General features: G+C 47.9%; 52 protein-coding genes and 9 pseudogenes. 31 read left to right on the top strand and 30 right to left on the bottom strand.

Annotated elements, in window-relative coordinates:
* Positions 1 to 19: 19 nt before the first annotated feature.
* The gene (locus tag C1N58_RS22275; RefSeq protein ID WP_394564987.1) at positions 20 to 829 is read left to right on the top strand and encodes a DsbA family protein; all 810 of its coding nucleotides are present in this window, start codon (positions 20 to 22) and stop codon (positions 827 to 829) included.
* 414 nt (positions 830 to 1,243) lie between these two features.
* Here the strand turns inward: C1N58_RS22275 and C1N58_RS22270 are convergent, their stop codons facing one another.
* Positions 1,244 to 3,181, bottom strand: a complete 1,938-nt coding sequence (locus C1N58_RS22270; RefSeq protein WP_058702423.1) for a methyl-accepting chemotaxis protein — start codon at positions 3,179 to 3,181, stop codon at positions 1,244 to 1,246.
* A gap of 736 nt (positions 3,182 to 3,917) precedes the next feature.
* Between C1N58_RS22270 and C1N58_RS22265 the strand changes: the two are divergent.
* Positions 3,918 to 4,305, top strand: a pseudogene (locus C1N58_RS22265) (histidine phosphatase family protein); the annotation flags it as partial.
* 646 nt (positions 4,306 to 4,951) lie between these two features.
* On the top strand, positions 4,952 to 6,601 hold the full coding sequence (locus tag C1N58_RS22260; protein WP_394564986.1) for a methyl-accepting chemotaxis protein: 1,650 nt from the start codon (positions 4,952 to 4,954) through the stop codon (positions 6,599 to 6,601).
* 984 nt (positions 6,602 to 7,585) lie between these two features.
* Here C1N58_RS22260 and C1N58_RS22255 read toward each other — a convergent pair.
* From C1N58_RS22255 to C1N58_RS22235, 5 genes and pseudogenes are all read right to left on the bottom strand, one after another.
* Positions 7,586 to 7,948: a hypothetical protein gene (locus C1N58_RS22255; protein WP_394564985.1), complete on the bottom strand. Its 363-nt coding sequence runs from the start codon at positions 7,946 to 7,948 to the stop codon at positions 7,586 to 7,588.
* Entirely contained in the window at positions 7,912 to 8,505 is a 594-nt protein-coding gene (locus tag C1N58_RS22250; RefSeq protein WP_394564984.1) for an AbiTii domain-containing protein, read from the bottom strand. The genes C1N58_RS22255 and C1N58_RS22250 overlap by 37 nt, the downstream gene beginning before the upstream one ends.
* A 198-nt stretch (positions 8,506 to 8,703) precedes the next feature.
* Positions 8,704 to 9,162 carry a hypothetical protein gene (locus tag C1N58_RS22245; protein WP_394564983.1) on the bottom strand — a complete coding sequence of 153 codons (459 nt, stop codon included), beginning with the start codon at positions 9,160 to 9,162 and terminating at the stop codon, positions 8,704 to 8,706.
* Positions 9,162 to 9,458 carry a hypothetical protein gene (locus C1N58_RS22240; protein ID WP_394564982.1) on the bottom strand — a complete coding sequence of 99 codons (297 nt, stop codon included), beginning with the start codon at positions 9,456 to 9,458 and terminating at the stop codon, positions 9,162 to 9,164. Before C1N58_RS22240 ends, C1N58_RS22245 begins: the two co-directional genes overlap by 1 nt.
* Before the next feature lie 591 nt (positions 9,459 to 10,049).
* Positions 10,050 to 11,700 (bottom strand): annotated as a pseudogene (locus C1N58_RS22235) (methyl-accepting chemotaxis protein).
* A 1,538-nt stretch (positions 11,701 to 13,238) separates the two neighbouring features.
* On the opposite strand from C1N58_RS22235, the gene C1N58_RS22230 reads away from it, so the two are divergent.
* Positions 13,239 to 14,300 (top strand): hypothetical protein, encoded by a 1,062-nt coding sequence (locus tag C1N58_RS22230; RefSeq protein WP_394565077.1) that lies wholly within the window; start codon positions 13,239 to 13,241, stop codon positions 14,298 to 14,300.
* 298 nt (positions 14,301 to 14,598) lie between these two features.
* Here the strand turns inward: C1N58_RS22230 and C1N58_RS22225 are convergent, their stop codons facing one another.
* Positions 14,599 to 15,480 carry a hypothetical protein gene (locus tag C1N58_RS22225; RefSeq protein WP_394565075.1) on the bottom strand — a complete coding sequence of 294 codons (882 nt, stop codon included), beginning with the start codon at positions 15,478 to 15,480 and terminating at the stop codon, positions 14,599 to 14,601.
* A 361-nt stretch (positions 15,481 to 15,841) separates the two neighbouring features.
* Between C1N58_RS22225 and C1N58_RS22220 the strand changes: the two genes are divergently transcribed.
* Complete coding sequence (locus C1N58_RS22220; RefSeq protein ID WP_394550012.1) at positions 15,842 to 16,390, top strand: hypothetical protein; 549 nt, start codon at positions 15,842 to 15,844, stop codon at positions 16,388 to 16,390.
* 475 nt (positions 16,391 to 16,865) lie between these two features.
* Here C1N58_RS22220 and C1N58_RS22215 read toward each other — a convergent pair whose 3' ends face one another.
* A complete protein-coding gene (locus C1N58_RS22215; protein ID WP_324029156.1) occupies positions 16,866 to 17,405 on the bottom strand; it encodes a hypothetical protein in 540 nt (179 codons plus the stop codon).
* Between the two features lie 392 nt (positions 17,406 to 17,797).
* Here C1N58_RS22215 and C1N58_RS22210 point away from each other — a divergent pair, with 392 nt between their 5' ends.
* The 5 genes and pseudogenes from C1N58_RS22210 (at position 17,798) to repA (ending at position 22,597) form a co-directional block, all read left to right on the top strand.
* Positions 17,798 to 18,328: a DUF2778 domain-containing protein gene (locus tag C1N58_RS22210; protein WP_394565073.1), complete on the top strand. Its 531-nt coding sequence runs from the start codon at positions 17,798 to 17,800 to the stop codon at positions 18,326 to 18,328.
* Positions 18,306 to 18,578: a hypothetical protein gene (locus tag C1N58_RS22205; protein WP_058702416.1), complete on the top strand. Its 273-nt coding sequence runs from the start codon at positions 18,306 to 18,308 to the stop codon at positions 18,576 to 18,578. Before C1N58_RS22210 ends, C1N58_RS22205 begins: the two co-directional genes overlap by 23 nt.
* Positions 18,579 to 18,905: 327 nt before the next feature.
* Complete coding sequence (locus C1N58_RS22200; protein WP_394565071.1) at positions 18,906 to 19,247, top strand: S24 family peptidase; 342 nt, start codon at positions 18,906 to 18,908, stop codon at positions 19,245 to 19,247.
* A gap of 37 nt (positions 19,248 to 19,284) precedes the next feature.
* Positions 19,285 to 20,537, top strand: a pseudogene (gene umuC, locus C1N58_RS22195) (translesion error-prone DNA polymerase V subunit UmuC).
* 1,040 nt (positions 20,538 to 21,577) lie between these two features.
* Complete coding sequence (gene repA / locus C1N58_RS22190; RefSeq protein WP_394565068.1) at positions 21,578 to 22,597, top strand: plasmid replication initiator RepA; 1,020 nt, start codon at positions 21,578 to 21,580, stop codon at positions 22,595 to 22,597.
* Between the two features lie 1,130 nt (positions 22,598 to 23,727).
* Here the strand turns inward: repA and cadR are convergent.
* Positions 23,728 to 24,186 carry a Cd(II)/Pb(II)-responsive transcriptional regulator gene (gene cadR, locus C1N58_RS22185; RefSeq protein WP_394565067.1) on the bottom strand — a complete coding sequence of 153 codons (459 nt, stop codon included), beginning with the start codon at positions 24,184 to 24,186 and terminating at the stop codon, positions 23,728 to 23,730.
* A gap of 325 nt (positions 24,187 to 24,511) precedes the next feature.
* Here cadR and C1N58_RS22180 point away from each other — a divergent pair.
* Positions 24,512 to 26,893: pseudogene (locus C1N58_RS22180) on the top strand (heavy metal translocating P-type ATPase).
* A gap of 118 nt (positions 26,894 to 27,011) precedes the next feature.
* Here the strand turns inward: C1N58_RS22180 and C1N58_RS22175 are convergent.
* Positions 27,012 to 28,007 carry an IS110 family RNA-guided transposase gene (locus C1N58_RS22175; RefSeq protein ID WP_394551394.1) on the bottom strand — a complete coding sequence of 332 codons (996 nt, stop codon included), beginning with the start codon at positions 28,005 to 28,007 and terminating at the stop codon, positions 27,012 to 27,014.
* A gap of 374 nt (positions 28,008 to 28,381) precedes the next feature.
* On the opposite strand from C1N58_RS22175, the gene C1N58_RS22170 reads away from it, so the two are divergent.
* A complete protein-coding gene (locus tag C1N58_RS22170) occupies positions 28,382 to 28,603 on the top strand; it encodes a hypothetical protein (protein WP_394551392.1) in 222 nt (73 codons plus the stop codon).
* A gap of 385 nt (positions 28,604 to 28,988) precedes the next feature.
* Here the strand turns inward: C1N58_RS22170 and C1N58_RS22165 are convergent, their stop codons facing one another.
* The 8 genes from C1N58_RS22165 to C1N58_RS22130 all read right to left on the bottom strand — a co-directional run bounded on the left by C1N58_RS22165 (position 28,989) and on the right by C1N58_RS22130 (position 35,643).
* Positions 28,989 to 29,402 (bottom strand): hypothetical protein, encoded by a 414-nt coding sequence (locus C1N58_RS22165; protein ID WP_394551390.1) that lies wholly within the window; start codon positions 29,400 to 29,402, stop codon positions 28,989 to 28,991.
* 288 nt (positions 29,403 to 29,690) lie between these two features.
* Complete coding sequence (locus C1N58_RS22160) at positions 29,691 to 30,137, bottom strand: plasmid fertility inhibition factor family protein (protein WP_394565065.1); 447 nt, start codon at positions 30,135 to 30,137, stop codon at positions 29,691 to 29,693.
* Between the two features lie 376 nt (positions 30,138 to 30,513).
* Entirely contained in the window at positions 30,514 to 31,155 is a 642-nt protein-coding gene (locus C1N58_RS22155) for a hypothetical protein (protein WP_394565064.1), read from the bottom strand.
* Between the two features lie 689 nt (positions 31,156 to 31,844).
* On the bottom strand, positions 31,845 to 32,396 hold the full coding sequence (locus C1N58_RS22150) for a hypothetical protein (protein WP_394565062.1): 552 nt from the start codon (positions 32,394 to 32,396) through the stop codon (positions 31,845 to 31,847).
* Positions 32,397 to 32,428: 32 nt separating this feature from the next.
* Positions 32,429 to 33,115, bottom strand: a complete 687-nt coding sequence (locus tag C1N58_RS22145; RefSeq protein ID WP_394565060.1) for a hypothetical protein — start codon at positions 33,113 to 33,115, stop codon at positions 32,429 to 32,431.
* A 344-nt stretch (positions 33,116 to 33,459) separates the two neighbouring features.
* On the bottom strand, positions 33,460 to 34,371 hold the full coding sequence (locus tag C1N58_RS22140) for a RepB family plasmid replication initiator protein (protein ID WP_241568324.1): 912 nt from the start codon (positions 34,369 to 34,371) through the stop codon (positions 33,460 to 33,462).
* A 350-nt stretch (positions 34,372 to 34,721) separates the two neighbouring features.
* The gene (locus C1N58_RS22135; RefSeq protein WP_394565059.1) at positions 34,722 to 34,925 is read right to left on the bottom strand and encodes an Hha/YmoA family nucleoid-associated regulatory protein; all 204 of its coding nucleotides are present in this window, start codon (positions 34,923 to 34,925) and stop codon (positions 34,722 to 34,724) included.
* 52 nt (positions 34,926 to 34,977) lie between these two features.
* The gene (locus tag C1N58_RS22130) at positions 34,978 to 35,643 is read right to left on the bottom strand and encodes an SOS response-associated peptidase family protein (protein ID WP_394565057.1); all 666 of its coding nucleotides are present in this window, start codon (positions 35,641 to 35,643) and stop codon (positions 34,978 to 34,980) included.
* Between the two features lie 60 nt (positions 35,644 to 35,703).
* On the opposite strand from C1N58_RS22130, the gene C1N58_RS22125 reads away from it, so the two are divergent.
* Positions 35,704 to 35,946, top strand: coding sequence for a DNA polymerase III subunit theta (locus tag C1N58_RS22125; RefSeq protein WP_394565054.1), 243 nt, complete (start codon positions 35,704 to 35,706; stop codon positions 35,944 to 35,946).
* Between the two features lie 15 nt (positions 35,947 to 35,961).
* Here C1N58_RS22125 and C1N58_RS22120 read toward each other — a convergent pair whose 3' ends face one another.
* Genes C1N58_RS22120 through C1N58_RS22110 form a run of 3 tightly spaced genes read right to left on the bottom strand, consistent with a single transcriptional unit; the run spans position 35,962 to position 36,580 of the window.
* Entirely contained in the window at positions 35,962 to 36,090 is a 129-nt protein-coding gene (locus tag C1N58_RS22120; RefSeq protein WP_394565052.1) for a hypothetical protein, read from the bottom strand.
* A gap of 5 nt (positions 36,091 to 36,095) precedes the next feature.
* The gene (locus C1N58_RS22115) at positions 36,096 to 36,416 is read right to left on the bottom strand and encodes a hypothetical protein (protein ID WP_394565050.1); all 321 of its coding nucleotides are present in this window, start codon (positions 36,414 to 36,416) and stop codon (positions 36,096 to 36,098) included.
* Between the two features lie 41 nt (positions 36,417 to 36,457).
* Positions 36,458 to 36,580, bottom strand: a complete 123-nt coding sequence (locus C1N58_RS22110; protein WP_394565049.1) for a hypothetical protein — start codon at positions 36,578 to 36,580, stop codon at positions 36,458 to 36,460.
* A gap of 160 nt (positions 36,581 to 36,740) precedes the next feature.
* Between C1N58_RS22110 and C1N58_RS22105 the strand changes: the two genes are divergently transcribed.
* The 4 genes from C1N58_RS22105 to C1N58_RS22090 all read left to right on the top strand — a co-directional run bounded on the left by C1N58_RS22105 (position 36,741) and on the right by C1N58_RS22090 (position 41,049).
* Positions 36,741 to 37,265 (top strand): phospholipase D family nuclease, encoded by a 525-nt coding sequence (locus C1N58_RS22105; protein WP_394565046.1) that lies wholly within the window; start codon positions 36,741 to 36,743, stop codon positions 37,263 to 37,265.
* A 542-nt stretch (positions 37,266 to 37,807) separates the two neighbouring features.
* On the top strand, positions 37,808 to 38,620 hold the full coding sequence (locus tag C1N58_RS22100) for a DUF1173 family protein (RefSeq protein ID WP_394565045.1): 813 nt from the start codon (positions 37,808 to 37,810) through the stop codon (positions 38,618 to 38,620).
* Positions 38,621 to 38,983: 363 nt separating this feature from the next.
* A complete protein-coding gene (locus C1N58_RS22095) occupies positions 38,984 to 40,027 on the top strand; it encodes an HD domain-containing protein (protein WP_394565043.1) in 1,044 nt (347 codons plus the stop codon).
* A gap of 11 nt (positions 40,028 to 40,038) precedes the next feature.
* Positions 40,039 to 41,049, top strand: a complete 1,011-nt coding sequence (locus tag C1N58_RS22090; RefSeq protein ID WP_394565041.1) for a nucleotidyltransferase domain-containing protein — start codon at positions 40,039 to 40,041, stop codon at positions 41,047 to 41,049.
* Positions 41,050 to 41,120: 71 nt separating this feature from the next.
* On the opposite strand, the pseudogene C1N58_RS22085 reads toward C1N58_RS22090, so the two are convergent.
* The 3 genes and pseudogenes from C1N58_RS22085 to C1N58_RS22075 form a co-directional block, all read right to left on the bottom strand.
* Positions 41,121 to 41,733, bottom strand: a pseudogene (locus C1N58_RS22085) (recombinase family protein).
* A 26-nt stretch (positions 41,734 to 41,759) separates the two neighbouring features.
* Positions 41,760 to 41,996: a hypothetical protein gene (locus C1N58_RS22080; protein ID WP_394565039.1), complete on the bottom strand. Its 237-nt coding sequence runs from the start codon at positions 41,994 to 41,996 to the stop codon at positions 41,760 to 41,762.
* A gap of 143 nt (positions 41,997 to 42,139) precedes the next feature.
* Complete coding sequence (locus C1N58_RS22075) at positions 42,140 to 42,400, bottom strand: hypothetical protein (RefSeq protein ID WP_394565037.1); 261 nt, start codon at positions 42,398 to 42,400, stop codon at positions 42,140 to 42,142.
* A gap of 196 nt (positions 42,401 to 42,596) precedes the next feature.
* Here C1N58_RS22075 and C1N58_RS22070 point away from each other — a divergent pair, with 196 nt between their 5' ends.
* Positions 42,597 to 43,163, top strand: coding sequence for a hypothetical protein (locus C1N58_RS22070; RefSeq protein ID WP_394565035.1), 567 nt, complete (start codon positions 42,597 to 42,599; stop codon positions 43,161 to 43,163).
* 132 nt (positions 43,164 to 43,295) lie between these two features.
* Here the strand turns inward: C1N58_RS22070 and C1N58_RS22065 are convergent, their stop codons facing one another.
* Entirely contained in the window at positions 43,296 to 43,469 is a 174-nt protein-coding gene (locus C1N58_RS22065; protein WP_155683843.1) for a hypothetical protein, read from the bottom strand.
* Positions 43,470 to 43,881: 412 nt separating this feature from the next.
* On the opposite strand from C1N58_RS22065, the gene C1N58_RS22060 reads away from it, so the two are divergent.
* The 11 genes and pseudogenes from C1N58_RS22060 (at position 43,882) to C1N58_RS22010 (ending at position 51,280) form a co-directional block, all read left to right on the top strand.
* Positions 43,882 to 44,295 carry a hypothetical protein gene (locus C1N58_RS22060; RefSeq protein ID WP_394565033.1) on the top strand — a complete coding sequence of 138 codons (414 nt, stop codon included), beginning with the start codon at positions 43,882 to 43,884 and terminating at the stop codon, positions 44,293 to 44,295.
* A 17-nt stretch (positions 44,296 to 44,312) separates the two neighbouring features.
* A pseudogene (locus C1N58_RS22055) lies at positions 44,313 to 44,824 on the top strand (arginase family protein).
* A 193-nt stretch (positions 44,825 to 45,017) separates the two neighbouring features.
* Positions 45,018 to 45,425 (top strand): hypothetical protein, encoded by a 408-nt coding sequence (locus C1N58_RS22050; RefSeq protein WP_394565032.1) that lies wholly within the window; start codon positions 45,018 to 45,020, stop codon positions 45,423 to 45,425.
* A 74-nt stretch (positions 45,426 to 45,499) separates the two neighbouring features.
* The gene (locus C1N58_RS22045; protein WP_394565031.1) at positions 45,500 to 46,174 is read left to right on the top strand and encodes a hypothetical protein; all 675 of its coding nucleotides are present in this window, start codon (positions 45,500 to 45,502) and stop codon (positions 46,172 to 46,174) included.
* A complete protein-coding gene (locus tag C1N58_RS22040) occupies positions 46,171 to 46,953 on the top strand; it encodes a JmjC domain-containing protein (protein ID WP_394551410.1) in 783 nt (260 codons plus the stop codon). The genes C1N58_RS22045 and C1N58_RS22040 overlap by 4 nt, the downstream gene beginning before the upstream one ends.
* 211 nt (positions 46,954 to 47,164) lie before the next feature.
* On the top strand, positions 47,165 to 47,959 hold the full coding sequence (locus C1N58_RS22035) for a hypothetical protein (protein WP_394565029.1): 795 nt from the start codon (positions 47,165 to 47,167) through the stop codon (positions 47,957 to 47,959).
* 254 nt (positions 47,960 to 48,213) lie between these two features.
* On the top strand, positions 48,214 to 48,864 hold the full coding sequence (locus C1N58_RS22030; protein WP_394565028.1) for a hypothetical protein: 651 nt from the start codon (positions 48,214 to 48,216) through the stop codon (positions 48,862 to 48,864).
* 164 nt (positions 48,865 to 49,028) lie between these two features.
* A complete protein-coding gene (locus tag C1N58_RS22025; protein ID WP_394565026.1) occupies positions 49,029 to 49,235 on the top strand; it encodes a hypothetical protein in 207 nt (68 codons plus the stop codon).
* Between the two features lie 475 nt (positions 49,236 to 49,710).
* Complete coding sequence (locus C1N58_RS22020) at positions 49,711 to 50,439, top strand: AAA family ATPase (RefSeq protein WP_394565024.1); 729 nt, start codon at positions 49,711 to 49,713, stop codon at positions 50,437 to 50,439.
* Entirely contained in the window at positions 50,388 to 50,855 is a 468-nt protein-coding gene (locus C1N58_RS22015) for a hypothetical protein (RefSeq protein WP_394565022.1), read from the top strand. Before C1N58_RS22020 ends, C1N58_RS22015 begins: the two co-directional genes overlap by 52 nt.
* Positions 50,843 to 51,280: a hypothetical protein gene (locus C1N58_RS22010; RefSeq protein ID WP_394551417.1), complete on the top strand. Its 438-nt coding sequence runs from the start codon at positions 50,843 to 50,845 to the stop codon at positions 51,278 to 51,280. Before C1N58_RS22015 ends, C1N58_RS22010 begins: the two co-directional genes overlap by 13 nt.
* 110 nt (positions 51,281 to 51,390) lie before the next feature.
* Here C1N58_RS22010 and C1N58_RS22005 read toward each other — a convergent pair.
* Positions 51,391 to 51,806 (bottom strand): annotated as a pseudogene (locus C1N58_RS22005) (type II toxin-antitoxin system VapC family toxin).
* Positions 51,803 to 52,032 (bottom strand): annotated as a pseudogene (gene vapB, locus C1N58_RS22000) (type II toxin-antitoxin system VapB family antitoxin). The pseudogenes C1N58_RS22005 and vapB overlap by 4 nt, the downstream one beginning before the upstream one ends.
* An 815-nt stretch (positions 52,033 to 52,847) precedes the next feature.
* On the opposite strand from vapB, the gene C1N58_RS21995 reads away from it, so the two are divergent.
* Entirely contained in the window at positions 52,848 to 53,711 is an 864-nt protein-coding gene (locus C1N58_RS21995; RefSeq protein ID WP_394565020.1) for an N-acetyltransferase, read from the top strand.
* Positions 53,701 to 54,491, top strand: a pseudogene (locus tag C1N58_RS21990) (site-specific integrase). The gene C1N58_RS21995 and the pseudogene C1N58_RS21990 overlap by 11 nt, the downstream one beginning before the upstream one ends.
* Positions 54,492 to 54,756: 265 nt before the next feature.
* On the opposite strand, the gene C1N58_RS21985 reads toward C1N58_RS21990, so the two are convergent.
* The 3 genes from C1N58_RS21985 to C1N58_RS21975 form a co-directional block, all read right to left on the bottom strand.
* The gene (locus C1N58_RS21985; RefSeq protein ID WP_394565017.1) at positions 54,757 to 55,296 is read right to left on the bottom strand and encodes a hypothetical protein; all 540 of its coding nucleotides are present in this window, start codon (positions 55,294 to 55,296) and stop codon (positions 54,757 to 54,759) included.
* A 1,662-nt stretch (positions 55,297 to 56,958) separates the two neighbouring features.
* Positions 56,959 to 57,252 (bottom strand): hypothetical protein, encoded by a 294-nt coding sequence (locus tag C1N58_RS21980; RefSeq protein ID WP_394565015.1) that lies wholly within the window; start codon positions 57,250 to 57,252, stop codon positions 56,959 to 56,961.
* Between the two features lie 5 nt (positions 57,253 to 57,257).
* Positions 57,258 to 57,671: hypothetical protein (locus C1N58_RS21975; RefSeq protein ID WP_394565013.1), on the bottom strand; the 414-nt coding region annotated here is incomplete at its 5' end.

The following is a 57,671-nucleotide window of genomic DNA, read 5'->3' as shown; positions in this document are numbered from 1 at the left end:
AGGGCTAACGGACCCTTAAATGAAAAATACTTTCTCAGTCGCGGCGCTTGCGCTGGCGTTATCTGTTTCGTTCAGTTCCACGGCGGCTACGAACGGCGCCAGCGCGACGGCCGGTGAACCCTTCACGCCGGCTCAGCAGGCCCGTATCGGCGAAATCGCGGCAGACTACCTGGTCGCCCATCCGGACGTGCTGATTGAGGTCAGCAAGAAGCTGCAGGCGCGTCAGGAGGCGCGCCGTCAGGCTGCTTATACGCAGGCCGCGGTCGGTGCGCACCGGCTGCTGATGCAGCTGGATGACATCCCCGTCTCCGGGCCGAAAAACGCAAAGGTGCTGGTGACGGAGTTCTTCGACTATGAGTGCATTGCCTGCAGCATGATGGCCCCCGTAATGGAAAAGGTGATGGCCGCAAATCCCGACGTGCGCTTTGCGTTCCGCGACTGGACGATATTCGCCCCGCGTTTTCAGGAATCGACGCTGGCCTCGCGTCGCGGGCTGGACGTCTGGCGGCGACAGGGTGCACAGGCCTATATGACCTACCATAACGGGATTTACCACACGGGGCATAACGAAGGGAAGCTGACTGCCACCGACATCGATGAGGCGGCAAAAACCGCCGGAGTAACGGATAAAAGCGGTGCAGACGACGGTAAATCAGACGCGGTTATCCGGAACAACGATGCGCTGGCAGAGATGCTGGGCCTGACGGGAACGCCGGGCATTATCGTCATGCCGGTGGAAAATGCCACGGAAGCCAACACCACGGTGATACCGGGCGTGGTCAGCGAAGCGGTGATGCAGCAGGCTATAAAAAAAGCCGCAGGTAATTAAATACTGATAATCCTCATCGTCTGCTTTTTGCTTACCAGCTATCCTCCATAGAACGTCCGCTTTGTGCCAGAAGCGGACATTCATAATGTTATGTTAATGAACACGGAGCAGGTCAAAACGGACTGGCAAAAAGTGAGCAATTCGAGCATGGATACCATCTGCAACAGAAACAACCTGGCCGAACTGAGGTTATTATGAGCGTAGCTCTTACAGGCAACCGGGTGATTAATGTAATATGTTCCCACAGGCATTCAATTAGCCCGCCTGACCTTTAACTGCAGCAGTGTACCTTGTAAATTTGCCATGGACCTAAATGAGTTAAGCCATCCTCAGAGATGGCTTATCGGATACAGATGTAATTTTTGTAAAAGTATGGCCATGTTTAACGGCACACAACTAATGCGTTTTAACCACTTATACAGCGTTTGTGCGGAATACGCTGACAGCCTCTCTCAGGCTTGCGGCCCGGTTTGCAAGTTCATCAGCAGATGATGCAGACTCTTCAACCAGCACGGCGTTCTGCTGCGTAACCTGATCCATCTGTGACACCGCAATATTTATCTGTGATATGCCCGCACTCTGTTCTTCAGAAGAAGATGAAATCTCTTTAACTAATTGCGATGTCTGCTCAATAGCTTCCACGCTTTGCTTAACTTTGTCACCGGCATCCCGGGCCATCGAAATTCCCTGTTCGGCATGCTCAACTGACTGCTCAATGAGCCCTTTGATTTCCTTCGCCGCTCCAGCCGATCGCTGTGCCAGCGCCCTGACTTCAGATGCAACAACAGCAAAGCCCTTACCGTGTTCACCTGCCCGGGCAGCTTCGACGGCTGCGTTTAAAGCAAGAATATTCGTCTGAAATGCTATCCCGTCAATAACAGAGATGATTTCTTTTATCTGACCCGCACTGTTGCTTATTTTTTCCATTGAATCCAGCACTGACTCCATCGCCTCACCGCCTCTCAGGGCCGCACTGGTCGCGGAGCTGGCCATTTCAGCAGCATGACGCGTGTTATCTGCATTATTGCCAATGATTGACGATAACTGCTCCATGCTGGCCGCGGTTTCAGCCAGAGAGGCTGCCTGTTCTTCCGTTCGCGCAGACAGATCACCATTTCCACGGGCAATTTCTTCTGATGACGTAGCAATAGTGACAGCGTTGCTTTTAATGTTTTCAACCGTAAGCGTAAGACGCTGACTCATTTGCAGTAATGCCCTGAGCAGTCCGGCAGTTTCATTACGCCCCGTTACCGTAAATGTTGACGTAAGGTCCCCTCCTGCGACTTCAAGCGCCAGCTTTGATGCTGCACTGATAGGTCTGGTAACGGAGCGAATGATAACCAGAGCGAAAATTACTGCCAGCAGGACGATAAAAACAAGAACGGTCAGTAGCGCATATTGTTCATACCGGTGTTCCTTAATCTGCCCATTCAGCATTTCATTCAGTTCATTACCCCCGGCAATGGCGTAGTCGCTGAATTTATTAATAGCGTGCGTAAAGAGCGCTGCATAGTCCTTCGGGTTTTGATTGGTCATGCTGCGATTGATAAAAATCGCCTCAGCGGTTTTGAGAGCACTGTTTGCCTCCTGAACGGCTGCATCTGCATCTGCACTGAACTTTTGCTTAAGTGTGTTATCAGATAAAAACAGTTTTTCAGAATCCTGAACAAATAAATTCAGGTTATACGAACCATTACTGATTAAAGACTCCATACGGACAGAGTCTGCTTCGCTTATGCTTTCATTTCGTGCAAGAAGTGAGGTGCCGAATGCACGTATTTTTCCAAGACTTTCGGTCAGCTCAGGCAGTGATGAAAAATTACTCATAATTAAACGGTACGTGTTGATATCTGAATCGAGTGAAAGCCCGTAAAAATCCAGCACATCACGGTTCGCGTTCAAAAGTGTGCGGATGAGGAGGGCATGCGCATCAAGACTGGCTGTCAGACTCAGTTGTGAAGAATCGATTCTTTGCTGTAGCTGGCTCCACTGTGTATGCACATCATTGATTTTGCTGATGATGGCTGCGCTGCCTTCTGTTCTGGCCATATCTCTGGTAATAACATCAGTGATGTTTTCAATTTCATCTCTGACCTGAACGCGGGACGGTGTTGCGGGATTTTTGGTTGCAATGGCAATGGCGGTTTCTGCACGATGGCGCTGTATCAAATTTAGCAGGGCTAAAATCTTATTTTCTACAGGTACACCCGTTACCTCCCTTTGCTTGTCCTGAATGTATTTATTGCCTTCGGACACAAAAAGCATGGTAGGAACTGAGAACAGAACAAGGGAAAACAGTCCCAGAATGGCAAATTTGGCGGTAAGACTTATATTGTTAAGAATCTTGTTCATTTATGATTCCTGGTGAATTAATTCGTTATGGTGACAATTACAAAAGATACATTTGTACTTCACCTTAATCCTGTTATCGGTTATTCACCCATTAACTTTATACAGCATGTTTGATTTACTGCTTTACGGAATAAACTTTTAATAACGTTAAACAAATTGCTTAAGCTAAATAATCATTATTTCACGGATTAAGTTCTGAAAGCATCTCAATCAGGCTTTGCTGAATTTTCGTCTGATTAGCTTCACTAAGGCTTCGGATGGGTCGGCTGAAACAAATACGGGTCGCGCACTGTATTATCAGTATGTCGCCGAAAGACATTTTCTCAGGAATGTAAGGTAAAGCCAGAGCTACCAGGCCAAAACTATTTGTCCTGGCAGGCGCTCTGAGCGCTGAGATTACGGCAGGTAAGGTATAACTCATATATCAGCGCTGTTTCTCTCACCTGACCTCGTATCGTTCGAATCATAAAATGCTACTCTGTGTAGCGCCGGACGGGGCGTTACATCTTTCCGATGGGAAGTTGTTCTGCACCCGCTCCGTTCGGTACAATTCCGGTGAGGACGGATTTTCAAGATTATAATTTTAGCCAGCAATGTTTCTGTTCTTGATTTTTTAAGAATTCACTGAGGCGAGGTTAAATCGCAGAATATCATTACTGACATTAAAACAATGATCGCTTAATCCGTGCCTGCTTTACTTTATTTTTGATTTAATAAACTTTTCCAGAAGTGCAAGGTAGCTGAAACTGCTCTTAAAGAACAGGCATTTGGTCAGTTTGAAGGCATGTCAACGGCACAGCTCATTCAACACCATCCGAAAGATGCAAATGCGTTATTCAAATTTGATGCAGATTATTGTCCGCCAGAGGGAGAGTCATTAGCACAGGCAACTCAACGAGTAATAAGTTTCTTACAAGATCTGCAAGGCACCAAAGAACATCTGTGCGTGTGTATCGTGACGCATGGCATGTCAGTCAGGGAGTGCTGGCAATACTTAAAGAAGGGACTATCGATAACTTTACCCGGTACGCTCACCCAATGCGAGTTACTCCGTTTTCGATTTTTTGGATGGAAAATGCATGGCGCTCAGATGGGGAATTGCCACACATCTACTTGAACATTAGGTTTCTAGCGGTCATTTGAGTTAGGCGATATTACCTTAAACACGATGTCCGCTTCTCGCTCATAGCGGCCGTTGAGGCACAAAGGTCCGCTCCGTGCCAGAAGCGGACGTTCCTGAAACCGTGCTTAGTTCATAAGTGGCATAGGGTATTAAGGGGCTTTGTGGATAAAAAAAGGGGCCGGAGCCCCAAATACTCAGGTGGAATGCAGATTGATTATTAACAGCGTTAACAACTGGCATTTATCACCAATATTTATCGGCATATCTTCCCGCGTCTTTAACGCAGGCTCCATGTTTTAATCTTTCAGAACAATCGGCAGTCCCTTTCTGTCGTTTTTTTGTACGCAACTATACTTCATTAACTGCTGACTACTGCGTCGGCCGTGAGATGGTTTAGCTTTCCTTTGCCCGCTTGCGGGCATTTTTTATGAATCACGCTCTCATTCACCGGGCCAGCAGCGCTTCAGATGATTTGTCGTCGGACAAGAATTGAAAATTCATTATTTTCTGGACGCTTACATGTCAGCAGAATGAAAGTTCTCCTTTTTTATAATCAAATTCTTCTTTCTGCCGATATATATGCTGGAAGTTTGGTTTACTGGAACCTTTTTCAGTATATCAATCACTTATAACGACAGGAAATAAAGATGACGATTACACAGCGATTACTGCTCGCCTTTTCCCTCCTTTCTGCAGCACTGGTCACGATGGTCATCGTGGCCGTCGTCGTTGCAGGAGGATTTCAGTCCCGCTTTCAGTACGTGCAGGAGAACACCGTTCCGTCACTGCTGGACATCGGCAAAATGGTCGACGGAAGTAACTCCCTGATTATCTGGCTCTACCGTCACCAGAGCGCGACAGATCCCAGGCGTCAGGCCGAAATTGAGAAGCAAATTAACGGCGTTATCAGCAACATTGCTTCACTGAATGAGTACTACCTGAAAAACGACGTTTCGAATGAAGAAGACCGCCGGATGACGGAATCTGCTTTCACCACCATTAAGCGGATTGAATCCACGCTTCCGGCCTTCCTGGCAGGCTCACGGGCTCAGAATGATGCGGTAGCTCTGGGTGCGCTTCAGGGAAATGACGGCATTGGCGAAGCCGCACGTCAGCTGATCGCGGGTTATCAGAAGCAGCTGAAGCTCAACGTAGACATCGGCAACAGCCTGCGTAAAGAAAATGACAGAACCTATAAAACGACAGTTTGGAGTCTGGTCGGTGGTTCAGCGCTGGCCATCATCATTCTGGCTTTCTTCGCACTCAGAACCATTTTTGGCATACGGCGTCAGCTGAACGGTATGCGTGAAACGATGGAAAGTGCCAGCGAAAAGCTGGACCTCACACTCCGGGTTGACGCGTCCCGCCGGGATGAAATCGGCATGACGGCCCGGGCATTCAACCATCTGGTTGAAAACGTCTCTATGTCATTGTCAAAAGTAGAGGCGTCAGCGCAGTCAGTCAGCTCTGCGTCGGCACAGATATCAGCGGGTAACGAAGATCTCTCATCGCGCACTGAGGAGCAGGCTGCTTCCCTGGAGCAGACCGCAGCAAGCATGTCTGAGCTGAGTGAAACCGTTCGCCAGACTGCTGAAAACACCCGTCTGGCCAGCCAGCTCGCGAAGAACGCACATGAAATATCAGAGGACAGTGCCGGTCGTGTCCAAACGCTGCTGTCTACAATGGGCGATATCAGAGAAAGTTCAGCGAAAATCACCGACATCATTGCCCTGATTGAAGGGATTGCATTCCAGACCAATATTCTGGCCCTGAACGCTGCGGTTGAAGCGGCCCGTGCGGGAGAGCAGGGCCGGGGATTTGCCGTCGTAGCCGGTGAAGTCCGCAATCTTGCACAGCGCTCATCGTCTTCGGCCCGCGAAATCAAGGAACTCATCGAGTCTTCAATGGGCTTCGTCGAAGCCGGCTCCGCTCAGGCCGAAGGGGTGGGGGAAAACATGTCCAGAATGAACGATGCCGTTCGGCAGGTGACCGACCTGGTGGATGAAATATCCGTGGCGGCCAGTGAGCAGTCTCAGGGGATAGGACAGGTGCATCAGGCCGTCAATCAGATGGACGACGTGACACAGCAGAACGCCGCGCTGGTTGAAGAGGCCTCAGCAGCCTCACGCTCTCTGATGGAACAGGCTGCCGCGCTCAGCCAGCTGGTAAACACGTTTACGCTTTCAGCTTCCCCTGCGTCAGGCCGCCCTTCTGATCGGACTTTACCGGTCACGTCAGTCCTGCGTCCGGTTCCTGCCGTTGCAGCAGCGGGCAATGACAACTGGCAGAGTTTCTGAAATCAGGATTTAACGGTTTTCTGATTAAAAAAGGGCCTGCGAAGGCTCTTTTTTTAGTGCTGGCTAACAAGAACAGTCCGTTTTCTGAATGATACGGCAAATGTTGCAACCCCAATCAACTATTTTGCGTCCGCTTATCGCTCATAGCGGAAAAAGGAAGAGATGTTAGCGTCCGCTTTGTGCCAGAAGCGGACGTTATACGAAGCAATCTTTTGCCGGATTCGGTAAAACCCCCAAGTCTGCCGAACTAAGCTGAATAACGAAAAAAGCCGCCCCAGAGGACGGCTATAAACCTTTCAGTTTTGCCCGTTCAGGCTTTCACCTTCATAGACTCCGGCACCTTAAAGGAACCAGTTGATCAACTGCAATACAGCCGCAATTAAGGTCAGAATAGCGATAATCAGCTCAATCATTCCCCGCACCTCCATCTCTGTGGCGCGTAGGTTACTAGGCAGTCCCCTTTCCTCTAATCCGCCCATCCGGCTATGCCATTCACTTCGCTAAAAGAAGAATTTCACCACGCTGCCGCCCAGGCTTCCGGGTGCGAAACCAGAAGAGGGCTATACCTTAGCTGCCTGCTTGCCGACAGTTCCGGTACTGTTCACTACCAAATTCAGTTTTGAAGAGCTTGATCGGGCTGCGTTCAGAGGCGGTTTCACGTAGTTTTACTTCCTTAGCTGGCCGCATTATAAACGGTAAAGGCTGCTTATAGAATGGTCATTTGCAAGTGTAGGTCATAAGACGTATAATTAACTCGCTAAAAGAAGAATTTCACCACGCTGTACGCCGGATGCCGCGAAGCATAACAGGCTACAGAGCAGATAACCCGCCTTGAGCGGGTTATCTGCTTTATGAGGCCGCCGCCAGGCGGTTTTTTTACGCTCTTCTGCCGCCGTTCGGTAAAACGCACATATACCGAAACAAAACGCCAGGCCGTTTTACGCTCTTTTCCTGCAATTCAGCAAAACGCCCATGGATGCAAAATCATTTCAGATTGTAGTATTTCAGTGCAGCTTCAGTAAAAATTTTAGTTGCAACCGCCACTCCGACTTTCCAGGTTCCATCGACAGCCTTTCTGAGGTTGGACGCAATCCAGTTTTTTGCACTATTACCAAAAGGCTCTTCACGGCTTGATGGCTCCTCAGACGAAATAATTTGAGCAAACTCGCTGGCGTCTGATTCAGGAATACCAGATTCTTTTAGGTAATTAACTACTGATTCTTTATTATTTGACTGTAAGTTTACGTTGAAAGTTGATTCGTTACCTCCGGATACCGCATTACCGACATTACCATAAATAATCTGTTGCGTTATCTGCTGTGCCTTTGACGCGTTATTTTTATCCATATCCTGAGTTCCAAAAGTAATGTGCGCTGCTGCGGGATTGATTTTTCAAGTTCAATTGTCAGCTCCAAAACCCGATTACGAACAGCTTGTAATATTTCAGACATTGATACAGCCGAAATTTTACCTGAAATAGAGTTGCATGCATAATCCTCATACACTTTCCCCTGTAATATAAGGATTAGGTCAGATGCCTCGATTCCCAGCTTTTGCCCATCAGCACTGTTCTTAACTAACTCCCCTACAGCAGCAATACTTTCTCTGACAGAAATACTATTCCAGCTGTCATCAGCAAACTCTGATATCAAAAATGGCGGAATAGGTGCGTTTTTTAACCCTGAACCGAACGGTCCAGAAAAGTTGCCTGTATAAGTTACGCCTACAATTCGATATTCGGGAACAGCGAAACCTGTCGGATAACCTTCTGACTCATGTTTTACCCATTCCTCTAAATCGTGACTTCCTAGCCTTGCAGCCAGTATACGGAGTTTGAGCAGTACTGAACCTAGATTGCTCCCCTCCTGTACGAGTGACTCCTGAATTTGATGTAAAAGTGACATTCTGAGTCTCCGGTTCCAGCTCTGACATTCAGTATAAGACCAATGTTTTATGCCAGAATCATTTTATTTGTTTATATTTTTGGGTTCTGCATCAATCAGCGCCGTTGAAATGCAGGCTGAAACAATCACTAATCCTGTAATTTGAGATTTTGACTAGATAAAGGGAGCCGCCTGAACGCGGCTTATAAAATATCAAATCTATTCTTTATTGTTCAGTTTCTCATTAACCTTAATGAGTGCAGAATAATTAAAATTACCACCATCAATAAAACCTTTATAAGGCTCTGATGATCTGATTTTTTTAAGGCGCGCAGAGTAAGTCTTGTCAAATCTCACTGTGTCTAACTTGCCATCCAGAAAACGCTGACAGGCTATTTCATATGTATTGAGCACACTCTGAGCCAATGCATCATAAAAAATTGTTTGTGCTTGAGAAAGTATATCACTAGGATTTTTTCTGGCTTCTATGACTTCCATGTTAAACCTTGCAAATTCGAGTTCGGCTCTGGCAATCATTTCAAAAGTTTTGAGTTCTGAGTCACCTAATGAATTTAAATCCCTTTTGTTTGTTCTGTAAGCTGCAATCAGGGCTATAAGTGCTGATATAACAGAAACCACTACTCCAGCAATATAAATATAATCACGAGTAGTCATCATTATCCTCTCTTTTTCATTGCGGCAACCATAGCAGCAAGATCATCAGGTCCGTCGAAAGAGATTTGTGTGCTGCTTTTTTCTACAGCCTCATCGATTCTTCTGTAAGATTCGACTCCAACCTGAGCGCGGAACAGCTCCTTTAAAATATGATCACGTTCTGAACGGGTAAAGTGACCATTGATAGTATTAAAATTTACTTCATCAATGATAGTTCTTAAAGTTGAAACATATGAGGCTGAAGATCTCAAACGTTCCTGATATCGCTGAATATAATTCTTAATGTTTTGAGGAGTCATGTGTGTCCTTAGAAATTTAAATTAATTTTTCTTAACATTTTTACACGCTTTTCAGAAAAAGACTACTGTCTACGCTCAACATATAAAGAAATTTTCCCGACAGAGGCTGACTGAGTGATCTTCAATGGCTGTCAGGCGTTTTTTTACGCCCTTCTCCGGCCATTCGGTTAAACCCTAATATTACCGAACGGCCCCCTGCCCCGCGCCGCTGCGGCGCGCATCACTATATGTTGTGCTATCCGGAGCGGCAGACCATACTACATATGGCAGATGCGGGGGAACCGGCGGCCGACACCAGGGCAGAACGCGCCGGTTTCTTCGCGGCAGGATTCGGTAAAACTCCGGCATGAGCGGGTTTCCCCGAATACGATTTACCGCCAGCGGAGTTTTTCTTCTTGCTTTTTTACACATGGCACAATGGCGAGGTGATATTAGAAAATGACATTTTGACATGCAGCCCGATGTCCGCTTTTCGCTCAAAGCGGACACTGTCTGATGAAGACCAGAAACTTGTTTCATAAACCAACACTGACGAGGCTTACTGCAGGATTTTTACGTCGTACCGCGCCAGTCAGCAGCGCGGTACTCCGATCAGAAATGCTTCCAGCCTTCGTCCCTGTTCGTTACGCCAGTGCCTGTTTCCGGCGTACTGAATTTCTGCCCTACGGGTTCATAAGCCGCATTAACAGAAGACCTAATGACCTGATTACCCAGACTGAAAACGGATACGGCCTGGAGAAGCCGTTCGGCCTGATCTTTAAGGCTCGCAGCCGCTGAGGCAGATTCCTCGACCAGCGAGGCATTCTGTTGCGTGGTGCTGTCCATCTCCGTTACCGCAATGCCTACCTGTTCAATACCACGGGCCTGTTCGGCGCTTGAGGAGGTGATTTCCTCCACGGTGTCAGTCAGCTTTCCGACCGCAGAGAGGATGCCTGACATTGTTTCAGAAGCGTGTAACACCAGTTTGTTACCTTCTTCGACGCTGTGCGCATTTGCCTCAATAAGCTGACGTATTTCACCGGCAGCTGTTGCGCTGCGCTGCGCCAGAGACCTGACCTCACTGGCCACCACGGCAAAACCCCGGCCGTGTTCACCCGCCCTTGCTGCCTCAACCGCGGCGTTGAGCGCAAGGATATTCGTCTGGAATGCGATTCCGTCAATCACGGCGGTAATCTCGGCAATACGGCCGGAGCTTTCGCTGATGGTCTTCATGGTCCCGGTAATGGCGCCGGTGGCATCACTGCCTTTATTTGCCACATCGCGTACGCCCACTGCCAGTTGTCCCGCCTGCCGTGCGTTTTCCGCATTGTTCCTGACGGTCATACCCAGCTGCGTCATGGTTGCCGCTGTCTGCTCCAGCGCACTGGCCTGCTCTTCAGTTCGTTGTGAGAGGTCAGCGTTCCCCTGCGCAATCTGGTTGCTGGCCGATGCAACACTTTCCGCATTGCTTCTTACCTGGCTGACGGTGTTAATCAGCGAATCCTGCATGTCACGAATGGCTGACAGCAGTACCCCTGTCTCATCTTTATGACCAGCATGCACCGCGCCACTCAGGTCACCCAGGGCCACGCGGCGTGCAGCCTGAACAGCCTCCGTAAGCGGCCGCGTGATACTCCGGTAATGAACAGTGCGGATATGGCAGCGAGCAGTACTGCAACAATACCTGCGGTAATGAGTATCATCAGTGCTGACGAACGGTCTGCGCGCGCCTGTGCAGCAGCGGTAATCATCCGCGCTTCCTGGTGGTCCTGCAGTTGTTTCAGGGAGGCCATGAATTCCCCCTGGCTCTGATAGCGCGGACCGAAAAGCAGCTGCGTGGCTTCGTCGTTCTTACCGTTTTTCGCGAGGGCCACAACTTCATCAAGGAAAGGTAAAAAGAGGTCTGCCCGGTCCGTGAGACGCTTAAAGATTTCCAGCCCTGTGGGTGAGCTCACCTGTTTCCGGAGCAGTTCGAGCAGGCCGTCAATCTCATGCCTTTCGCTGCGGTAGTCACTGATGGCTTTCTCTCTCTGAGACTCGTCTTTGAGGAGAATTGCATTGCGGGCGAGGCGGCTCATGTCTGATGTGAGATAGCGCAGAGACTGGGAGGCGGACGATTTGCTGTAAAGGCTGCCTGAAATTTCATCGTTCGCACTGCCGAGCGAATTAATTTTAAGGACGCCAATCAGCACCATGATAATCACAAGCAATGCCATAAAGCCGAAGGCCGCACTGAGCTTATACCTATTTTTATATTATTCATGTAGGTTCCCTGATATCGGGTATCAACACTGATGTATGGAGACGTCATTGCTGATACAGAAGCTCTCCTGCGCTGCAGAAGGGCGATGTAGTAAATTTCCGTTTTTTTATGACGGAATTATTACTATCGGCAGTGATTAAAGAATGTTCACTCTGACTGTATCAGGCCTGAAAGCAGGGGAGAGCGTATAACTTTTTCTGAGTTATCGTTAAACCGGCTGAGCAGCGAAAGGTAAGCGGTAAGAACTGCTTTTCAATCTCAAAGGCAGGAAGAAGACTGGAATGCCCGCATTTCAGTTTTTGCAGATTTTTCCTGATGAACATGTCCGCTTTGTGCCAACAGAGGACATTGAGCGACTGGAAGCATTAAAGAGGATTTAGTTGTTTCAGGAATTTGTTAAAAGTTAATGACTCTTTTCAATTTAACACTTACAGTAACGATGTGTTTTTATTTTAAAGGAGCTTGCTGTGATTGATGCTTTCTCAGACGAAATAAGTGGCTTATCGATACAATCAATTAGTGCAGACAAATTCTGCATAATAGCAAAAGATATAAATAGAAAATTAAAACCCATTAAATCTAAAAAAAAGATAAATTGCTAGGTGAAAGTATCGATGCTCTAATGGATAGCATTAAAGAAGAAAGAATACAAAACGCCATCGGCTTTTTACGTTTTATACTTTATGGAGGGTTTAACAATCCAATTAATGAAATCAGAAAAAAAGGGGTCTTTAGGATATCGAAATATAATTATAAAGCAAAGGTATTAAGATTTTTAATTTCTGACATCTTTTCGTTAACCTGATAAATAGCAAGGATTTAGAGTATATAAATAATGTTTTAAATGTTATTCAACTCTCCGCAGATCTAAGGTTATTGCGCAGTAAGATAATCGAATTCATAAAATCAAAATCATACTTTCTTAAAACGGCATTAGCCATTGCTGATATGGTATATTATGATACAAACAATTATGATATTTCAGGTGAGATGTCGCTAACGGATTCTCTTTTCTTTAGAAACAAAGAAACCATATTGTCATCCATATCATTTACTCTGGGTTTATATAAAGAGGTATATGCTAATGCGAGAGTGACAAAAGCTTTCCTTACTGATGAGGAATATAGCAATGACGTGTATATGGAATGTTTCTACAATGCGTATTTAATACAGATTTTTAATGACATTGAAATTAAAATAGATTTTTTTAATTATAAAGCACTTAAATTTAATGACAATATAATCATTGAAAACTACGAATTTGAAACAGCATTGCGCCGAAGTTATGCAAGATCGGATTTAAGATGGTTTTCCATTGCGACTAACATAATGAAAAATGAAACTATAAAAGAAAAAATCAAGATGTTTCTGAGTTTCTTTCGGAGTTTTTTTCTGCCAATGATAAAAGTGATGATAATTTAGTTTACGAAATAAAAGAATCACCAATAAAAAGAATTGTTCTTAAAACTCTCTATGTTGAATACGGGCACGAAATTAATATTTTTAGTCATGACAGACTATTCTTGGAAGAAGCGGCCATGATTGAAACTCTATGTTTAGAAAACTATAATGACGAATTTCTAAGCATAAAATTATATAAAAACTTTACTGCCTTTGATATAATCAAAATACAAAGATACTTTGGTTATATCAGTAATGCATTCAACTATGCATATAATGATTTACTTCTAAAGCAGACACATGATGCGGATTTAATTAGACGGCGTTCAGTATTGCCTAGTTGTAATGTTGACCTACTCGCCATTATGCTAACTAGCATCTGTAATCATCCTGTCGATGAATGTAGAGAGTTCATTGAAATGATTAGTTTTGACTTATCACACTGTAATGATCATCTTGATATACAATATCATCCAATTTTAAACATTGATGGCGAAATAATATTTCCGCCAACAATTCTTCATAAGTCCAACCTAATTAGGTCAATTGCATTTATAAACAAAATAAACTTATCTACATTTAATAAAAAAGATCATATGATAGAGAAAATCAACCAAGCTTTAGTTGACAAAGGATTTCATGTTAATATTGATTTTAAATATGGTAACGATGAAATTGATGTGATTGCTTACCTAGATGGGGTTTTATTCATTTTTGAGTGTAAAAACCCCTATCATCCAGTAAGTGACTTTGAATTGAGAAATACTTACAGTCATTTGATAAAGGGATTTTCACAAATAGAGAAATTTAAAAGCATACTTGGGGATATTAACTCATTCAACCAACTACTTACAAACGCAAGTATAAACCCTTCTGATGTTAGTGATATCCATTATGGTGTTATTAATGCCAATCGCGTGTTGAGTGGATTAGTCAATAATAATATAAAAACATTCCATGCGAATGAATTGATAAACTTCATCGAAACAGGAGAGATTACATCGCATGGTAATAAAATTAATGTTTGGAAAAATAAAGAATTCGATGTAAGTGATTTGGTAGGATATATCCAAGGAAACAACGAATTTTATAATGACTTAGATAATACAAAAAAAGATGTTTATCATGAATATAAATTCAAATCAAAAAAACTAACTATCTTAAGTTGTTTCTTTGATACTCATCCAGCTGCAAGTTAGTCACTTATTACATGGCTGACCTGTGCCAGATTAATTGATACTTTGGATCTTTAGTTAATTTTTCCTCAGCAGAAAGTTATGGACGTCCGCCTTTCGCTCATAGCGGACCTCCAGCTCAGTCAGTATGTCCGCTCTGTGCCAAAAGCGGACGCTGCTGAAATGATGCCGGATTAGTTAACGGGAAGCCGGCCGTTTGACCAAACTACGCTGGGGCGGTTCAGTTCCGAATCTGAATGAAATAAAGGATCCCGATTCGGATCCCATACCCTTTTGACGCCTTATGGAGTAAGTGAAATAGTCAGTCCCAGTATTCATATTTCGCCGTCATTACAGCGTTATGTTTGTTCACAAACTGTTTACCGGTAGGATTATTTGGGGTGATCGTGATATCCATATTAGCGCGGATGCAATCTCCACGTGAGTTCCACTCCTGACAGGTGGCGAACTTTTTTTCAATGGTGAAATACGTCTGAGTCTGACTCATGGTCAACTCACGGCCCTCGTTATCGTAGCCAAACTCTTCAATGGTTGAGGGTGATTGCGTTTTGATCAGCCGATGACTGGCATCATAACTATATACAATCGTATTATTATCTATTGCCATACTTCCTTTGCTCGCCGCGCTTGCCAGTAGTCCCGATGGAGTTAAGGCATAGTCGATTATGCTCACTGCGATTTTTTCTTTACCTTCCGATTTCGTGGACGCGATACTCGAACGAGTAACTGCGCGACTGACAATTCCTTTAACGTTAAGCAGATAGATTCCCTCAAGGGTCTGCCGATATAACTGACTTGATTTCTGACTGTTTTTATCGGCTGTGATCCCGTATGAGTCTAGCTGAATGCGCCAGCCAAATTCCGTTTTATTCAACCGGATTTCAGAGGTTGCCGTGAAAACTGTTTTCTGCCCTGAGGAGGTTTTGACCTCTTTCATACGGCCACCAATCAGCTCACCACATTTACTGAAGTTGCTTTGAAACGCTGTGCGGAGATACCCATCAGGACTATCAATAGTCATTGATACAGATTTAGGTATTCCCGTTATTATCTGCCGGTTACTCAGGATGAAGTCGTTCAGTTTGTTCTTAGCTAAGATTTCCGCAGTGCATTGTGCTGCATAAGTCTGAGATGTGCAGAGCGAAAAAAGAGTAATAAATAGACTTTTATAATTGAATGACATTATTTGCTGTCCTTATTTTCTGGGCGGGCTTGAATCATAACACGATGTGGAATTCGGTGTGATTCGTGGTCGGTTTGACCTGCTCCCCGTTGATCAACACGCCGCAATATTAGTAACGTGAAAGTGTGGCTACGAAATCAACTGCGAACTTCAGCTGTTCGCTCAAAACAGAAATTCTGTTCCTATTTGTATCATACGCGGATATCATTCTGCACTTCTGATTATGTGGCCTTTTTGCTATTATTTTCTGACCACTGCGTCTCATTGACTATGTAAAGTTTACGATAAAGAACTGCTGGAAATAATATTATTGGGCTGGTAGAGTAATGCCAATACACATCATGGTTAAAAAATTCAATTTATGTCTAAAAGAAAAAAAACGTTGGTTCTAGTTCCCTTCATCATCTCTTTTGCAATTACTGGATGTATACAGCGTGAGGTTGTAGTCAATCATGTGCAGGATGTTACCGGGGGAGACCGCGCTCAAGTGAGAATTGTTGGTTTTACAAGCGATACTATGATGTGGGGGGGGTTTGATTGCAATCAGCCTTATCAGATGCCTCCAAAAGGATACTATCCTGAAGTAAGAAAAACTGACGAAAGTATACCTGCATATATTGACAAGGGTTTTAAAAAATCAAAATTGCCAGAGGGATTATATCCTCTTGACCGTGCAGAATATTATGTTCGAGCTGGAAAATTATTAGGAGTATGGCCTTCAAAACATCTTAGTGACGGTAGGCTTTGTGGGAATGTTTTTGCAATTCGCCCTGAAAAAGACAAACTATATGAATTCAGGAATCGGAATGACGACAATATGTGCTATTTTGAATTATATGAAATAAATAAATCCACTGGAGCAGCCACCAGAATGAACATGACAACCTATGTCGATGTGTGTCATAAATAGTTACATTACAGATGTGTATCACTGAATGATGGAATTTTAACAGCCTCGTTGAGGTGCTAGTGGCCTTTTGTTCAAGTGGCCGTAAAAGAACTTGACTAGGTCCCTGTTAATGAATACACAACAATGGAAGTAAAACTCCTAAATGTAATGACAACTGCGGAGGTCCGCTTTTCGCTCAAAGCGGTGACCTGCCCCCTGCAGATGAATACACGACCTAATCAGCAAACTCTTCTACTATCGGATAACTGCGAACGCCCGCTTCTCGCTCACAGCTGCCTAAGTTCTTTCCAGCATGCGACTTCGTGCCAGAAGCGGACATTGCTACCCTGGCGGTGTATTAATCGTAGGGGGCAGGTCAGTCATGTTGAATTTGACAGTCGCCGTCATATTGACGCCCACTTTTCGCTCATAGCGACCGTTGTGGCGCAAAAGTCCACTATATGCCATAAGCCAACGTTGCTAACATCGGAATGTACTAACTACTACTGTTTTTAGGGAATATAGCGCATCGAGTGATAGGACCATTTTCATATCCCTGAATAGTGAAGTTCGGAAAATCAGTTACTGACACCATGCTATCAGATTGATAACTTTCAGAGGCATTGCGAAGCTGAGATTCATTTTTATGGGCCAACTCAACAGAGTATGGACTGGTTACGTTGACACTGTTCGGATCGATTTTATGTGTTTGGCCTGTTTCGTCTGTTGTAACGGTAAGATGATAGCGTTGTGTGATAACAGGTGTAGTTGTGCCATAGGGTACAAACGTTGCAATGACCTGATACGTTCTAATTTTTCCTTGGTTTGAAATCACGGTCATACTGTTTTTAAAATCCAGTGTGACGGGCTTCTGGTCCACAATAATATTCAGTGGGACATGACAAATAACCTCGGTACCGATTTTTTGTTCTGCATTTAAAAGCATTACCTGTTCATGTGAGGCCGCGAAGCAAATTGTTTGGGACAGCAGAAGTGGAGCTAAAGCGAGGGTTCTGAACATAGTCATATTTTCCATTTTTATCATGCCATTCCAATATACTTGCCTCGTTACATCTTTGAAAAGCCCCCCTATATTATCAGGGGATGCTTATTTACGATATACATCACGCTAGCTTTCATGCCCGCATGCATACCCTTTGAGGAAGGCTATGATTCGCAGCTTTTTAATGACAATATCTCGCTCATAGCGAACTTTCAGTTCAGTCAGCAAGTCCGCTCTGTGCCAAAAACAGACGTTGCAAACGAACTCCTATATTAAATATTGTAAGCCGTCACTGACGGGATGTTATGGTAAATCCGGACGTAGGGCAGACACGGGTGATACTGGGTGACAAAGCCGGAGGCCGATCGTTAATTTTGCTCTGCAGGAGTGATAGCATCGGCCTGACAACTTACAGGGAGCGTTTCATGCTGAAGATGACAATGAGCTACAACGACCTGGCAAAGGGGGGCGGCGAGGCAAAGCTGCAGGTCTACGGCGTGGGTAACTTTCCGGTCTTTTCTGGCCAGAAACCCTACACCAACGATCCCAACTGCGCTTACCTGCCGAACAGTGCCATTCCGGTTGGCCGTTACTGGATTGTCCCGCGGCCCGAAGGCAGTATCGCAAACCAGATCAGGGGATGGGTTGTTGATTTCTGGAATAACTCAGACCATTCAGAGTGGTTTGCGCTGTTTAATTCGCAGACTATGACTGACTCGATATTCATCAACGGCGTGGCACGTGGCGGTTTTCGCCTGCACCCTCTACGGCCGGACGGTTCAGGAGAAAGTGAGGGATGTATTACCTTTGTGCGGCGCACTGACTTTTACACGGTCAGGCAGGCACTGTTACGCACACAAAACATCCGCGTGCCCGGGTCGCGAAACGGGCTGATGGCCTATGGCTACGTTGACGTTCAGGGAGACAGCAACTTTGCAGACTGCAAAATTCGTTAAGAAAGCGGCGGGGTTCGCACTGTGCTTCGTAGTGGCATTTATGATGTCGCGTTACGGGATGCCGCTCTATTCGCTGACGGCGTGGATTGTTGACCATTCTCATCTGGTTTTTGGCCGTTACCAGGCTGACGTTTATGAGGCTGGCACCGATCCCGTGACCTTCTTTGCTCTGCTTGCGGTTATCACCTTATACGCCGCGATTCTGTTCGGCCTGATACGGATGGTGGTCAGGAAGCTAAAAGCCACCTGAAATTGGCTTTGTTAAACTGTTTTAGTAACCGCGATATTGCCCGTGCTTGTTTACGGTTGCGTTTTTCTTCAGTGACCTGCTCCCTGTAAATTAATTCGCTGCCTCAGTAGCAATTCTTCATTTAGTGTTGGATAACTTCTAATGTCCGCTTTTCGCTCATAGCAGACATCGGTCCCTACGTGAGTCCGCTGCGTGCAGAACCGGGCATTGTACCCGTTACGACTTATACTGATATCAGGAGTAATAAATGTGTCAGCGCTGGAAATACGCAGGCTTTAACAGATTCACTTCATAAGGCTGAAAAGCTGGTCAGAACGGAGCGCTTCAATGGCCTTTCAGAGTCCCGCCCATAACTACACCGAAACGCGCCTGAATCTGGGCGATCTGGTGCATCTTTCCCCTTACTCAACGTATCTTATGCGCAGCGAAAGCGACTGCGCCGATGCAGGTATCGTTAAAGGGTCTGTGCTTGCAGTCGACCGTGCGCTGATACCTGCACACCGGCAGCTTATCGTTGCTGAGATCGACGGTGAGCTGACGCTGAGGCGCCTGCTACTCGAGCCTGTTCCGGCCCTGCAGGCGCTGGACGAGGACGAGACCGTAACGCTGCTTGATGTGAACCAGGCACTTCCCGTGTGGGGTGTGGTGGCATACGCCTTACCGATGTAGCCGGCGTGGGATTCAACGGACCCGCAGGAGAATAGGCATGTTTGCGCTGGCCGATGCCAACAATTTTTACGCCTCCTGTGAAACCGTATTCAGGCCCGATCTGCGCGGTAAACCCGTCGTGGTCGTTTCGAACAACGATGGCTGCGTGATTGCACGATCGGCAGAGGCCAAACGTTTAGGGATCAAAATGGGGGCTCCGCTGTTTCAGAACGAACGCTTTTTCAGGCAAAACGGCGTGCATGTATTCAGTTCCAACTACGAGCTGTACGGCGATATGTCTGCGCGCATGATGGCCATACTGGGTGAAATGGCAGCAGGACAGGAAGTGTATTCATCGATGAGTCTTTTCTGGACGTCTCAGGGATTGGCAGCCTTATCCCGCCTGAGACGTTCGGACAGCAGATGCGTGAGCGTATCGGCGCGAAACCGGGCTGATAATCGGCGTGGGGTTCGGGCCGACGAAAACGCTGGCCAAACTGGCCAATCACGCCGCGAAGAAGTGGACACGGACAAACGGCGTTGTTGACCTGACTGACAGAACCGGCAGCGAAAACTCCTTCACCTGACGACGTCGGCGATATCTGGGGAATTGGCCGGCGGATCTGTCTGCGCCTGAACCAGCTGGGGATTAACACCGCCCTGCAGCTTGCGGACAGCAACATCAGCATGATACGAAAGAATTTCGACGTTATCGTCGAGCGCACCACGCGTGAACTGAATGGTGAGCCCTGCCTCGCTCTTGAAGATGCCCCACCGCCAAAGCAACAGATCGTAAACTCGCGTTCCTTTGGCGAGAGGATCACGCAGCTGGAAGACATGCAGCAGGCCGTGGTGCTGTATGCCACGCGCGCGGCGGAAAAGCTCAGGGAGCAGAATTCGCGTTGTCGTCATGTCAGCGTGTCCGTCGCCACCGCCAGGCACGGCAGTGAGCCACAGTATTCGAACACCGCATCGTGTGTCTGCGATTATCCGACCAGTGACACACGGGACATCATAGCGTCAGCACTTCGCGGTCTCGCCACCATCTGGCGGGATGGTTTCCGGTATGCCAGAGCAGGTGTGATGCTCAGCGATTTTTACCAGTCAGGGGTGGCGCAGTTTGATATGTTCAGTGAACAGCAGCCTCATGCCAACGCAGACGCTTTAATGGCAGCGCTGGACGGTATTAACCGCTCAGGAAAAGGAAAGGTCTGGTTTGCGGGTCAGGGAGAGCGCGACAGTTCATGGCAGATGAAGCGTGAAATGCTGTCGCCGCGCTACACAACACGATTAAAAGATATACCGGAATAAAGTAGATTTAAGAGCTAAACCGGAGATATCCGGATCGCACAGGTGTTCAGTCATCATATTCCCGTGAGAGAACGTCAGTTCATTCCTAAAGCGGACTGCCAGAAGTAAAAAAAAGAGCCGACAGCCCGGTAAAGCTGCCGGCGTAAATTAACCAGTACCATTTTTTCTTTTAGGGAAGTCCGCGTTCAGAGACAGTTATCGTCTCGCTTATCACTAACTTTAGCCCTTCTCAGCCTTAATCCCCGCCCGGGCCTGTTAAGGACTTCCGGCACCGCCATGTACAGAGAAAACAGAAATAACATGCACCTGCGGAAAAAACCTTTTGGATGCAAAAAGGTGACGAAATTTAACATCAGGCTGGATCTGAGATTTTTCTGAGGGTATGATTTTCGGACGATCGTGTGGCGCGATCGTAACGATCCTTTTCGGCGGGCTGTGGCGGTCTGCAGGAGAGGAGAGCACAAACCTCCGTGACCGAACATGCGCGGCTGCGGGCCACCGACTATCCGGATGGGACGTATCCGTAAAACGTCCAGGGTCAGAATCCGGCGAGCCCGGATTCTGAATGCAAAAACCCCTGATTCTGTCTTCAACTTTGGCGGCTGGATTCAGAAATCAGGGGGTCAAAAGCAGGCGCATGCCTGTGAAGGATTATATCGCATGCATTTCATAAGACAACCCCTGTCCGCCATAAGTCCGGGACAGGGTGAATGACCAGATTTTAATCGGGTTAAACTGCCCGACCCCGTATGAAGCCAGACGTTGCAGCAGTGACCATTCTGCTGCCGGCATTTGCCTCCGACCGGATGTGGCCTGGCTCCTGCTACGTTGCTGAAGTCTGTTTTCGGGCCGGACCGGCCGGCAATTCCTCTTCACATCAGAACGGTATTGTTAGCCCGTAACACCGGCAGTCATGACGGAGGGTTTACCCGCGTCTTTTTTCCGGCGGCTCTGTTTTCACGTCAGACGGTCTGTGAAGACCAGCGGCATACCTGTGGCCAGAAAACAGAGCGGTCTCAGTCTGCCGGGGAGGCGCTGCTATGAAGCAGGGCAAACCGTCACGGCACTGGAGTCAGCTCAGCACCGAAGAACAGGTGCGTTTCTGGCAGGGCGTCGACGCCGGTGAAACAGCTTCTTTTCTCGTCCCTGCCGGACCCCGTAAAACCCGCCGCGTAAGGGGCGAACACTCCACGCGGGCGAAATGTGAAAATCCGCGGTGGTTCCGGCCGGCGCGTTACAAACCGGTGGGTGGCCAGATCGGCTACCTCTACAACCGGCTGGTGAAAACCGATCCGGAAACCGGCCTCAGCGAGCTGCGCATGCGGATGTCGCTGCACCCTTACTACATGATGAACCGCCAGAAGGCGGGGCGTAAAAACCATTTCAAACCGGAAAAAGCCCGGCTGCTGGATACCACCTGGCCGGTTCTAATCAGTTTCTGCGACAAGGGCAAACATTCTGTCGGCATGTGTACGTCCCGACTGGCTCGGGAGGTCAGTCCGAAAGACGAACACGGCAACGTCATTCCGGAGACGGCCGTCACGGTGAGCCGTATGTCCCGCCTGATTAACGAACAGGTCCGGTATGGCGTGCTCGCGGTGTCGGAAGAAAAAATGTGGGACCGCGCGTCCGGGCAGTGGCTGCCGAAGTACGTCTGGATAACCGATGCCGGCTTCCGGATGCTGGGTGCGGATATGGCCAGACTCGTAAAGGAGCAGGAAAAGGCGCTGCGCAGGAGCGAGGAGCGCCGGCAGATGATAGCGGAAGGGCTGATGCGGGAGGATGAAGACATCTCGCCACAGGCCGCCCGCCGTCGCTGGTACGACCGTAAAAGGATCGAGTCGCTGAAATACCGTCGTCAGCAGGGGGCGATGCGTAAGCGGGCAAACCGGCTCAGCAGCCATCCACGGGACGTGCAGGTGTTTGAGATGATGAAACACCTGCGTAAAACCCTGCCCGCAGGCGAGCTGCTGTACTGCACGGACGAGCGTCTTGAGAAGCTGGCCATCCGGCAGCTCTTCCAGATGCAGCTGTTTGAGACACACGACACCCACGTCTGACGCGTAACACCCGACATACAGACCATGCCCCTTAACCGGGGCTTTTGCCTTGGTTTTTTTTCAGGCTCAGGCCTCGTTTTCGCCATTATTCCCGTTTCATGCCGGCCGCGACGTCGTTCATGCGCCGGCAGCGTGCGCAAAACCCCGTCGCCGTCCTTTTATTCACAGAAATCCGCAAGGAGATAACCTCAGAAAGCAGCAAACGGATATCAGATAATCTGCAAAACATTCGTAAACACTGTTTTAGAGTCTTCCGGATAAACCCGGAATGATCTCTGTCACCCGCGAGACTGTGGATAAGTGGAAAAGGCCTTCGCTCGCAGCGGCCGCAGGCGTCCGCGCCGCTCAGAACGGGAAGTAGCTCCCGCTGAAGCGGGCCCCAAGAGCACAGCATTTTAGTTACAGCATACATTCATTCACTGTAAACAGCACCGGCGTAGTCCTGAACCCTGAGTGCCCCTCCAGCAGGGACCGGAGCCGGACCTGACAACCCATCGCCCCCACTGACCAGCCCCGGCCGCCCGGCCCGAAGGGCCGGAACTGCAGTGGCTGATTAATGGGTGTTGTAACTAATGGCTCTGGTGTTGCTGTGAGTCGAGTTGCTGCAGGGTACAGTGAACACGCCCGTAAGCGGCCCTGACGGCCCGCTAACGCGGAGATACGCCCCGACTGCGGCTACGCCTTGTCGTGACCACTCCGACGGCGTACAGTGGCTATCGTGCGGCGGAAAGCGGGTCTGGCTTTGCAGCTACCGTGTTAAGTTCACCATCCATAGCTGAAAGTTCTGATGAACACCCCCTAAGCGTCAGCAGCAGGCTGCCGACGCCAAGGCCCGGAAATCACGCCCTTCACGTCGCAAGCGCCGTGAAGCCCGCTCACCGGGGTTAATAGGGGTTACATAAGTTTCTTCACTGCTGAAAGCACGCAGGGCTGTTCAGGGAAAGGTAGGGTATGGCACGATTTATACGTCTGTAACCGGCTACGCCGGGCGTACGGCGCCCTTCAGCATCTGCGCCATCTTTTAGGTCATCTGGCGCCTTCATGCCGCTCAGGCGGCATTCTTAATACAGCGCTCACTGCCGGGTTGATTCAAATTAAAACGGCTCGTTACAGAGCCTGTTCCTAAAAAATTAATGTGGATGGCTGCCGGCAAGATGGCCAGGAGAAATAACGGGAAGGACATCATCCGGCTCATCTGCCTGCTCCAGTTCGCGCAAAATGCCGCAGTCGCGTGTTGCCCGGCTGGCATTACAATGCCTCCGCAGCTCGCTCAGCTGCGTTTCCAGGATATTCAGTTCACGAATACGGGCCTGTACATGAAGAAGGTGCTCATTTATCAGGTCGTTAACCATACCGCAATCTGCATCAGGCTGACTGCGTGCCTGCAGCAGCACCCGGATTTCTTCATGGGTCATATCCAGCGCCCGACAGCGGCGGATAAACATCAGTCTTTCCAGATGGGCACTGTCATAGTGACGGTAGTTATTTGCCTGGTCACGTAATGCTGCCTGCAGCAGCCCCTCACGCTCATAATAACGCACCGTCTCTACCGGACAGCCTGCCTGCCGGGCCAGTTCGCCAATTTTCATAACTTTTTCCTTGTACACTTGACCCTGTAGTTACTTCAGGGTCTTTAATGCCAGTATATGCTATGAACGGGATAAAAACATGAGTGACTGCTGTAGTAATAACAAGTGCGGTTCTGCCGCGTCCGGAGAGCGGACATCCGTCAGCTATACCTCTGCTGCCACGGCAGACGCCTCCGGAAAAACTTCGCAAAAAATGGCTGATGCCTCACCGGACTGTTGTAGTGCCGGAAGCTGCTGTTCATCGGAGAGTCTGAGTCAGCCTTCCGGGCCAGTGGCAGAACGCGACGGGAGCGATAGCGTTCAGACACGTCTGCGCATCGTGCAGATGGACTGCCCGACGGAAGAGACGTTGCTTCGTAAAAAACTCACAAAACTGTCTGACGTCAGTGAGCTTGAATTCAATCTGATGCAGAGGGTACTTACTGTGACCCACTCGCCGCAGGCACTGGAGTCGGTACTACAGGCGGTGCGCTCTCTGGGTTTTGACCCGGAACTGGCTGATAAAGTCACCCGGACTACTGGCATCAGCTGTTCAGGCAGTAAAGCGGAAAGCGCCTGCGGTTCCTGCTGTGCGCCTGCATCTGTCACATCCGGTGAGCTGCAGGCACAGCAGGTGACCGCTGACGGAGTGCATACCAGCATCCGCATCAGGCAGATGGACTGCCCGGTAGAAGAGGGCATGATCCGTAAAAGCTGGACGGTATGCCGGCCGTTAAGGAGCTGGATTTTAACCTTATGCAACGCGTACTGACGGTCGTTCATGCACCGGGTACGCTGGAGCCGGTTCTGGCCGCCATTCGTTCGCTGGGCTTTGAACCTGAGCTCTCTGACAGCAGCGGGCGGCACGCGGTTACTGAGGAAAAGAAAAAAACCTGGTGGTTTCTGGCACTGGCCGGCGTGGCAGCAGCGGCCGCTGAAGCTATGCACTGGACTGGCATGCCGGAATGGCTGGAAGCAGTTCTGGCTCTGGCCGCTGTTGGTGCCTGCGGCCTGTCTACCTACAAAAAGGGCTGGATTGCGCTGCGTAACGGCAATCTGAATATTAACGCCCTGATGAGCATTGCTGTAACCGGGGCGCTGGCTCTCGGACAGTGGCCGGAAGCCGCCATGGTAATGGTGCTGTTCACGATCGCGGAACTGATTGAGGCGAAGTCTCTTGACCGCGCCCGCAATGCTATTGGCTCCCTGATGAAGCTGACGCCTGAAACAGCCACGGTTCAGCAGCCGGACGGTTCCTGGAAAGAGGCAGATGCCAGATCTGTATCCCTTGACAGCGTGGTCCGGGTAAAACCGGGTGAGCGTATCGCCCTTGACGGCAGGGTTGTCCGGGGCAGGACCAGCATCAACCAGGCACCCATTACCGGCGAAAGCCTGCCGATCGAAAAAGGAGAAGGCGATCCGGTTTACGCCGGGACGGTTAACGGCTCCGGTGGTTTTGAATACCGGGTAACGGCTGCTGCCGGAAATACTACGCTCGCGCGCATCATTCACGCCGTGGAGGAAGCCCAGGGGGCAAAAGCCTCTACGCAACGCTTTGTTGACCGCTTTGCACAGGTTTATACCCCCGTGGTGTTTGCCATCGCGGTTGCGGTTGCCATCCTCCCGCCACTGATTGCAGGTGAAAGCTGGCACGAGTGGGTTTATAAGGCGCTTGTCATGCTGGTTATCGCCTGCCCCTGCGCGCTCGTCATTTCCACGCCGGTAACTATCGTCAGCGGCCTGACGGCGGCAGCCCGCCGGGGGATCCTGATTAAAGGTGGCATTTATCTTGAAGAGGGCAGAAAGCTGAAATGGCTGGCGCTCGACAAAACTGGCACACTGACGCACGGTAAACCGGTACAGACGGATGTGATTATCTATACCTGGGTTGCCGAAGATGAGGGTCGCAGGCTGGCTGCGAGTCTGGCGGGTTACTCCGATCATCCGGTTTCGCAGGCCGTTACGGCAGCATCAGAGGGCATGAAGTGTTATGACGTCGAGCGCTTTGAAGCTCTGCCGGGCCGTGGGGTGCAGGGTGTCATCAAAGGCAAAACCTACACCCTCGGGAATCTGAGGATGGCTGAAAAAACGAGCAGCTGCCCGGAGACTGTCAGGGCGACGCTCAGGGAGCTGGAGTCCGCTGGTAAAACGGTCATCCTGCTCTGTGACAGTCATCAGGTACTTGGGCTGTTTGCAGTGGCAGATACGGTCAAAGAAAGCAGTCGCGAGGCGGTGAGCCAGCTGCACGGTCTGGACGTCCGGACACTCATGCTGACCGGAGACAATTCGAGTACAGCGCAGGCCATTGCCGTTCAGGTCGGTATCGATGAAGCCCGGGTAACCAGTTGCCTGAGGACAAACTGCGCGCCATTGAAACACTTACGGCTCAGGGTACCACCGGCATGGTGGGCGACGGCATCAATGATGCGCCGGCACTGGCTCGCGCCGATATCGGCTTTGCCATGGGCGCGATGGCACCGATACCGCCATCGAAACCGCCGATGTTGCCCTGATGGATGATGACTTACGTAAAATCCCTGCCTTTGTCCGGCTTTCAAAACAGACTTACAGCATTCTGGTACAGAACATCGTTATGGCAATTGGCATCAAGGTAATATTTCTTGCCCTGACCATTGCCGGCATGGGAACCATGTGGATGGCTGTATTTGCCGATGTGGGTGCAAGTCTACTTGTTGTGGCAAACGGCCTGCGCCTGTTGCGTAAATAGCTGGTCATTATGTTGCCCGCTGGCTAACGGCGGGCAACGACTGCTTTTCGCTCATAGCGGACTATGCCCGGTTGTCCTCATGAGCGATTCTGTCAGTAAAGTGTCAACTCAACCTGAGTCAGGTATTCAGCGCAGCACGGGGGCCTCCGTCATTGTAAGCAGTTCCCGTCTTCAGTACGCCATAACACCAGTGAACCAGTTTTCGCATCAGTGCACCAATAGCCACCATTTTAGGTTTGCCCCGCAGGCACATTTCCTCGTAGACAGTACGCATACGTTTGTTATGAATTTTCCCGCACAGAGCCGACATGTAAAGTTTGGCTCTCAGCTGAGGCGGGCCGATTTTAGACATGCGGGGCCGTCCCCGAACCGAAGTGCCGGAGCGCTTTTCGACAGGCACCACGCCAAGAAAAGCCGCCGCCTGGTCTGCTGATTCAAAGTTATGGCTGCGGAGCACAACCAGCATGTGCAAACCCAGCTGAGGCCCGACAGATTTAATCGACGTCAGCAGCGCATAATCCCGTTTCAGGTCCGGGCTGGCCTGAATGTGCGCTTTAACCTGCCGTTCAATGCTTCTCACTTCTTCACGGAGCAGCTGCGCCATCCTGATGCATGAACTGACGACGTCTGCAGGCGTGTCGGTGGACTGATACTTTTCGAGCCGGTTTTCCTCACGCACGGCGTCAGCGAGCAGGACATCCCGCCGGCGCAGAAGTGCGCTGAGAAATCTGATATCCGCTGCGGGCGGCTCCCACCGGTGCGGTTTTTTCAGCAGTGCGTAACAGGCCAGCATATACGCATCCACCTTGTCCGTTTTGGTCATTATCCCCATGCCACGGGCAAACTCCCGGCTGCGGTGAGGGTTGGCCAGAGACACACAGAAACCGGCGTCGTGAAGGGACGTGGCCAGCCGTTCGTGATAAACGCCGGTGGCCTCCATCACCACATGAACATCCTCCGGACCGCAGTGCTGAAGCCTGAGCCAGCGAAGTATGTGCGCAACCGCGCTGCGGTCGTTGCGGATATTTCGTGTTTTGACGCGACCTTTCATGCCGTCGTAAAGCATGCAGAGGTCGAGCGTGTCTTTACTGACATCAATACCGACTGGAAACATGGTTTCACTCCTCTCACATAAACCGTCACGCCTGTTTGCCTTGTACATACGGAGTCGTGCTCCCGGTAACCGTTCAACCTGATGTGCTGGCGTGAAAGGTGAAGCGGAGGGCCATATGCTGCAAAAGAAGGTTCAGCGCTCGTCAATATCTGACCTTAAGGGCGAAGACCGGCTCACTCTGCTTCAGTGGTGGTAGCTAATCACCACATATGGTTAGATACAAGGACGAAGTGCCCGACAGGCAGAACCTTTCATCACGTAACCGGCTTCGCCGGGCTACCGGCGCCATGTGGCCAGTTCACCCTGGCGGGCATCAGCTGGCGCCTTCATGCGCTTTCGCGCATAAAACCTGATTCAGTGCAGGAGATATCCTCATGCAGAACGTTGATGATGACGAAGTTCAGTCCACTTACCGGGAAGCGTGCAGACTCACCGGCATGGTTTGTCTGAGGAAAGCGGGTGATGGTGACGTAATCACCCGCGAAGAGATCAAACGTGATCTTATACTTTTGCTGAGGGCACGTCTGAAAAGAAGTGATGAGGTTGAACCCGCTCTCATGTTTGCGATTGAGCAGTTGATGGAACCGCCGCCTTAACAAAGCTGTATTTGACGACGCAGGCAGTTGCTGGCCCACCCGGACTTGCTTACTCGGGGCGAAAAAAATAAAGTCAGACTTAACTGTTCCTGTTTGTGCAGAAAACCCGTTACGGAGCCTGCCGATTAGGTGTGGCTCACAAGCGCTTCACTGTCGTCCGGCGGCAAGCATTGAGTAAATCTATTACGCATTGCTCAGTTGTCTTCAGAGTCCGTCCTTTCATAACAGACGTAGTCAATGCACCAGTATCTCCCGATGTCTCTGCCGTCTGTAGTGAGATCGGTTTTAGGTTGCATCACGTCTGTTCCGGGTTTTGCGTCAATGCAACCTTTCACCGTTACCACTTCTCCGCCTTTCATCGGCTCTTTTAAAGATTTGTAATAACCTATCGTTCCTTTCGATTCAAAGAATCATATTGTCCGAACGCTGGAAACTGTTCATAATTTTTGGCTACATCAGAGTAAGTTTCACTCCTCTCTGAAGTTTTACTCGGGATATTATCCTCTATAATTATAGTATGCCCATATTCTTTAAAATGGTACGTTGTCCCGTTGATAACAAGGTCAGTATCATCGTTAAACTCTCTATAAACAGCCATCGATAGAAATAATTTTTCCACATCCAGCATTTGAAAATTATAAAGAAGATACTCTCTTAAATGTTCATCAAGAAAGCTTACACTTACCCAGCCACTATTCCTCATTATATTAATAAAGCACGATGGTGTAGATTCAGAGTCAATGAGCACTGTATAAGGTTCGCCAGCCTCATGTTTTTTTAGGGCTTTTTTCTCCCCCATAAGTCAGTTGGCTCTTTATATCCAATTGACCAATTTTTGCAGTAATAAACTTTCTGACTCATTTATACACCTTACTATGCTCCTTGAGAATTTTTGTGATGACAAAAAAATCAATATTCCAGTACAAACTGTTGTTGCTATAAACAAAGCAAAGTTTGTTAACTATGACAGTACCTTAGAGTATAAAAATGCATTCTAATAATGTTCAAATAATTTTTTTGGTGCATTGCTGGCAGACGAAAAGCGAAAGATGCCGAAAGTTAACAAGCAGAATTACTTTTGTTCAGCCTACAAGGTCAAAACCCTGTATAGTTCGGCTTTGTTAACACAGTGAATACAGGAAAGAGACTGAAAGCGGTTCAGTTGTCCTGTCGCCAACCCCCGGAACAGCAGACGAGCATCCCTTTCTGAAGGTACGCTAACTGGGAAAATTTCCGCACCGTTGGCCATAAGCCATATTGTTCGCGTTACGCCATTCGTAAAACCTGCATGAAGCACGGGTAGCCCTTTTTCTATTTCATAATGTGCATCGCACAATGCAAGTGGCACAGGATTATGATATCCTTGAGAAAAACCTTTCTCAGCGCGAAAAAACTTATAATCCTTTCTCCATACTTTTTCATCGCCAGCTGCGAGCTGTGGTTCATCACCAGAGCGTGCCCATGCATTAAGGAACGGGCGTTTACGAACAATCACGACCCATTTTTCAGAATATTGCCGCAGCGACAATTTCATCCAGGCTACTTTGCCCTCTTTCAGTCCGACTGAAAAGGTGCAAACCCTGTCGCCGAAGCCGCCATATTCTCGCCCTATTTGACAAATTCCGCAGGAGGCAAGGATGGGATGTTTGTTATATATTAGGTCTGTACTCATGAGACTCAGACTCGCTAATGTTGTTCAGTAACCTCTCTTACTGAAATGTTAACGACGGTCTGGCTTTTCAGCAATCAGATAAGTTAGACCGTATACAATCAGTCCCGCTACGAGAACGAGCAGCGGACCTATAATTCGCATGGCACCTTCATTAAGCGTGGCTGCCAGAAATATACCTACCACCATAGCCATCAGTACTAGACCACCGGATAGTTCGGCGATGAGCTTACGAATAAGTCTAATAATTTTCGATAGCATTGATAAACTCTCTGGAAGCGGAGGGGTTTTTACGTAACATTTCACCCATTTTGATGAAGTTCTGCAGCGGTTCTTCAAACATGAAATATAGCATGTCGTAATCGTTAACCCTCAGTTTGCGCCATAGCTCAGGGTTTTGCATCTGAAGCCGCCGGGATGCCTCACAGGCACGTGAAATCACGCCTTGGGCAATAACGCCGCCGGTCAAGCCACCAGTTAGTCCCCGGAGTGCCACACGGGATATGAATGAAAGCATGACCCCACTGACGACCTTTGAACCTAGGTAAGAAGACAAAGTCAGTTGAGTAGCCGTCCGACTGCTCATTGAAGTTGCGCTGCCAATCAGTTTGTCATAAACCTTGCGAAGTGCGGGTTCGGGGAGGTATTGAAGAGAATCATCAATGATGATCTTAACGATTTTAGCTATCTCGTTTCTGTTCTTAAAGGCGTTATAAACTGCACGTCCAACGCGGACGTCATCATGCATATTGCGTGACTGGATGCGTCGGCCTCCATCAGACAGGTCCAAATCCTGAAAGGTTCGCTCAAGTCCTAGATAGAAGTCCATTGGTACAGAAACTACGCCCGATACGATTGAACTGGCGAGCATTTTAGCATCCATTGCTTTCCCCCATAATCTCATCATCTAATCAGTAAACATTAAAATATTGTAACTGTCAGAGCAATACTTTGACAGCTCTAGCTGTTCATAAAAGGCCCTTAATAAGCGGATAATTCATATATGAATAAATGCAGGCACTTTTAGTTTAAAACCAGCAACAATGAAATATGGTGAATTTTTTGTTAGACATGGCCAGAAGCCTCATCCATAAGAAATGGAGAAAACGCCGTTTACGGCTAACATTATAAACTATCCAAAAAGATACATTATCAAATAACCGCATAAAAAATGCGTATAATACAATTTATGTTAAATTAAATATCTGTGGACCCGCTATATCCCTACCAACATTCGTCATCCTTAAGGGCCACTGACTTGAAGAGGCAGGTTTGCGACCGGAACACGCTGGAAGTGAAGGTGCTGCCGGATTGTCTGACTCTGACGGTGAAGCAATCCTCGCCGGAACCAGAAGTGATACAGACCGCCCGAAGCTCTTAGAACGTTAACAGCGTGAACTGATGGCGGTATTCAGGTGATGGCTAAACCGAAGAAGCGGAGTGCTGGCTGATCATTAACGTAAAATCCCTACGCAATGGCCGGGATTAGAGGAATTACCACCACTTTGGATAATCATTGAACGCTGTATAAAGACGGACAAACGTAAACATTAGTTTGTCCGACTAGCATTACTACCTTTTTATCCACGCAGCGAAGACATGTTCTGCACTTTTGATATAACAATCGAGAAGGTAGTCTGGAGTATCACTACTTTTGGATTGTATTAATGTAAATTCAGTCTCATTATGATCATTTAGTATCATATGAGCATTTCCTGTTTTGTACATACGATTCGGTATAGTGACTATTTTTCTTGAAAAATACATTACCTGCCCAACAGGAACCCGAACCTTATCCATTTCAGATGTAACAGAGTTATATTTAAACCCTGTGATAAATGGGCTATTTATATCCTGTTCGTCATCTATAAGATCACAAGCTCCGACTATCCTCTTCGCAATATTGATAAGCGGTTGAAGATCATTTGGGCCACCATCTCGGTTTTTGGCTATTTGGGTAAGGTGATGAATTATCTTAACAGGGCTTTTGAAATTGTAAGACTGTAAATCTAAAAGGTCTATTCTGATAGCATCCCCTTCTGGCAAATTTGAACGGGTAATTTCTTCCTGGACCCATTTAACGGTAATATCGTTAACTGAAATATCTTTTGTCTGTACTAACATAGAATCCAACCTCAGTAGTGTGTTAGCCTGAATCATTGTTCAGTGGGCCTGATAACGATTTCGGCCTCACGATCACGTAGAGCTGGCAGCTTTAACCTAAGAGCTATCATAGCGGGCATGAACCATTTAAGGATAAATGGATTTTTTAACGATAAATCAGTACGGACGCTACATATCATATGGTTTTTTAAAAGTTCACTTATTACATATGCTCGGATTTTTTTCAAAGATAAAAAGTGAGAGCGAAATATTAAAGGATTATTTTTTGAGCAGCCTTCTTTAATGGCATAGTCGATAAGTTCAGCCGTCCATAACTTATATTCACGAGGATTTATATCTGCTGTTAACTTAATCCCGATATTTCGCCCAAAGATTTTTTCACTGGAGCATGAAGAATCATATATGGGTTGCTTTGATTTTTCAGTTGTGAACTTTTTATTGTTAATGGTATTGTTTTTAACCTGCCATCTAAAAATCATTGAATTAGAAATGACAATAAAAATATAAAAAGAAATTGCGTAAGGAGCAGTTTTAGATAAATGACTCAACGAAAAACTATAATCATAATAAAAAGTAATCTTCATCAACTCAAAACAAAAAAATACAACAAAACAAAGAATTAAATAAAGAATAAATACATTTCTGATAAGTATATATTTGCTAACTGGTCTTGGATCTCCATCAGAAAAAATTCTTTTAATTTTCTTTGACCCCAACATCTTTCCTCCAGTTAGCAAAGCCCATTGTGAGGCTCCCTGAAGACTATCAAATCGCTCAAAAATTAAAAAGTTGTGATTTTACTTCAACGAAAAATGTGTCATGCCATGCTCAGGCTGCAATCATGTGTCGTAGCATGCTGGTCCAGGACTTCACGTGGGTTCTGTCATGTCAGACGTAGAAAAGTATGGTTTAAGGGTGTGCGGATGCAGAAAAGATGTGCCATAACATGCGAACATCATCAAAAGATGTGTCACAGCATGCTAAAAGTCGCGCATTAACATGCTATGACACATTTTTAGGTGGTCCGGGCCCGGTTCAAGGCACTACATGAGTATGAAACATGTTACGACACATCTTTTTCGTATAACTCCTTGAGTTTTTTGTTTCTTTTATGAATGAACAGGTAAGATTCTCTTCCTTTTTTAACGACGCTGTACTCGATATAGCCTATTTTATTCATGGCCATAAGAGCATTTTTGATAAGTCTGTTTTGTTCAGGTACAGGGGATGTCAACAGGAGGCGTTCACGGATTCGAGTAAAAGATACAGGGGCAGGATTATCAGGCAAACTGGCTATGTAGGTGTAAAGAGTTTGGGCAACTTCCTTACCTTTCAGGTAGTTATAAGGTCTTTTACGCAGCAGTATGGTGTAGTCAATTTCATAAAGTTCCCACAACCTTTCATCAGCTTCCAGCGTTACAGTATCTTTATCCCGATCCAGCAATGCAGTCTTGAGCAACTGAGTAAAAAACATCTTGCCAGTACCCTCTCTGCGTTTAAATTGAACAACTTTTGTACCTAATTTTGCGAGGGAATCAAAAATTTGATCGCGAAGCCTGTGATTTATCTGACGCGAATCATACTGGCAAAGATGTGCAAACTCTTTGAAAGGTAAGGTTATTTCGTTACTGTCTCGCCCATATTTACTGAATGCACCAATCACCCCCATCCATACACTAAAATCGGAAGTGATGTTCAGACGTTCTCCTCTGATCTGAATGTCGTTATAGCCTTCCTGACGTGCGAATTCGAGTGAGGAGAAGGGTTCTGATACATCAATAATATGCTCCGACCCTTTTTTTAGCGCACGAGTATTTGGAACGAAGACACCCAGTCGGAGAAGAATGGCAGGTTGAACTGAGGACGTGCTCGTAACTGTTAATACTTTCTTTTCATCGTCTACTGAAGCGAGTAAAGAATCATGGAAAAAATTATTATCAGTCAATGCATTATCCTCTTTATACACAGCGTCCATGATTCAACTCACGCTTAGAACCTTGATCATGATACGACACATTTTTCTGCATGTTATGACACAGTATGCTCATGCTGTCACACATGTTTTGCATGTTACCACACATATTTTACATGTTACGACACATGCAAATCCTCTGGAAGCCGCGGCACCACTGGTCTCAGAGAAAACGGGATCTGTTTGGATCTAAAATGGATCTTATAAGGATAATTATTGGATCTAGCCTGTGGAAATGTGGATAAAGCTTTTTAAGGTCACTAACGCGCCTTCGGCTTGTTCAACTGGCTCAGCGAACACAAAAAATTTGTATTCGCTGAGCCAGTTCCTGATGAAAAGCTTTTATGGCAGGTTCACTCTACGAATTTCCAGACATGAGCAGGAACGCGGTCATAGAGCTTGCCTGTGGCCAGTTCTGCCTTACGGTGATCGTAGGCACGGGTGATTTCATATTGTTCGTCATTGTGGTCTGAATACATCAGATGTTCGTACACAGTTTCAAGCGTCTCCGCTGAACGGCAGCGGCGAAATTTCATGAGCCAGTCAGTTTTATTCATTTTTACCCGGTGAATTGATCAACTTTACTGCCGGTCTGGAGACAAAAAGCATTCAAACCGGCTCTGTCAGCACCTTTCCCTGGTTATGTATGTTTCCTACTGCATTATCCACTTTATGCCATTTAAAGTCGCTCTCTGGCAGAGCACACTCATGCGCTATTTCACTGGCTCTTTCTGCACTGGTATCTTCGCTCAGCCATTCCCTCACACTCTCAGGCTGCAGTACCAGCGGCCGCCTGTCATGGATATCCACCATTCCCTGATTACTCCCGGCCGTCACGATGACAAATCCCTCATGGCCATGATCCTGACTAAAGGGCGCTTTGCCGATCGCTGCGAAGAAAAGCGGCTGCCTTGAGCGGTGATAGATATAATAAGGCTGTTTGCCCTCATCCGTCCGTGCCCATTCAAACCAGCCATTCGCCGGCACAACTGCCCTGCCGTGCTGCCACAGCGGCTTAAACATTCTGCCGGAGGCGGCCGTTTCCCCTCTGGCGTTAATCAGCATGGCCTTGTGCCACCAGTCCGGCTTGTAACCCCAGAACACCGGATCAAAATGAAGCTGCCCTTCCCGCTGATTCAGCAGCATCACGCGCGTTCCGGGCGCAACGTTGTACCGCCCCAGGGGTTCACTGTCGAAAGGCAGTTCTTCCGGCGTGATACCTGCGGCTTCAAAATACTCGTCTCTGCAGCTGTACTGCGCAAACCGTCCACACATAATGACCTCCGTCGTTATGATTAAGGATAGTGCGGTATACTGATCTCAGGAGGAGTTACCATGTCACATAATCTGGCCGCTAGAGACAGGGCCGAACGGGATAAAGTTAATGTGGACCTTGCCGCGTCAGGTGTCGCTTACCGGGAACGGCTCAACCTGCCTGTCGTTCCTGCCCAGGTTGAGCATCAGCAGCCCGAAGAGCTAAGAGACTACTTCAGAGAACGACTGGCGTATTACCGTCAGCTTTCGCTGAAGCTGCCGGGCGGAAACGATCCTGTTTATCAGAAAGAGCCAAAAGAATGATCCGGGACGGAAGCCTTAACCGGGCTTCCCGTCTGACTTTTCCTGCGCATGCTTTATCAGGGCGTTGATGTTGTCGCTCATCTGACGGCTTTTGCCCTGCCGGTAGTCAGGCCATGGCAGGAAAGGATGCGAGGATTCGCCCATCAGCACTATACCGGTGGACAGCGCCAGTCAGACGGCGCATCCGGGCGATAGCGAACGAGTACGGCCGGCGCGTCGCAGTCTTCCTCACCCTCTCCCAGCAGCACGGGCGACGCGATGGCGGCGTCTCTGTACGACACGAACCACAGACTGTTGGAGAAGATGAACGCCAGCAGTGCCGAGGCGATGAAAGCGCCGGTGTACCAGAAACGCCTGCCGGCGCGCCGGGCCAGCATGAAGTAGAGGCCGCTCAGGAAGGCCGCCCCGGCCACGCCCGTCCACTGGGCCGTTATGGCCACCTCATCCAGGGTGTGCCGCGTGATGTCCATTCCGGTCGTCCAGACCCCCACCAGAACCGGTGCAACCAGCGTCAGGGGAGCAGAATAATGGCGGAGGCCAGCAGAACGGTGCCGACGTTTACTTCTGTGGCAGCGTTACGTAGGCGGAAGAGTTCACGCAGGCTCATCACCAGCAGGAAAAGACACAACGTCATGTATAACACGGCCACCCCTTTACGTTCTGACGCAGAAATAATCTCAGGAAGAGAATACCTGCTGTTATAAATATAATTTTACTTTGTCTGTGTACTGTTATTCCGCGACGGAACAGGAGCATAATACCATCCGGATATCCATTCAGGAAAAGAATAAATAATGAAAAGCGTGCGGGTCAGTTTATTTATTTTGTCTGCCGTGTTCAGTATATCTGTGTCCGCAGGAGACAATATCGCCGTGGGTTTTTCGCCGGGCGGAAGCGCGCAGCGCCTTATCCTGAATCTCATCGCGGGGGCAGGGAAAACGCTGGACATCGCGGCCTATGAATTCACCAGCCGGCCTGTCGCAGATGCGCTGATAAGCCAGTCACAGCGCGGCGTGGCGGTCCGGCTGGTTGCGGATGAAAAGGTCAGTCACGGCCGTTATTCGCTGGTCTCCCTGCTGGCCTGCAGCGGGGTGCCGGTCCGGACGGACGACCGGTACAGTATCATGCACAACAAGTTTATTGTGGCCGACGGCGTGAATACGGAAACCGGGTCGTTTAATTACACCTCATCGGCTGAAAAGCGCAATGCGGAAAATGCGCTGGCAGTTTTTGATAATAAAGCAGTTGCTGCTGAATATAACGCGGAATTCGAAAGACTGTGGAATGAATCCACGCCGGTAACGTGTCAGGATAAATAAATGCGTGATGTCCGGTGCGGCTGCGAAAAATAATTCCGGACGGGGGACGGGCATGGCCAGAAAGAAAACCTACGCGGTGCATTTCCGGGGACAGCGCGGTGAGCGGGACGCCAGTGAAGCCTTCCAGCAGGAGGAAACCGGGACCTGGCAGCGCTGGCTGAAGCACGCCCGCGACAACAAAAAAACCACGGTGGTCACCTGCAGCTGCCTGCCGGCAGAGACCGACCCCGTCAGACGCCGCCTGAAGGTCCACTACTCCCGGGAAACCGAGCGCTGCTGGCTGTCCTCCTACGCCTTCACCGGCAATGAGCACAAACCGGACTGCCGGTTTTATTCGGTGTGGTCAGACGAACGCCAGGCGGAGATTTATCAGGGCGATGCGGTCCGCACCGCCGCGGACGGCACCATCGTGGTCAGGCTGCCCACCGGCCTGCAGAAAAAATCACCTTCAGAGGTCAGGCCGACTGAAGACGTGCCCGGTGATGAACCGGTGAAGCGTAAGCGCCGGCCCTCGATGCGCCTGCTGGATTACTTCACCTCCTGTGGGAGCAGTCCGGCATCAATGTCTGGCACCCGCCTTCGACAAAAAGAAACGCACACCCGGCTGGGTGAGCTGGCACCTGCAGCAGACGGCGGGCCGGATACGCGTCGGCCGCGTGCCGCTGGAGGAGTCGCTGCTGCTCATGGCCATGAAGGGCACGCCGCAGGTCGTGGCCAACCGGGAGCACCTGAGAGTGGCAGAAAAGAACAAACGGCGGCTCATTGTGGTGTCCGTGCTGGCCGGCTGGAATGAGGCTGCTGAAGCACGGCTGAAGACCACGCTCCCGCTGGGGCTGTTTTCCGGCTTCCCGGACCTGGTGCTGCCGGAGGACGTGCGCCTGCGTATGGAGAGGAGCTTTGGCCGCGAGCTGGGCGACTGGCGCCGGGGCATGAAGGTCGTGGTCATTGCGGAAACGGAGCCGCCGGAAACGACGTTCAGGCACACAGACGGGCGCAACCGGCCGTTCAGCTGCAGCACCGTCATCGACGTGGCGCTGATGACGGTCAGCCCCCGCTTCATTCCGCTGGATTCAGGCTATGAGGGAATAGTCGAAGACCGGCTCTGGCAGGAAAAACGCGCCTTCATTAAGCCGCTGCGCTACGACGGCGAGGAAGACGTGTTTCCGGACTTTGTGCTGAAGGACGTTGCCGGCGTGGATGCGCTGCCCATGGAGGTCTTCGGGATGAACACGCCGGAGTACCTGCAGCGCAAACAGGAAAAAACCGCCCACTACAACAGGGAATACGGTCAGGGCCACTGGTGGCGCTGGGAAGCGGCTGACGGAACGGCAATTCCCCCCTTTCCGCCTGTCTGAATGCTGTAGCGGGAGTGAGATATGAAAGTGATAAGCAGGTCACCTTGACGGTACAGATTTAAACAAATTTCAGGACCATATGAGTTACCTAGGTTTTTTGACTGCCTCATAGATATAGTACTGGCGAACGGCCTCAGTTTCGGGTTCACTTTCATATCCAGCGCGACAAGTTGCATGCTTGAAGGGTGGTTGGGAGCAAACAACCAATTGCAAGCATAAGTAAATTTAAGAATAAAAGGTAAGTGATTGATAAATATCTTTAAGTTTATGCTATGGCACTATATGATAAATCAATTAAATGCGCAAAAACTGCGCTTAGGTGTTAGAGTAAGCAACATAGTGCATAGAATATGAGTGGAAATAATGGAAAAGTTTTTAAACTTTGATGAATTCGAGGAAAATGCTCAAAAAGATGATATTGCTTATTGGGTTAATGATCTTCGTTCGTCCATTGCACTCGAATCAATCATTCAAACTCCGGCTTTTTGCAGGCTCAAGGATATATCATTTTTAGGAGCTATCGATTATAGCGAAAGGAATGAAATAACTAAAGGCCATCGAAATAGATATGTTCATTCTTTGTACGTGGCTGGCATAGCTAATTATGTCGCAACAACTAGGAATTATTGCGATGAATTAAAAGATAATATTGTCGCGGCCGCTTTGCTTCATGATGTTGGTCATATTCCTCTATCACATAGTGCCGAGCCGTACATAAAACATAACTTTGGTTATGGGCATCACGAGATAGGGGATAATCTTATCTGTGGTTCTGCATGGAAAGACAGTGGTCTGAAGAAAGCTCTATCGAGAAAATTTGATGTTAAGTTCATTACCAGCTTGTTAAATGGAGAATCAAACTCAGAAGGCGCCGATATTTTCAATAGTAAAATAAATGCAGATACAATTGACGGTATATTGAGGTGTATTGAGTATAAAGGAATAAATCAGGTCCGTTATATGAACAGGATATCTATCGCTAAAGCTGCCTTTATAGACTCTTCGGGTTTGTGCGAAAATAAAAAACTGGACATATTAGATGATTTTTGGAGAACTAAACATTTTGTTTATCATCATTTTATAAATAACTTGAGTGGTGTTATTTCGGATAAGTTGAGCCAGGTTTATTTTGAAGAAAATAGTAAGATAAAGCATAAAGACTTAATTTCAGAAGAGCAAAGCTGGAGAGGTAAGTATAGAGGGCTTTTTTCATGGCTGGCTCAGTTAAAAAATAAAAAAATACCTTCGTGCTTGAAGTATTATGATTTGGAATTTGTTACTAGAAAATATGAGGTTTTAGTTGAAGAGAAATGCTTAGCTAAAAGATACATTAACAAAAAACAAAAAACAAAAATTAGCGAATCATATTTAAAGACATACCAGGAAGTGGATTTTAAACGTGAGTAGGAATAAAAGCAATGCAATACAAAGACTTAACTGGTTGTCATGTCACTATAAACGGTGCTATATCCTATTCTGCAGGTATTCTAAACAGACTGAAGCAAGACCTTACTGAAGCTTTGGCTGAGATCGAAGATTTAGAATTTACTATCATCACCACTGGCTCTTTCGGCAGGCTTGAAGCTTCTGCTGAGTCTGATATAGACCTTTTTATATTCTGTGATAAAGACTCCACACTTGAAAAATTAATTGAAAAAAAAGATTGCATTAGTGAATGCGTAAAGAAATACATTGAAAAAGATGCGGGTGATACTGGTACTTTTGGTTCGGATGCGGCAGATGTTTTTGAGAAAATTTTAGAAAATATCGGTGGAAATAAAGACACTAATGCTTCATTGACGCGAAGGATGCTATTTCTTTTAGAGGGAAAGGCAATTTATAATGAGGAAGTTTTTAATAAATATAAAAAAGCATTAATTAATAAGTATTTAAAGTCTTCAAGCGAAGGTAAAATTGATAAATATCTTCTTAATGATATGATTCGCTATTATCGTACTATCACAACTGACTTTCAGCATAAAGTTGATGCGGATGGTAAATCATGGGGTATAAGAAACATAAAACTTCGCTTCTCCAGAAAGCTACTTTATTTTGCAGGGATACTGGCAATAGCTTATGTTGCCGATAAAGAATCTGATAAAGATAAAAGAGTTGATTTGTTATCAGATATTTTTTCATTACCTGCTCTTGAGAGGATTTTTACAGTTGCTAACGAAAGAATTCAATCCGATATTAAGGATGAAGTTCTTCAGGATATTTTTTCAAGTTACGAGGTTTTTTTGGCATGCATAAGTAATAAAGATAAACGCTCAGAGCTTGAAGGTATTACAGATAAAGAAGAACGGTTAAACAATGTCACTTATGATGGGATGAGCAGGGAAAGCATAAAGTTTTCAGATAAGCTTTACAAACTGCTTAAAATGGCTTTTTCAGATGAACATCCTATACATTCATCGCTTATTTTTTAATTGATTAAAGTTTGCCCTTGAAATCACTCATGCTCAAGGGCAAGTTTTTCTAATTTAGATATATTTAATTCTCATTTTGATTTGTGCAGTGCCCAAATCCTTTTAACCTGGCTTATGCTGCATCCTGCAAGAGTCGCTGTGCGCGCAATCGTCATTCCGGACTCGCGAAGGGCAATGATACGTTCGTGCGTTCTGGGTTCCGGTCTGCGCCCTTTATACTTTCCCGAAACCTTCGCCAGTTCCACGCCCTGCCGCTGTCTTTCCCTTCGGGTTTCGTAGTCGTCATGCGCCGTCTGCAGTGCGACCTTAAGCAGCATGTCCTGGACAGACTCAAGCACGATTCTGGCCACGCCATCCTGGCTTATGGCCAGCTCTGACAAATCCACTATGCCGGGGATGGCCAGCTTTGCACCCTTAGCCTTTATCGAGCCAATCAGCTGCTCGGCCTCCGTAAGTGGAAGACGGCTGATACGGTCAATCTTTTCAGCCACAACCACCTCCCGGGCTGCAGGTCGGCAATCATGCGCTGGAGTTCAGGTCGGTCTGCCCTGGCACCTGAAGCCTTCTCTTTATAGACGCCGGCGACATAGAATCCCCTGCCCGAGCATCCTCAATAATGCTGTTCTGCCGCGTCAGTTCATGTTCATCCGTACTGACCCGAAGATAGATACGTGCAATCTGCATGGGTTTAGCGGTCCTGTCCTCTTAACTTAAATAATCCTGAGCGCTTCGCGGCCGCCATTGTCTTCAGGCATGACGCTCACAATGCGCCGCAGCGCGGCTTTGTGTAAGGGCGTACTGTTCACAAGCGCCATCAGCTTCCGCTGCGCCTCTGTTGCCGAACGGCTAGCTGACGAGTATTTACGGGTTCTGAACAGACGGTGCCATGAGCTGATGTTTATCAGGCGGTTTGTCAGAACATACATGGCTGTAAGCGCATAACGCACTTCTTTCTCCTCTTGAGGGAGTTCACCTTCCGTGTAGGTGTCTCCCGTTGGACTGACATAAGTTTCATCCAGTGGATGGTGTACTTAAAGAGTAAAGGGTTTCACTGTGACCTCCGGGAATGTTTTCAGTCCGCGCGAAAATGTTAACTGAGGGAGTGAAATTCCCTGTACGTCGTCCCCTGGATATTAATGTCATCGCGTACCCTGATTTCAACGTAAGCATCCGGGCTGAGAAACGCGATTTTTTCAGCGTGTTTGATCTCAGTCGTGTAGATCCGCAACCATCCAGGCTCTCCTGAAAGCAAAATCCCATGCAGCATCAGGTTAACATCGTCGATCGTGGCTACACGAACAGCGCGTTCCACTCTTCCAGAAAAGTTCTCATTTTTGTCACTATCATGCATAACCACTTTTTAATTAAGGTCTTTTATGGTCATTTTGAGTATACCCTAATTAACCTGAAAAGATTTTCTTCAGTGTTGAAAGGTAAAAAATGAAACATTCTGAGAGCGGTAGAGGAGAAAGCCATTAAAGCCTGGTTAGGTTGGGTTTTGTTTCACATTGTGATATCAGAGCGTGTGGAATAAAAAGGAGACAGCCGTGAAAGAAGTCAATATGAGTCTTGAAGAGATGTTTGGGGAAAAAATCAGAGAGATTAGGGAACGGGATAAAGAATTCTTACCCGATGTGAACTGGTTTTCCAGGATGGATACGGAGAAAATGCAGACCTACATGACCAAATACCAGTTCAGCGCATTTGAAGAAATTCCGTCAGATAACTCTGGACTGTGTTTTCCCGCCTTCGGGGAGCTCCAGTTCGAACTGCCCCCTGTTTTTCAGCCTGAACTCAACGCCCGCTTGCCCGTCAGCAGGCAGAGTAAACCTGTGATCGTGCAGGTCGATGGGCTTTTGTTTTTAAAACATCTCGGAGCCGGAGCATTTTGTATCGATCCCCGTCGGTGGCACACTATCAAGACGTATATTTCAAAAGGAACGGTGGTCTATCCGGAGGGACTGACTCGTGAATTTGGCGTGAGCGACGGACGCCACCGAACTCTACTTTTAATGCAGCTTTACAAGATTCGCTATGTGCCTGTCGTGTTAGATGAAAAATGTGCTGAAAAATTTATGGATGGCGCAAAAAAATTAAATGCACTCAAAATGTAAATGCTTCACATTGATACCTGAACGCATATTACAATGGTAGATTAATAATTGCTTTTCCAATTCAGTCTTGGCTTATTTTCAGGAATGCCTGATAAACATACAGCAGCCCGAAGGCTGCTGCATGTTTAATCATCAGTGACCAGTATCGCGGCGATCACGCCCTAATCCACCACCACCGATGTCGATGTGATTGTTACTGTCTTTTTTCACTTCCACAATGACATCATCGTGGCTGAAAGCTGACAGCTCAGCCGCGATCTTATCCAGATTATCTTTTTGTGACTCACCATATTTATTCAAGGACATACATACCTCCAATATTTAAAGTTGGTCAAACTGCCAGCAATGCCTGGCAGAAGAATTCTTGTATTGGGCCAGAATGAAAGTCAACTCATAAAGTTATGAAAAAAACTTATTTAACAGCGTAAACAAAGTGCGCAAGGATAAATTTCTTTTATCTTCAGTTGAATAGTATAAAAATGAAGTTTAAAAAAAATTTTCCTTTTATTATTAATAATAAAACCAATTTAACCTGAATGAAATTGATAGATATAAACTATTAAGTTGGGATAGCTATGTTTTTTTCAGATGTAATTTAATAAGATAATCATGAGGTTATTGATTATTTTTTTTGAGAAAAGTTGAATCGTCTGGAAAAGGATATTGAAATTACCTGAATATGAGGTAATTATTTTTTATTCATGGCGGGGGGTGAAATATGCATGAAGATGATATCGTTATTAACAGAAATACGGTTATAAACGAAGAAGGTGATAAGGTTGAGCTCACGCTTAATGAGAGAAGAGTCAGTGTGACGGTCAGTGGTAAGCTGTATCAGCTTTTAAGGAAAATAACAGAACAGAACATAAACTTTAAAGACCTGCTTTCAACGGACAATGTGCAGCTTAAGGAAATTACTTCACTTTTGTACTTTAACGATATATTGATCTCCCGGAAGGACGATGAGTTACTAAAAGACGGCATTTTGTATAACCCTGCGCGAATGCAAAAGACGGCATTATCCATACCTGACACCATGCAGGATCAGTGGTGTTTTTTTGGTGCCCCGGCAGATTTTGCATTAGATCCCCCAGATCGCCGGCGCATGGCCCCTACATTTACCGTAAATTAGGACGGAACCACGCTGAAATGAGGGATGTTGGCGACATCGCTTACAGTACAACTGATAATATATACAGTTTCGGGGAGAAAATTCAGCATGTTGTCGCCAAAATCAGAGCGAAAAACAATAAAGCGATGATGTTCGGTGGCGATCACTCGCTGACTTATTTTCAGTGGCAGAAACCGCGCGGTTTATCCCTGAACTCGTGCTGATACAACTGGATGCACATTCCGATATCAATACCAGCACGGATAAGTCAAACGCGCCTCTTTACCATGCAAATTTTGTTTCAAAACTCATTGCTGATAACGCAATCAGGTCAGTGATACAGATTGGTGTCAGAGAGAAAACAATCAGATATTCAATGGATTATCTTCAGTCTTCATCCATTACTCAGTTCAGTGCAGTGATGAGCACCGACGATAAAATAAGGCTTGCGTCGTTAATCGAGGGGAAAAATGTCTATATAAGTTTTGATGCAGACGTGATGGATCCTGATGTTTTTCCGCACGTCACGACGCCATTGGATGAGGGATGAACGAGGAAAATATAACGGATGTTCTGAGCCTGATTAAGAATTCATGCCTTTCCGTCGTGGGTGCCGATATCATGGAATTCACCTGTGGTTTTGATAAGAAAGGAAATCCGTTTAACCATGAAATGACCTTGCTGGATAAAATAATTTCTCTCATTATCAGCTGATAAATCAGGAGGTAAAGATGTGTGTAAGCATGTTAACCGGTCACCTGACAGAATTTAACATCAATGAATTCTACCATCAGTCGGGAGTTCTGACGGATCCTGGCGCGCTGCTTGCCGATATAGAGCATATTATCCGTAAAAGAAGAAGTATTTCAGAAAGCCTGCTCAATGCCCGTGTGTTTATTAATAATGGCACCCGTGATGACTTTGGTTACAGTGTGTCAAATCATCCCCCTCGCGAAGACGAGAGCCTCAGTGAATGGCTTGCGCGAATAACCGGCGCCTCCAGCTTTTGTGCCGTTATTAACGGGCTTAACGGATGGTCCGACTCTCTGGCACAGAAGATTAACCGGGATTTCAATAAAGAATGGGTTGAGAAATACGGTATTCCGAGCCAGGGGATTGATGTTTACAGCTTTATGGGCGATACAGCCTGACACCATTTGGTATTCACAAAGATCAGGAGCATACATTTCTTTACCACCTCGGCCCCGGAATCAAAAAAGCATGGGTGTGGGATCCGGCCATAAAAGACATTGCGCCGGTGGTGAAGTCTGACTCCTTTAATCTGAAGGAAACCCTCTCATGGGCGACGGAGGTCACTCTGCGCCCGGGGGATGCACTGTTTATTCCTCAGAACTGGTATCATGTTCTGGAAAATCCCGAATTTTCCGTCACGCTGGGTATTGCTCCTTATGAAATGAAAAGATCACAATTACTGACGTCTTTTTTGTCAGATTTCCTGGCTGTCCATAATACCGAGGATCCGTATATCACTCTGCCTCTGAGGGCCGAGGCTGACGTTAAGGATGTTATTACAGCCGTTATCCCTCCTGACTCTGGAAAAAACAGCCTTGATGGTATTGCATACAAAGGTCTGGCACGGCTATTAAACCGGCTTAAAAGTAACAGTTATTTCAAATATACTTCACCCGACCGAATGACCGGTAAAAGGACTTATCAATATCATGGTGACATCGTCTTCGGGGAAACGGAAGGCGGCTCAACGCGGATATACCTCCGTGGAAAAGATTTTTTAGTCAGAAATGAAGTGGCGGACAAGCTGTTTGATCTTAAAAATGAGATGGCCAGACCTGGCTTCAGTTATGAATTCCGTGATACTGACGCGGAAGGTGTTTTCAATAAGGTTATCACGCAACTGATCCGCACCGGAGTGCTGGTATGATTACCTTTCCTGTGAATGAGCTGACGGCTCTGCTGACAGACACTGAACCTTTTAAAAAGGACTACGTATTGTCAGAGGGAAATGCCTCCTTCTCGGAGGCTGTATTTAATTACTCACTTCACCATCTTTTTCGCGGGATCCGCCATCCTGAAAAAGACATCAAATTGCTCTGCTGTGGTGATGTCTACTATCCTGCCAGTGAGACGTGTACTGACGGAATACTGGGATTTTACACGATGGCCCTTATGCTGCTTCGTAAGCGGACCATCGTATTCAACCACCTCGAGAAAAGGATGCCGGAATACTTTTCTCTGTACACTTATCTGGCTGATAAAAAAGGGATCCTTTCACACTACAATATTTACTGGTCGCCCGCTGACAGCACCGGTGCCGGTGCCCACACTGATGACCATGATGTGGTCATCGTGCAGCTCGCGGGTAAGAAAAAATGGAGGTTTGAACACGAAGACATCACGCTAAAAGCAGGCGATATTCTCTTCGTCCGTAAAGGGACGCTTCATGACCCGGTAACGGAAGACGGACACCAGTCGCTGCACCTGACGGTGGGCCTCGTTTACGGGGTGTCCTCTTTCCCTGCTTTCCCCGAACCCGCGTCTGCAGGAGATCACCCTGGCGATGTCTCAGCGGTGACATTTTTCCGGAGTATGGGCAATCTGCTCGGGGGGCTGAACCGGCACTGCATACGGGGCAGGATGTTTTATTGGATGAGGAGGATTCTTACATCCGGTTCACTTACAGGGAAAATGTCCTTGAATTAACGAAAGAAGTCTTTCATCACATCTTTGAACGCCGGAGCCTCAGCAGTTTCTCTTCACGCCCCGGAGCTGACAGAAAAGACGTCATCAACCTCATTCTTTCTTTCTATAAAACAGGCATCCCCGTGGAAATAAAAGGAACAAGTTAATGCTTGATTACATGGTTGAGCAGTTCAGCAGGCTGCCTGTTGACTCCGGGTTACTCAGGAACGGCATGAAAGACTATATTGATGAACAGCTGCTCTGGTGTGAGGACAGCAATTTTTCATCAAACTTTCCTTTCCTTGAGACCGGCCTGCCTCAGGATTTTTTTCTTCAGAAAATCGTTTCCTGCGACGGTAATGACTACCTCACCGGACCACGATACAGAGGCGGCGATTTGAAGAAGCCGTTCATTGATCTGGTCGCCAGCTCTGCTCCTCTGACCCGGCGGGCAATGGCCTCAATACTGGACGTATGGCATCCCATGGGCGCACTTTCAGTCCGCCTTCTCCGGCCCGTGTCTGAGGATACGCGTGGTTGTGCCGATCAGTTTTTCTATGTCGGCGAAAGCATGCATGAAAGAAATGAAGCGGTTATCAGCGGCCAGACTGTCAGCATTGAGCGTGCCTGCCCACAGTCAGCTGAGTGGTGCCTTCAGGCTCTGGAACTTGCCTATGCAGGGACGTATTCCCGCTATCCTTTCCTTAAAGATAAGGTGTTTCCTGCAGATGAAGAAGACATTCGCGACGCCATTAAAGATGGAAGCCTGTTCATCATAGTTTATGAAGGGACGCATGCCGGTTTTATCATCTGTGAGAACGGACGCAGGGCGTTTATATCAGGACTGTGGATCACCGAAGAGATCGTTATTCCGCGCTTTCGCGGAAAGCACGTTGCGGGTTCTGCACAACAGGCCTTACTTTCTTTTCTCAGCACGCCCGCACACCGGCATCGCTATGGGGAACTATTGAAAGCAGTAACCATCCTTCAATACGCGCCGCTGAGCGTGCCGGGAGAAAGCGGGTGATGGAGTATGCTTTTCTGGGTAGGGAAGATGTGCATGATTAAGAGCTTCCGGCAGCTTACGCTGTGTCTTTTCATACTGTTGTCCACACTCGGCTTCTGCCTTTATCTGGGTTTTTTTTCCTTTTATCTGGTTAAAATCAAAACCGACCCCCTTTTTATTTCAGTACTGATAGGTTCAACTGCGCTCTCAAGCCTGGCGTGGGGCCTCTGGCCGGGCGGCTCATCGACAGGAGCCGTCACCGGTTCTTCTGGCTGATGACTGCGCAGGTGTGTTGTGGCTTTCTGGTTTTCGCTTTCGGAAACCAGTCGCATTTCAGTCTCGTAGTCACACCTGTACTGGTTATATCCCTTTCTCTCACCATAAATTTTGCGACGATTATCGTTAATCAGTATCTGCTGCCTGAACTTCACAGGGATTATGAAACGAGTGTGGCCGTGGCGTCATATATCAGCGGGATCGCCGTTTTCGTCACCGGACTGGTGCTTGCCGCCCTTTATGACCGCTATTCACCCTCCCTGTTTTTCAGTGTGGCCGCCGGCTGTTTCCTCCTTTCGGCCCTTACTCTTCTTCCCCTGATCCGCGGTAAGAGCTGCGCCGGTCCGGAGGAGGCTGTCCCTGATACGGAAAAAAAAGATTTCTCCGGTATCTATCGTCAGGCTTTCCGGTGCCTGAAACGAAACTGGTTTCTTGCGCTGGCTATGTGCGTGATGGCGTTTACGGAGACGTCGTTTAATACCAATTTTGACGTGATTGCATTTTCATTAGGTACCACACCTTTCGCTGCTGTTTTTATTCTGGCGCGATCAGCGGCGTTCTTGACAGCCTGGCTTCGTGGTTTTATCCCCGCTCGGTGGGGAAAACTACGGTTAACTTCCGGTGGCGTTTTTTTCTGTGCACCTTTTTAGTTATTTTTTCGGGAGCGGTCTTACTTACTTTCTGGGACTACGACAAAAAGCCGTGGTTTCTTCCCTCTCTTGCCCTCTGTCTTGAACTCACGGGAGTATGGTGGTCAATTTTTATTGCCGGTCAGGTCAGGGCTGCAAGTCATGAAGGTGAATATGGCCAGACCATGGCCGCATTCCGCGTTCCGCGTTCAGTGGTGACATTCTTCGGGATGACCACTATAGGTACAGCGTTGCAGTCCGGTGAAATTGCCTGGGTTTTATCTGCTGATACCGTCCTGCTTTTTCTTCTGCTTGCCCTTAATATTTATCTTTACTTGAAAAAAAATGCAGCCCGTTGCGAAATGGAGAATTCCGCTGCGCCGATGGATTAAAGCCGGGAAGGCCCTGCACCGGGATGACCGGGCCTTTACACTGTGCAGAGCCCGTCAACGGGCTGACAGGGAGAATTCATTGAGCACAGGAGTACTGATTCTTTTCTGCCGGATCGGTGTTATCGGTGTGCAATATCACGGGCGGTTTTCGTATGTAAACGCTGGTTCCCTGCTCCCTTTCCGTCGACGACTAACGGGTTGTTATCGGTACCAAAGCTCACCGCTCAGTTCCTTATATTAAGGCTTCATCAAAATGGCGCGCCTGATGGGGAAGTCTTGGTTCATCCAGTCCCTTAAACTGAATGAATTCCTTTAGTTCATCTCTGTTAAACCCGCAGATGCAAATTGAGTGAAATTCTGATCAACCAATGCAACCGAACTAGGACCTTTCATTTGGATGTCGGAATTTTTTCATAAAATGGTGTAATCTGCTTAAGTTTAATCTGTCTGTTAACATACGAAGGAATCGTTCAGAATGTCTGCTAGGCAAAATATCCCAGCGCAATTACGCTTGAAGGAAATACATATTCAGAGCCTAAAAGGTATTTCTGATTGTACTATAACATTTCCGGCTGATAAAAAAGTCACTGCCATCATGGGCATGAACGGCTCTGGGAAGTCGACGATCATCCATGCTCTTGCCTGCTGCTATAAACCGCATAACGCAACCTCTAAAGAAAACAACCGATTTTCTGATTTCTTTACTCCTCACGATGATAATAACTGGCGTGACAGTGGCTTTACAGCATCTTTTTTGGCAGGAACTCTTAGCAATCAGGGGAACAGGATTATGTTTGTTCCCACACTGCCACCTAATGACACATTTACCCAGCTATATTCTAAAGTTAGCCGCTGGCAGCCTGTATATGCACGTCGGCCCGTCAAGGAGTCCTTATATCTCGGGCTACAGACGCTCGGAACGTTATCAGATGACCTCGCTGCGTCCCGTCATGCGAAATATGCAAGCCAAGTGTTTGGCCCCGCACAGCTCAAACAAAAAATACTGGATTCAATGTGTCGTGTTCTGGAGGCCAATTACTCTGATTTGATGATCTGTACCACGCAGAAAGGATTCACTTTTTATAAGTTTACAAAAAATGGAATCTCCTATACTGAGCATACTATGGGGCGGGAGAAAAGCGTGTATTTGAAGTGCTTAAAGCCGCGCATGATCCTTCCATTCTCCCAAATGGACTTCTTCTGATTGACGAGCTTGATGTCCTTCTCCATGAGAAGGCCTTTAAAAAACTTGTTAGTGAATTAATCGAAATAGCAGAGAATTCTCTTCTTGAAATCGTTTTTTCAACACATCGAGAATCCATCGTTCATTTTAAGAGAACGATCAATATTGTTAGTATTTTTAATATGGGCACAGGGATTCAAGCCTTTCCTGGAGTATCAGCTGATGCGCTGCGTCAGTTGACCGACATTCAGCCCGAAATGGTCAGTGTTTTTGTTGAAGATGAACTAGCACGGACGGCTATCAATGTGCTTCTGGAACGAGAGGCGTTGACTGATAAGGTCGATGTTCAAATTTTCGTGCTTCGGAAAACTCTGCAGTTGTACTTGCAGGGCTTTTGCTTTCCGGCAAAGACCTTGGGAAGGTTATGTGCCTGCTAGACGGTGATGTGCATCGTACAGTACAGGAAAAACTGAAAATCATACAGAAGTGCCTGACAGGGACGGATAGTGTAAAAAAACAACAACGCCGTGATGTATTGGGCAGGATGTTTGAGTTTAGCCTTCAGGTGCTTACCCAAAAAGGATCGCCGGAATATAATCATAAATGCTGGTTCGAGTCGATTGATCCTGCATTAATTTCGGCGGAAGAGTCTGCTGAATACCTCAAGCTAAGGCAGTTTTCCATGTCAATTAACGGGCTTGTTGACTGGCATGATTACTATGACAGGCTCAATCATTTGGCGCGAAAAACTAACATAGAGCATACCGTCCTGAGCTATATCAGTAAATATTCCCCGGCTTGGGGTAACTATGTTTTAGCGTTTCGTCAGGAAATTATTGACCGGGCTGCCGAACTAGGATGAGGGTGTGCAGGTCACGGAGTTTGACAGGCTCTACACCCTTAAAGACAAAATACCCGGCACGCCGAGATAACCTGCCGGGTCATTCAGGATATTACCCTCAAGAGAGGAGCTTACTTCACCCAGTCTTCCAAAGTCAGGCCCGGTACCCGCTCAAACTCCCGTGTATTATTCGTCACCAGCAGGGCGCCGGCCGCAATGGCGTGCCGGCAATCGCTGTGTCATTCGGCCCAATCGGCGTCCCGGCCAGACGCAGCGCGACCTTAATCTCAGTGGTGGCGTCCACCGCGGCACGGTCCCAGGGCAGGACGGCATCGAGCCTGGCGCAGAACTCCTCGACCAGCTGCACGTGACGCGGCGAGGCCTTCGGGCCGGTGGCGCCGAAGCGCATTTCAGAATAAGTAATGGCCGAGACCACGATGCGGTGGCTGCGCAACACCGCCTGCTCCAGGCGCTTCAGTACGGCTTCCGGTTGCTCGCGCATGATGAACGAGCAGATACAGGTGTCCAGCATATACGTTTTGTTCACAGGTCAAATCGTCCTTCGTCAGTGACAACGTCCTCTCGCTCTGCCATAAAGTCCGGATCGGCTTTTTCGAGCTCCAGAAATGAGCCCCAGGTCGGCCGGACGGGGCGCAGGATGATGCTGTCTCCTTCCCGGACGATCTCCAGCTCGCTCACCCCCTCAAAATCCAGATCGCGGGAAGGCGGATGGCGCGATTATTGCCATTTTTGAAAATAGATACGGTTCTCATAATTAACTCCCGAATATTTGGGATATGCGCGGCATATCTGATGTGAGGTTTTTGCACCGGATGCGGGCATATGTCCAGTATAGGCAGATGTTGTACATATGTATATATATAACATATGCAGATGATGAGTATATGCGTATGCCACACCTATGCAGATGCCTGACATATGGATATGTAAAACCTATACACTGTTCTCTCTTTTTCCGCTGAGATCCGAAAAAAGGTGGAACCGGATCTTTACCCCGTCAGCGGCGGTTTTCTGCTCAGTACACCACATGTTGTGTCTCACTCAGCTGGACATGACACAACATACGGGATGCATCAGCGTAAAGCCGCCCGGAAAACCCGCTTCCGCCCGCCCCGCCGCCGTGCTACCCTTCCGCTTACTGCCGGAATCGGAAAAAGTCGGATCCGGTGGTGAGCGGCTTCCGGTAATTGCGGTGAAGGAATATAAGCAGGCTATTTTTCATATTGGTGAATATGTCATGTGTTATCTGTTCAGGCGTGACCGTTATGCCGAAGTCAGTCACTCAGATAAATTAAATGATTTATGATAATCACCTGGTGAATTTTCATGCGAGGACAAGTAATTTGCCGTGACAATATCTAAACGGACACATTTACTGCGTAACTGTTCAGGGCGTTACCGGTTCTGATGAACAGAGGGCAGTGCCGGATCTGTTATTTCCCCAGCGTCCTGTATCGCTGCCTGAAGCTCAGCTCCGGTTTCTGACAGTCTTTAAAACGGAACCATGCCGCTGCTCAGTGCGGGCACCACATGAGGGTGGATCGTCTTTAAGGCAATAGGAGGATGGATGGACCGTATTACTCACGGGCTGCCGGGTGAGGCCAGCGCATCTGCAGAGATGCGGTTTAATGAAGATGAAAACGCGTGGCTGCTGACTCTGCCGGAAACACGGGCAGAAGGACATCTTGTACCGGCCTGCACGATCGTGGCTGTCCAGACGGTTTCGGAAATTTTCCGTCCGTGCGGCGGCGATCGCTATGAGGCTGAGCATTCCTGCTCGCTTTTTCTCAGTAGCCAGTATCAGGGCAGTCTCCTGAACCAGACTTTTGCGGCTGTGCTGAAAACCTTCGTCCGTCCGGACGGCAGTGAGTATTCATTTCTGGATCTCACCGGCGGGGATTTCGTTATTGACAGCAGACTGAGGGGGCGCGGTTTGGGATCCTGGATCATGCAGCAGCTTGTCTGCTGGGCCAGGACCCTGCCCGCGGATATGCGTGTCCGCCGTATCAAACTTTCAGTCCGGGACGGTGCTGATGAAGAAAATTACCTGCGGCGCGAGAACCTCTGGCGCGGGCTGGGTTTCCGGTTTGCAGAGAACAGTGATAAGTCCTTTTCTTTGCGTATCCGTGATCTCCGGTTCCCCAGAGGCCGGCGCTCTTCGCTGGCTGCCGTTCGCCTGGACCTGGCCGTCAGCGAGCTGAGCCGGACGTGCACGCAACAGCAGGAAGAGCTCGATTACCTGAAGGCGAAAGTGGCAAGGCAGGCTGAACGTATCAGCTTCCTGACTGAACGTCAGTGGAAGGAGCGTCTTGTCACGGGGCTGTCGGCCGGGCTGTTTTATCTGCTGAACAGGGCAGACCGCCTGTTTAAAAGAACGAAGGCCGGCCAGCCTGATGACCGGAACCCGTCACAACGGAGACATGACCATTAACACTGATCTGCAGATTTACCCGACACAGGCGTCCGCGGCGACCCCTGCTTTACTGCCCGTCGCGATCGATTATCCGGCGGCGCTGGCGCTGCGACAGATGGCTGCGCTGATTGACGACTTACCCAGATACCTGCTGGCGCCGGAGGTCAGCGCCCTGCTGCATTACGTACCGGACCTGCACCGGAAGATGCTGCTGACCACCATGTGGAACACCGGCGCGCGCATCAATGAGGCGCTGGCCCTGACGCGGGCCGACTTCACCCTGACGCCGCCCCACCCGTTTGTGCAGCTGGCCACGCTGAAGCAGCGGGTGAAAAGGCCGCCCGTGGGCCGGGTCGTGCGCCGTCCGGCGTGGTCCCTCACCGGCTGGTTCCGCTGTCCGATCCGCAGTATATCGCCCAGCTGGAGATGATGGTGGCCACGCTGCGCATTCCGGTTGAACGTCGTAACCCTGACACCGGCCGGACGGAAAAGGTTCGCCTCTGGACGGTGACCGACCGCACCGTCAGGACCTGGATTAACGAAGCCGTTGCGGCCGCTGCGGCCGACGGTGTGACCTTCTCGGTGCCGGTCACGCCGCACACTTTCCGGCACAGCTACGCCATGCACATGCTCTACGCGGGGATCCCGCTGAAGGCGCTGCAGAGCCTGATGGGTCACAAAAGCCTGAAGTCGACGGAGATCTATACGAAAGTATTTGCGCTGGACGTGGCGGCGCGCCACCGGGTGCAGTTTTCGATGCCGGGTAATGAAGCGGTGGCCATGCTCAAACAGAAATGATTTAAAAGGGTTTAAGTCAGGTGAAATTATATCTAATTGATGATTTCAGGACATCCTGACAAAATTCCGCTGGCGCAAATTCTGATTCCGGGAAACCCTCTTACACCGGATTTTTACCGAACGGGCCGGACGGCGCGGGTGCAGAGCTACGTTACTAAGGAAGGAGTCCCCCGTCCGTTACAACATGTAGTAGCAACCTCAGATGAAAGAGGCACAAGATGTAGTCTTGTGCGCCGCAGCGGGACGATTCGGCAGAATAAGGGTTTTACCGAATGCCCGGCTTAGCGGCCACGGAGATCAAGTTGGGCATTCTGGTCCCCTTAAGCCAGTCCTCGTAAGAAGGCATAGTGTTCCACGAATCTTCCTGGCTCATTTGTTGAATGCCTGTTTCTTGTAAATCCAGCTGTTTTGCCAGAAGTCTTGTTTTCTGCGTCAGGCCATATCTGGTTTTTAATGGTTTTTCATCATATGAGATTTTCTTACTGTCGGGGACAAATAATATGATAGTTTCACCATCAGTATTAAAAGTCAGGTCTCTATACACGCCATCCTTTCTGTATACAACATGACGCTCAGCTTCAATATACTTTCTTTTTATGTACCACATTTTATAGCCGATAACTTTTTCACCGCCGTTCTGCTCAATATATTTATCTACATTCATCTCACAGTTGGACTGCTTACACCATAACTCTGGTTTAACATCTATAAATACCGGGTTTTCTGCGCTTAACGATCTGCAGAATGAGGCGACATACTGGTCAATGCTTTCTGGCGTGGTGAGGTTTTCGAAGTTGAATGTCATTGTATGGCATTTCCTTATGGCTGAATTTCATTTCATGAGCAGGGCTGGAATCTGGCGCAAGATTTTTATTATTATAATCAACCATCTGTGTCCCGGTCAGCAGCCGATTTTCCGGTTTGTAGCGTGCGAACGTCATGTTCTGACAACCACTGATCTGTAACTTCCGTATGCCCGTCAGATTCTGCAAATAAGATTATTTCATAAACGGGATTAATGCTGGCCTGGTATTCAACGGCTTTCAGCAGTTCAGGGCCGGGGAATAGTAATAAATACACAGCTTCTGGTAGATAGCTTTTATTAAGGGTCAGGGGGAGTATAAGCTGAGCTTTCGTCGGTCTATGATGATAGTCTGATTTGATTTAAGCTTATTGACCACTTTTTTTTCAAATATCCGTTCCAGTATTTGATCACACTGAGATTTGTTGTTCACACACAAATAAACTTCACATTGATGGTGCTTGGCTCGGTCAATAGCATATCTTACAATGCTTCCGTGCAACCCATTCATTAGCTCCGAAAATTCACGCTGCAATATCACCCGGTCAGTCATTTTATTTCCTTTGATGAATGAATTTTGGCATCTATCATATCGGTAAATTTCGGCGCGGCACAGTGCGGAAACTCGCCCTGTTGCTCAGTTCGGTCTTATAGGCGTTTTACCGAATTGTATATAAACGCGTAAAAATACGTTAAGAACCATCGGTAAAATTAGGGAAATAGACAGAGTGCGTATAGGATCTGAGTTGTGCCGGAAACGGCATCTTTGAGACGAAAAAAAACCCGGTCTGGTAAACCGAGTTAATTTTCTGTACCGGGCTCGGCTGGTAACCGGTGCCGGTACGGTACTGCTTGTACCTGCTAACTGTGTTCAATATTAACGCTGATTGACGATCCCGTCAACGTTGCGGCCAGTGCCGCACAGCCTTATACTCGTCGCAGTTGGCAGCGCTACGCCGTTGCAGCCTCTCAGAAGTGGGTTAAAGCTCAGTCGCGAAGAGATTTGCCCCGACCGGAAACAGGTGGTGCTGTCCGGTCTGCTTCCACCAAAAGAGTGCTGCTTGTACCTGCTAACTACTGGTGCGCGGCGCAGGGGGTAACCCAAAAGCACCTGCGACGTGCGGCGCTCTCCTTAACAGGAGGCTGCCTAAGTGATAAGTCTGACCACTATCCTTATAGCGCTGAAGATAATTCACGTTACGTTGCAGATTGTCGTTGTCATCAAGCAACTGACCGGACGCCCGTAAGGGCAGAAGGAACTTGAACAAAGGCGGGGTTTAACCACCCCGCCTTTTTTCGTTCCTACATAGTAGTTCGGCAGAATGGGCGTGTTACCGAACGGCCGTCCCAGCTGGCACTGAAATTAAATTTAGCATCCCCTGCTCAGCAGCTACCTAAGGCGCAAAACTACCGCAAAGGCGCTGCGTCAGAGAAAGTTTTTCATAAAACTACGGTTTTGATGGTCTCTCAGTTACAAAGAAATAGACTTTTCCACTTTGTAAGACCATCGCAGGCATTCCGCGCGTTCGTGCGGTGAAATATAAAAAATTACCCACGAAGGAAGATGCTGACTGACCTTTTGTAAGAAATCATAAGCCATTCGTGTCCTGTCATCATTAGAGAGAGTAGACGGTTTGTCGAAGGCGTCGGCCACGAAACTCGAGTTCAGGCCGTCAGGACGGATAAGGTAGCTTTTACCCGTGGCGTTTGGGTAATGAATGCCGGCGTACTGACAATTTTTTCCGGATCATGGAATTCGGCGAAGAAAGTGCAGCTGGGAAGTTTTGTCCGTTCGATAAAAGGCACATTTTTATCCGGGAATTCACAACCCGCTGCTAAATCAGCAAAGTGAACTACGACAAAGCGCGGAGCAGTTATCTGCAGGGCATATTTGTCTAGCCAGCCATTGTCCCCTGCTTCGTTTTTTATCTCTCCAATGGGGCGTTTTGTTTCCTTCAACGTGGTCAGTACGGCTTCCTGAATCGTATTTGCCAGAACCGTAGATGCCTGTTGGGGGTCTTGGCCAGTTCTGTGGGGATCCATGCCAGTATGCGGTTAAACCACCAGTCTTCAGGAGCCATTCCAGTAGGCGTAAAACGTAACAGCGGAGCCAGTGGAAGGGTTGACTCATTTAACGTCTGAGCCGATTTTACTGGATAAGACAGATCGTAATCTTTGCGGTTGTATAGCGTGCTGAGCAGTGGAGTTAACTTTGCATCCTCGAATGACGTCATGCCTGCAGCGGTGCTGATATTCCACGCCAGGCTGTGTGCATTTTCATATTCATAATGCCGGTCTGAAACATCACGTACACCTGAGCATGCCGATAAAAGTAGCATCATCATTGAAGCAAGCGTACCTGGCAGATAATTGCGCAT

The sequence above is a fragment of the Pantoea sp. SGAir0180 genome (assembly GCF_043546245.1).
The sequence above is the reverse complement of the archived record's forward strand: the minus strand, read 5'-3'. Positions and strand labels throughout refer to the sequence as shown.

Excerpts from the sequence above, each read along its gene's own strand:
- C1N58_RS22275 (WP_394564987.1), top strand. The coding sequence starts at position 20 with ATGAAAAATACTTTCTCAGTCGCGGCGCTTGCGCTGGCGTTATCTGTT.
- C1N58_RS22270 (WP_058702423.1), bottom strand. The coding sequence starts at position 3,181 with ATGAACAAGATTCTTAACAATATAAGTCTTACCGCCAAATTTGCCATT.
- C1N58_RS22260 (WP_394564986.1), top strand. The coding sequence starts at position 4,952 with ATGACGATTACACAGCGATTACTGCTCGCCTTTTCCCTCCTTTCTGCA.
- C1N58_RS22255 (WP_394564985.1), bottom strand. The coding sequence starts at position 7,948 with ATGGATAAAAATAACGCGTCAAAGGCACAGCAGATAACGCAACAGATT.
- C1N58_RS22250 (WP_394564984.1), bottom strand. The coding sequence starts at position 8,505 with ATGTCACTTTTACATCAAATTCAGGAGTCACTCGTACAGGAGGGGAGC.
- C1N58_RS22245 (WP_394564983.1), bottom strand. The coding sequence starts at position 9,162 with ATGATGACTACTCGTGATTATATTTATATTGCTGGAGTAGTGGTTTCT.
- C1N58_RS22240 (WP_394564982.1), bottom strand. The coding sequence starts at position 9,458 with ATGACTCCTCAAAACATTAAGAATTATATTCAGCGATATCAGGAACGT.
- C1N58_RS22230 (WP_394565077.1), top strand. The coding sequence starts at position 13,239 with ATGATTGAAACTCTATGTTTAGAAAACTATAATGACGAATTTCTAAGC.
- C1N58_RS22225 (WP_394565075.1), bottom strand. The coding sequence starts at position 15,480 with ATGTCATTCAATTATAAAAGTCTATTTATTACTCTTTTTTCGCTCTGC.
- C1N58_RS22220 (WP_394550012.1), top strand. The coding sequence starts at position 15,842 with ATGTCTAAAAGAAAAAAAACGTTGGTTCTAGTTCCCTTCATCATCTCT.
- C1N58_RS22215 (WP_324029156.1), bottom strand. The coding sequence starts at position 17,405 with ATGGAAAATATGACTATGTTCAGAACCCTCGCTTTAGCTCCACTTCTG.
- C1N58_RS22210 (WP_394565073.1), top strand. The coding sequence starts at position 17,798 with ATGCTGAAGATGACAATGAGCTACAACGACCTGGCAAAGGGGGGCGGC.
- C1N58_RS22200 (WP_394565071.1), top strand. The coding sequence starts at position 18,906 with ATGGCCTTTCAGAGTCCCGCCCATAACTACACCGAAACGCGCCTGAAT.
- repA (WP_394565068.1), top strand. The coding sequence starts at position 21,578 with ATGAAGCAGGGCAAACCGTCACGGCACTGGAGTCAGCTCAGCACCGAA.
- cadR (WP_394565067.1), bottom strand. The coding sequence starts at position 24,186 with ATGAAAATTGGCGAACTGGCCCGGCAGGCAGGCTGTCCGGTAGAGACG.
- C1N58_RS22175 (WP_394551394.1), bottom strand. The coding sequence starts at position 28,007 with ATGTTTCCAGTCGGTATTGATGTCAGTAAAGACACGCTCGACCTCTGC.
- C1N58_RS22170 (WP_394551392.1), top strand. The coding sequence starts at position 28,382 with ATGCAGAACGTTGATGATGACGAAGTTCAGTCCACTTACCGGGAAGCG.
- C1N58_RS22165 (WP_394551390.1), bottom strand. The coding sequence starts at position 29,402 with ATGGGGGAGAAAAAAGCCCTAAAAAAACATGAGGCTGGCGAACCTTAT.
- C1N58_RS22160 (WP_394565065.1), bottom strand. The coding sequence starts at position 30,137 with ATGAAATTGTCGCTGCGGCAATATTCTGAAAAATGGGTCGTGATTGTT.
- C1N58_RS22155 (WP_394565064.1), bottom strand. The coding sequence starts at position 31,155 with ATGGATGCTAAAATGCTCGCCAGTTCAATCGTATCGGGCGTAGTTTCT.
- C1N58_RS22150 (WP_394565062.1), bottom strand. The coding sequence starts at position 32,396 with ATGTTAGTACAGACAAAAGATATTTCAGTTAACGATATTACCGTTAAA.
- C1N58_RS22145 (WP_394565060.1), bottom strand. The coding sequence starts at position 33,115 with ATGTTGGGGTCAAAGAAAATTAAAAGAATTTTTTCTGATGGAGATCCA.
- C1N58_RS22140 (WP_241568324.1), bottom strand. The coding sequence starts at position 34,371 with ATGGACGCTGTGTATAAAGAGGATAATGCATTGACTGATAATAATTTT.
- C1N58_RS22135 (WP_394565059.1), bottom strand. The coding sequence starts at position 34,925 with ATGAATAAAACTGACTGGCTCATGAAATTTCGCCGCTGCCGTTCAGCG.
- C1N58_RS22130 (WP_394565057.1), bottom strand. The coding sequence starts at position 35,643 with ATGTGTGGACGGTTTGCGCAGTACAGCTGCAGAGACGAGTATTTTGAA.
- C1N58_RS22125 (WP_394565054.1), top strand. The coding sequence starts at position 35,704 with ATGTCACATAATCTGGCCGCTAGAGACAGGGCCGAACGGGATAAAGTT.
- C1N58_RS22120 (WP_394565052.1), bottom strand. The coding sequence starts at position 36,090 with ATGGGCGAATCCTCGCATCCTTTCCTGCCATGGCCTGACTACCGGCAG.
- C1N58_RS22115 (WP_394565050.1), bottom strand. The coding sequence starts at position 36,416 with ATGGACATCACGCGGCACACCCTGGATGAGGTGGCCATAACGGCCCAG.
- C1N58_RS22110 (WP_394565049.1), bottom strand. The coding sequence starts at position 36,580 with ATGACGTTGTGTCTTTTCCTGCTGGTGATGAGCCTGCGTGAACTCTTC.
- C1N58_RS22105 (WP_394565046.1), top strand. The coding sequence starts at position 36,741 with ATGAAAAGCGTGCGGGTCAGTTTATTTATTTTGTCTGCCGTGTTCAGT.
- C1N58_RS22095 (WP_394565043.1), top strand. The coding sequence starts at position 38,984 with ATGGAAAAGTTTTTAAACTTTGATGAATTCGAGGAAAATGCTCAAAAA.
- C1N58_RS22090 (WP_394565041.1), top strand. The coding sequence starts at position 40,039 with ATGCAATACAAAGACTTAACTGGTTGTCATGTCACTATAAACGGTGCT.
- C1N58_RS22075 (WP_394565037.1), bottom strand. The coding sequence starts at position 42,400 with ATGCATGATAGTGACAAAAATGAGAACTTTTCTGGAAGAGTGGAACGC.
- C1N58_RS22065 (WP_155683843.1), bottom strand. The coding sequence starts at position 43,469 with ATGTCCTTGAATAAATATGGTGAGTCACAAAAAGATAATCTGGATAAG.
- C1N58_RS22060 (WP_394565033.1), top strand. The coding sequence starts at position 43,882 with ATGCATGAAGATGATATCGTTATTAACAGAAATACGGTTATAAACGAA.
- C1N58_RS22050 (WP_394565032.1), top strand. The coding sequence starts at position 45,018 with ATGTTAACCGGTCACCTGACAGAATTTAACATCAATGAATTCTACCAT.
- C1N58_RS22040 (WP_394551410.1), top strand. The coding sequence starts at position 46,171 with ATGATTACCTTTCCTGTGAATGAGCTGACGGCTCTGCTGACAGACACT.
- C1N58_RS22035 (WP_394565029.1), top strand. The coding sequence starts at position 47,165 with ATGAAAGACTATATTGATGAACAGCTGCTCTGGTGTGAGGACAGCAAT.
- C1N58_RS22030 (WP_394565028.1), top strand. The coding sequence starts at position 48,214 with ATGACTGCGCAGGTGTGTTGTGGCTTTCTGGTTTTCGCTTTCGGAAAC.
- C1N58_RS22025 (WP_394565026.1), top strand. The coding sequence starts at position 49,029 with ATGGCCGCATTCCGCGTTCCGCGTTCAGTGGTGACATTCTTCGGGATG.
- C1N58_RS22020 (WP_394565024.1), top strand. The coding sequence starts at position 49,711 with ATGTCTGCTAGGCAAAATATCCCAGCGCAATTACGCTTGAAGGAAATA.
- C1N58_RS22010 (WP_394551417.1), top strand. The coding sequence starts at position 50,843 with ATGTGCCTGCTAGACGGTGATGTGCATCGTACAGTACAGGAAAAACTG.
- C1N58_RS21995 (WP_394565020.1), top strand. The coding sequence starts at position 52,848 with ATGGACCGTATTACTCACGGGCTGCCGGGTGAGGCCAGCGCATCTGCA.
- C1N58_RS21985 (WP_394565017.1), bottom strand. The coding sequence starts at position 55,296 with ATGACATTCAACTTCGAAAACCTCACCACGCCAGAAAGCATTGACCAG.